Here is a 52,723-nt window from a genome sequence, read left to right on the forward strand (position 1 = left end):
GGTCGCCGATCACCTCGACCTTGATCCAGTTGGTGTCGAGCGCCTCGCGGGCGAGCTCGGCGGTCATGATCGCGTCGCGGGCCGTTTCGCAGCCGGCGGTGTTCGGCAGGAAGCGCTTGCCCTTCAGGATCTTGACCGTGTCCGAGCCGTGGCCCTGCAGCGAGACCCGGCGGATCGAGGCTGTGACCACGTCGGCGCCGCTCGCCGCGACGGCGTCGCGCATGATCGCCTGCGTCGGGTAGCCGGCGGTGCCGATGAACAGCCGGGACGACAGCCTCACCCCGGCGATGGTCAGGCTGTCATCCCCACCCTCGGGGCGCGGCGGCGTGTGACTCTGGTCCATGCTCAACCTCCCTGCATGGCGCGGACGATCTCGACCCGGTCGCCCTCCGCGACCGGTGTCTCGCCCCAGTCCCGGCGGCGCAGAACGCGGCCGTTCAGCGCGATGGCGACGCCCTGCGGACTCTCGATACCGCTCTCCTCCGCCTCGAGGCGGAACAGGGCGTCCACCGTCTCGACCGCGCACTCGCGCGGCTCACCGTTGACCAGGAGTTTCATGCCGAGGCCCTCAGCGCTTCCGGCTGGCCGAAGCGCGCGCGGGTGAAGGGACGCGCCACCTCCGGCAGCGCGCCGCGCAGCACCAGCGCGGCGATCGCGTCGGCGGTGACCGGGGCGAGCAGGTAGCCGTTGCGGTGATGCCCGGTGGCGGCGACGAGGCCCGGGGCGATCGCGTCGAGGATCGGCGCGTCGTCGTCCGAGGTCGGTCGGTAGCCGCTCCAGACCGCCTCCACCTCCATCTCCTCGATGCCGGGCAGCACCCGGCGGGCACCCTCCAGCAGGGCGTAGAGTCCGCCCGCGGTGACGCCGGGCCGGAAGCCGCAATCCTCGACGGTCGCGCCGACGATGAGCTGGCCGTCGCTCTTCGGCGCCATGTGGACCTGCTCGGTCCAGACCATCCGCGCCAGGGTACCGGTCCGGGCGGTGGTGCGCAGGGCCAGGGACTGGCCCTTCAGCGGGCGGACCGGCAGGGCGAGCGCGTCGGGCAGCAGGCCGCCCTCCCCGCTCCAGGCGCCGGAGGCGAGGACGACGGTCTCGGCCGCGACGACGCGGTCACTGGCGCGGATCCCAGTCACGCGGCCACCCGACCAGTCCAGGGCGGTGACGGGGGTCCGCTCCGCCAGGATCACGCCGGCGCGGCGGCAGGCCTCGGTGAGGGCGTCCATGACCAGACGGGGGTCGATCTGATGGTCGCGCGGACAATGGATCCCGGCGGTGACGGAGGGGCGCAGGCCCGGCTCCAGGCGCCGCACCTCGCTGCCCGGCAGCCACGTGGCCTCGAGTCCGGAGCGGCGCTGAAGGTCGTAGCGGAAGCGCAGGCGTTCGACCTCCTCGCGGCCGACCGCCAGCACCAGGGTGCCGTCGGCCCGGTAGTCGATCGCGCGGTCGGACGCGGCTTGCAGGGCATCGCGGAATTCGGGCCAGAGCCGGAGCGAGTCCAGGGCGAGCGGCAGCAGCGGGTCGGAGCCGGGCTCGTGCTCGGCGGCGGGGGCCAGCATGCCGGTCGCCGCGAGGCTCGCGCCCGCCCCGATCGTGTCCCGCTCCAGCACCGTCACGGCGCGGCCGGCCCGGGCGAGGCGCCACGCGATCGACAGCCCGATCAGCCCGCCGCCGACCACGGCGACGTCCGTCCGCGCCGGAAGGGTCGCCGGCGCGACGCTGCCGTCCGGGTTGCGGCGGCGGCCGATCGGTGAGGCGGGTCGGTCGAGGGGCACAATCATCTCCGCGGATTGCCGTCGCGGAGATCGGGCCGTGCGCTTCGGTGAGAAGCTGTGGCCTGCCTTTCAGGCGGCCGCGGTCCAATCCCTACGCCGGTATGAGCCGGATCAGGTTCGAAGGATTTCCGCGCCGCAGGTCCTGACGGACGTGCCAGCGGTTTCTCAGCCCCTTGCCGGGGATCTCCCTGGAACAGACGCAGATGTGGCTCCCCGGCCGCTGCCGGTCAACCCCGCGCCGCGAGCATCCAGTCGTTCCCGCGACAATCCGCGGATCCCGGTGACGATCTGGACACCAAGCGGAGCTGAATCGGCGCGCGCGCCGCGGCGGCGACCGCGATCGCGCACCATCCCTTCACCGGTCTGGCCTCTCATCACCGGGATTCCGGAACGTCTCCGGTCGCCGGCACTCCACGTCACGGGCGGACTCGCGTGCGCGCAATCCTATTGATCTGCCTGCTCGGCTTCCTCGGTGTCACGGCCGCCCTGAAGCTGCGCGACGGCATGAAGCCGGCGCCGGTGGCCCTCGCCGTCACGCCGCCGCCGGAGCCCGTTCCCGCAGTCGACGCCGCCGGCGTGGCTCTCCAGGCCGGGCGCAACGGCCACTTCTTCGTCAACGCGCTGCTGGACGGCCGCTCGCTGCCGATGATGGTCGATACGGGAGCGAGCGCCTGCGCGTTCTCCGAGGAGGATGCCGCGCGGATCGGGATCCGGGTCACTCCGACCGATTTCACCCGCGTCTGGAACACCGCGAACGGCACGGTCCGCGTGGCGCCGATCCGGATCGCCATCGTGCAGATCGGATCGATCACGGTCCGGGACGTCGATGCGGTCGTGATCCCGCGCGGGCTCCTGTCGACGAGCCTGCTGGGCATGTCGTTCCTCAGGCGTCTGCGCGATTTCGGCATCTCCGGCAGCACGATGACGCTCAGGGGCTGAAGCGGCCGGAGATCGACGCTGATCTGTCTGGTCGAGGCGCGCCTGTGGCGGGCCCCGGGCCTGCACCACGGGATCGGCTGCGGGCTCAACGCCCGCGCCGATGACCTACGGCGTTCGGGCCTCGTGCCAGCCCGATGGCGGGTGTCTCCTGATCCGCTCGATCGGTCTATCGGTCGCGGGTATTTGCAGTCATAAGACCGTGAGCCGAAGTATTTATATATAACTGGCCGATTATATGTCGTTTCAGATATTTAATCCAAATCTTGCCGAAGGATATGATTGTTTTGTCAGCGCATTCCGGCAATGCTAGGAGCGTTCATGACTGCGCATCCGACGCGTGAGCGCACGACGGGACGGCTTCGGTATGAAGAATCGCGAATCGACGATCTGTTTGTCCATGATCGTGAAGGACGAGGTCCACGTTATCCGGCGTTGCCTCGATTCTGTTCGTCCGATCATCGATCATTGGATCGTCGTCGATACCGGCTCGACGGATGGAACCCAGGATGTCGTCCGTGGCGCGCTCGCGGACATACCGGGTGCCCTGGTCGAGCGCCCCTGGGTCGATTTCGCCTTCAACCGGAACGAGGCCTTGAAACTCGCGCGGCGTCACGCGCAGTACGCATTGATCATCGACGCCGACGATGAGCTGATCATCCCGGCGGACTTCACGATGCCGAAGCTGCGTGCGCCCGGCTATCGGTTCGAGATCATCGACGCGCACACGCGGTACTGGCGCAACCAGCTGGTCAGCACCCGGGAGAACTGGCGTTACCGGGGCGTCCTGCACGAATTCCTCAGCTGCCCCGGCGTGACAGAGACACCGATCCTCCCCCTCGCGATGCGTCGGGGCGACGACGGTGCCCGCCACCGCGACGCGACGGCGGACGCGCGGGATATCGCCGTCCTCGAGAAGGCGCTGGCGGTCGAGACGGACCCCTTCATGATCGCCCGGTACACGATGTACCTCGGCACCACCTACGACGCCGCCGGCGAGTACCGGAAAGCGCTCGCCTGCTTCCTGAAGCGGGCCGATCTCGGCGGATGGGACGAGGAGGTCTATTTCAACCTGCTGATGGCCGCGGTGAACGCGGAGCGCCTCGACGAGCCGGAGGACAGGGTGCTGCAGCTCTACGAGCGCGCCACCGCAATCCGTCCGGGACGGGCGGAGGCGCGCCACGGGGCCAGCCGATTCTGCAGGCTGAGGAAGCGGTTCGCGGAAGGCTATCGTTACGCCGAGGCGGGCTTGGCTCTCGAGCTTCCGAGCGAGGGCATCTCCCTGAACCCGTGGGTCTACGAGTACGGTCTGCTCGACGAGTTCGCCCTCAACGCGTACCACAGCGGCCAGTTCAGCGCCTGCGGACATGCCTGCCTGAAGATCCTCGAGCGGGCGCATGTCCCGCGGGAGGTCGCAATACGCGCCGGCGCCCTGGCCCGGGACGTGATGGCGCAGATGATCGATCCGGTCTGGGGTTGCCGGCACACACCCTACGCTCTGCCGTTCGTGCCGACGTGGTGACACGCACCGCGCGCGGATCGCCCGCGAGCCTCAGATCGCGGCGGATCTCCGCGAGCGCCGCGTGACGTCGGGTCCGATCGGAGGGCCGCTCAGCTGGACTTGCGCGGCCGCAGGAATTTCGGCCGGAACACCGCCATGGGCTCGTCGAAGCCGTTGAGCCGGTGCTCTCCCATTGGGATCGGGTCTCCCCAGAGGAAGTCCACGAAGGGCTTCGACATCAGCAGCGGCTCGCCGAGGGCGCGGTTCAGCTGCGCGATGCGGCTCGCGAGGTTCACGTCGCGGCCGATCACCGTGAAGTCGAGGCGTGAGCCGGACCCGACATTGCCGTAGGCGGCCTCGCCGTGGTGGAGCGCGATGCCGGCGGCCACCGGCACCGGGAACTGGTGCAGGGCGTTCGCCTCGTCGAGGGCCGCCAGGGCGTGCTGGGCCGCCGTGAGCGCGCCCTTGGCCGCGCCGCCCAGATCGTCGCCGGTTTCCCGGAAGATCGCCAGCAGGCCGTCGCCGAGATACTTCAGGACCTCGCCGCCCTCACGCTCGATCGGCGGCACGAGGCAGTCGAAGAACACGTTGAGCAGGCCCACCGCCTCCTCCGGCGTCATGTCGGCGGTGGTGCGGGTGTAGTCGCGCATGTCGGCGAACAGGATCGCCGAGCGGATCCGGGTCACCTGCCCGCGGCGGATGTCGCCGGCCAGGATCGCCCGGTGCGGCTCGTCGCCGACATAGAGCCGGAGCACGTGGTCGAGCTGCTTGTTGAGGACGCGCATCTCCATAACGGCCGCCAGCGCCGGCATGACGAAGCGGAGGATCGCGATGTCGTCGTCCCGGAACCCCTCGGGGGCCCGCGTGGCGAAGGTGATGCCGTTCTGCGTGCCGTTCGTGAAGAACAGGGGCGCCACGACGTAGTGGGTGTAGCCGCCGGCCTTCAGGTCGGGAACGATCGCGTAGGCGTCGTCCGGGGTCTTCGACAGGTCGAGGATCAGCCACTCGCCGGTCTCGTGGACCGTGTGGAACGGGCTGTTGAGGTACGCGTCCGTCGAGCGGGCCCCGTGGGGGAACAGCCGCACGGTGGTGCCGCCGTCCCGCGTCCAGATGCGGCCGACGCCGGCATATTCCGAGTGCAGGGTGTCGATCGCCGTGGAGGCCCGGTCCACCGGCACGCCGATCGCGATCAGGCGCTCGGCCAGCCCGGCCAGCATCTCCTCGGCGTTGGGCATCCGCGCGCCTTCGCCGAGCAGCCAGTCGCGGATGCCCACGGAGGGCTGGAGCGCGCCGAAGGGCACGTCGTCGGCCTCCGAGCCGTCCGCGAAGGCCGTCGGGGATCCGGGCGTTGGCGGGCGGCGTTCGAGCATGGCGCCAGACTGGATGCCGCGCGGCACCGAGGCAACGCGGGCGACGGGGAAGCGCCGCGCGGTCCGCGGCGCGGGCTCAGTTGTCCAGGAAGCTCCTGAGCTTCCGGCTGCGCGAGGGATGCTTCAGCTTCCGCAGCGCCTTCGCCTCGATCTGGCGGATGCGCTCGCGGGTCACCGAGAACTGCTGGCCGACTTCCTCCAGGGTGTGGTCGGTGTTCATGCCGATGCCGAAGCGCATGCGCAGCACGCGCTCCTCGCGGGGCGTGAGCGAGGCGAGGACCCGCGTCGTGGTCTCGCGCAGGTTCGACTGGATCGCCGCGTCGATCGGCAGGACGACGTTCTTGTCCTCGATGAAGTCGCCGAGGTGGCTGTCCTCCTCGTCGCCGATAGGCGTCTCGAGGGAGATCGGCTCCTTGGCGATCTTCAGGACCTTGCGGACCTTCTCCAGCGGCATGGCCAGCTTCTCGGCCAGCTCCTCCGGGGTCGGCTCGCGGCCGATCTCGTGCAGCATCTGGCGCGACGTGCGGACGATCTTGTTGATCGTCTCGATCATGTGCACCGGGATGCGGATGGTCCGGGCCTGGTCGGCGATCGAACGGGTGATCGCCTGCCGGATCCACCACGTGGCGTAGGTCGAGAACTTGTAGCCGCGGCGGTACTCGAACTTGTCGACCGCCTTCATCAGGCCGATGTTGCCCTCCTGGATCAGATCCAGAAACTGCAGGCCGCGGTTCGTGTACTTCTTGGCGATCGAGATCACGAGGCGCAGGTTCGCCTCGATCATCTCCTTCTTGGCCTGACGGGCCTCGCGCTCGCCCTTCTGGACCATGTTGACGATGCGGCGGTACTCGCCGATCTCCAGGCCCGTCTCCGAGGCGAGGTCGAGGATCTGCGCGCGCAGCTCCGCCACCTGCCTCGAGCCGCGCTCGACCAGGTTCTTCCAGCCCTTGCCGCCGAGCGTACCGACGCGCTCCATCCAGTTCGGATCGAGCTCGTAGCCCTGGTAGTGGCGCAGGAACTCGTCGCGGGCCACGCCGTGGCTCTCGGCGAAGCGCATCAGCCGGCCCTCGTGGCCGATCAGCTGCTTGTTGATCGAGTAGAGCTGGCCGACCAGCGCCTCGATGCGGTTGTTGTTCAGAGACAGGGACTTCACGTCGGCGACGACGATGTCCTTCAGCTCGATCTGCTTCTGGTTCTGGGCCGGGGTGTTCTGCTCACCGGCGGCCTTGCGCTCGGTGCCCTCGATCTGGAACTTGCGCAGCTTGCGGTAGTTCGCGGCGATCGCGTCGAAGGTCTCGAGGACCCGCGGCTTGATCTCCGCCTCCATGGCGGCGAGCGAGACGTTGTTCTCGAGGTCGTCCTCGTCGTCGCCACCCTCCGGCGGCGCGGGCGGCTCCGCGTCGTCCCCGCCATCCTCGCCCTCGGCGATCTGCGGCGCGTTCTTGCCGTCCGGGCCCGCGTAGGTCGCCTCGAGGTCGATAATGTCGCGCAGGAGGACCTTGCCCTCCACGAGCTCGTCCCGCCAGATGATGATCGCCTGGAAGGTCAGCGGGCTCTCGCAGAGGCCCGCGATCATCGCCTCGCGGCCGGCCTCGATGCGCTTGGCGATGGCGATCTCGCCCTCGCGGGACAGGAGCTCCACCGAGCCCATCTCGCGCAGGTACATGCGCACCGGATCGTCGGTGCGGTCGGTCGGCTCCTTGGTGGTCGTGGCGACCGCGACGGCGCGCGCCGGCGCGACCTCGGCGACCTCGCCGCCTTCGGCCTCCTCCTCCTCGCCGTCCGTGGCCTTCTCGCCCGCGGCCTCGTCGGTCTCCTCGGCCTCGACGACGTTGATGCCCATCTCGGAGAGCTGTGAGAGCACGTCCTCGAGCTGGTCCGGATCGGACTGCCCCTCGGGCAGGACCTCGTTGACCTCTTCGTAGGTCACGTAGCCGCGCTTCTTGGCGAGCTTGACCATCCGCTTGACCGAAGCATCCGTCAGGTCGAGGAGCGGCCCGTCGGTCTGCTGCTCGGGGGCAGCGTCCGTCTCGTCCCGTTCCGTTGCCTTCGTCGCCATGATCAGCCTATTGTTTCGCACGCGGCGCGTAGCGGAGGCCCCGATGAGGCCAGTCCACGCCGTCGGCGCCGCTGTATGAGATCGGCGCCGGATCGCTCCGGTCGCCGTGAGTCGTCGGTTTCCGTATGCAAGCCCGAGGCTTGACCGATTGTTAACTATGGCGGGACACGTCACCCCGCCACCGCCATGACACAGGCATCACACGGCCGTCGAGTCGCTCGACACCGGTGCATCGGCCTCCGCCTCGGCGGCGATGACGGTTTCCAGCCTCGCCTTCACTTCGCAGAGCCATGCCCACCCGGCATCGGTCGGATCGTCCTCAAACGCCTGCCGTGCTTCGCGAAGTTCGCTATGTAGCGCTCCTGCCTGCCGGTGCAAGATCATCGCCTGTCGGAGCGCGTCTGCGCGGTGGGCAGGATCGGCGTGCGGGGCCAGGGTCGTGCGGTCCCGCGAGCGGGCCAGGGCGAGGATTCGGTCGGCCGCCCCTGTGACTCCGGCGCGATTGATGCGGTTCTGCAACACCTGGGGCGCCGTGTGCTCGTCCTCGGCCGCGCAGGCCAGCAGGACCGACAGCAGCGCCCGCGCGTCCGGATCGGCGAAGTCGAGCTCGGCCGCCTCCTCGCCGAACTCCGCCATCATCTCGGGATGGGCCAGCAGGGTGCCGACGATCACCGCCTCGCGCACCGGGGCGGCGCCCGTGAAGCCCGCCGAGGCCGTCACCGAGGGACTCGGGCTCCCGGTGATGCGCGGCGAGACGGGCTCGCCGGGCCGGGCGAAGCGCTGGCGTCCGCGCGGGGCCGCGCCGGCGGCGCGGTTGGCGCGGGGCGACAGGCCGCGCAGGCGCTCCTCGACATCGTCGCGATAGTAGCGCCGCACGGTCTCGTCGCGAATCGTCGCGACGGTGGTGCGCAGGGTCTGGGTCAGGCCGGCGCGGCGCTCCGGCGTGTCGACCGGTCCCGCCTCGAGGGCGCGCCGCCACAGCAGCTCCGAGAGGGGAAGCGCGGCCGCGAGCACCTGGTCGATGGCCGTCGGGCCGCCCGAGCGCAGCAGGTCGTCCGGATCCTGGCCGCCCGGCAGCAGCGCGATCCGCAGCGAGCGGCCGGGCTCGAGGAGCGGCAGCGCGATGTCGAGGGCCCGGAAGGCCGCCCGCTGGCCGGCCTTGTCGCCGTCGAAGCACAGGATCGGCTCGTCGGCGTGGCGCCAGAGCAGCCCGAGCTGGTCCTCGGTGAGAGCGGTGCCCAGTGGCGCCACCGTCTCGGGATGGCCCGCGAGCGTCATGGCGATGACGTCGACGTAGCCCTCCACCGCGATGATCGAGCCGCGATCATGCGCGGCCTTGCGGGCGCCGTGCAGGTTGTAGAGCGTCCGGCCCTTGTGGAAGAGCGGCGTCTCCGGCGAGTTGAGGTACTTGGCGCGCACCTCCTTGGCGAGCGCCCGGCCGCCGAAGGCCACGACCCGGCCGCGGGTGTCGGTGATCGGGAACATCACCCGGTCGCGGAAATAGTCGTAGGGGACGGAGACCCCCTCCCCCGCCGCGAGCAGGCCGAGTTCGACCATCAGCGCCTTCTCGACCCCCTGCCCGGCGAGGTGGTCGCGCAGGGCGTAGCGCTCGCCCGGCGCGTAGCCGAGGCGGAAGGCGCGCTGCGTCTCGTCCCGCAACCCGCGCCGCTCGAGATAGGCGCGGGCCTCGCTGCCCTGGCCCGACCGCAGGCGCTCCTCGAACCAGCGCGCGGCCATCTCCATGACCTCGATCGCCCCGGCCCGCTTCTGCTCGCTGGCGCGGTTGTCCTCGGTGGGCGCCGGCAGGCTGACGCCGGCCTCGCCCGCCAGCCGCTCGACCGCCTCGGGGAAGCTGAGGCCCTCCGTCTCCATTAGGAAGGTGAAGATGTCGCCGTGCTTGGAGGACGAGAAGCAGTGGTAGAACTGCTTCTGGTCGTTCACGTAGAAGGACGGCGTCTTCTCGGCGTTGAACGGCGACAGGCCGCGCCACTCGCGTCCGGCCTTCTTCAACTGCACGCGGCGGCCGACCACCGACGAGGCCGGCAGCCGGGAACGGATCTCTTCCAGGATGTGGGGCGGATAGCGCACGGGGCCTGGGACGGGTTGCGTGAACCCGCTCCTATAGCGCGAGAGGCTTGACCGAGTCCCTCACACGCCCGGAATCCGGTGGAGGATTGCGGGGAGAGGTTCAGCCCTTCGCCGCCAGCGCGGCCTTCACCAGGCCGCTCGCCTTGCCGAAATCCATGCGGCCCGCGAAGGTGCCCTTCAGGGCGGCGATCACCTTGCCCATGTCCTTCGGGCCGGCCGCGCCGGTCTCGAGGATCGCCGCCTCGACCGCGGCCTTCGTCTCGGTCTCGTCCATCTGCTTCGGCAGGAACGTCTCGACGATGGCGATCTCGGCGCGCTCGTTGGCGGCGAGTTCCGGCCGGCCGCCCTGCTCGTAGACCGCGGCCGATTCGGTGCGCTGCTTGATCATCTTCTGGAGCAGCGACAGGATCTCCTCGTCGGAGATCGGCTCCTTGCCGTTGCCGCGGGCCTCGATGTCCCGGTCTTTCAGGGCGGCCTGAATCATCCGGACGGTCGCCAGCCGCTCCTTGTCGCCGGCCTTCATGGCCTCCTTCATCTCGGTGGTGAAGCGCGCGCGCAGCATCTCGATGAACCTTCCAACGGTCGAAGCGGGGGGCTGGCCTGCGATTTGCGGGTGTTGAGCCCTGCCGGCAGCGGAGCCACATTGACCCCATCGCGGGCCGCTCGCTAAGAGCGCCGCACACGATCATGCCGCAAGCCGAGAGCGCCGCAACCCGGCGCCCGCCTTCGGCCGGACATAAGCGAGACTCAGCCCATGCTGCAAGACGCCGCCGCGCATGCCCCCGAGCCTCAGGCTCCCGAGCCCTGGGCCGAGCCCGTCGCGACGGCCCTGCTGGTGCTGGCCGACGGCACCATTCTGGAGGGATTCGGCATCGGCCAGACCGGCGTGGCCGACGGCGAGGTCTGCTTCAACACCGCGATGACCGGCTACCAGGAGATCCTGACGGACCCGTCCTATGCCGGCCAGATCGTCACCTTCACCTTCCCGCATATCGGCAATGTCGGCACCAACGACGAGGATCTGGAGAGCCTGGAGGCAGCACCGGCCTCGGGCGTCCGCGGCACCGTCATCGCCTCGGCGGTGACGAACCCGTCGAACTGGCGGTCCTCGTCGCATCTCGACGGGTGGCTCAGGGCGCGCGGCATCGTCGGCATCACGGGCGTCGACACCCGGGCGCTCACGGCCCGCATCCGCGACCAGGGCATGCCCAACGCCGTGATCGCCAACGATCCCCAGGGCAATTTCGACCGCGAGGCCCTCAAGGCCCGCGCGGCGGCCCTCGCGCCGATGGAGGGGCTGGACCTCGTTCCGCCGGTGACGAGCCGCGCGCCGTCGGAATGGTCCGAGACCGTCTGGGCGCTCGGCAACGGCTACGGCACGCGCGCACCCGGCGAGGGCCTCAGGGTCGTGGCCATCGATTACGGCGTGAAGCGCAACATCCTGCGCCTCCTCGCCCAGGCCGGCTGCGACGTCACCGTCGTGCCGGCCACCACGACGGCCGAGGAGATCCTGGCGCTGAAGCCGGACGGCGTGTTCCTGTCGAACGGCCCCGGCGACCCGGCGGCCACCGGCGCCTACGCGGTCCCAGTGATTCGCAAGCTCTTGGACCAGAAGGTGCCGACCTTCGGCATCTGTCTCGGCCACCAGCTGATGGGTCTCGCCCTCGGCGGCCGGACCGTGAAGATGGGCCAGGGCCACCACGGTGCGAACCACCCGGTGAAGGACAAGACCACCGGCAAGGTCGAGATCGTGTCGATGAACCACGGCTTCGCGGTGGACCCGGACAGCCTGCCGGAGACGGCCGTGGAGACCCACGTGTCGCTGTTCGACGGCTCGAATTGCGGCCTGACCCTCACCGACCGCCCGGCCTTCTCGGTGCAGCACCACCCGGAGGCCTCCCCCGGCCCGCGCGACAGCCACTACCTCTTCGAGCGCTTCGTGACGCTGATTCGCTCGGGTGAGCCCGAGCGCGCCTGACGCGTCGTCTTCGCGAGCGCGGCGGAGCCGCGACGCGCGGCCTTTCAGTCCTGCGTCCCGATCCCAATCGGGCCGCGGCGGGGCCATAAAATCCGCCAGATCGGACGGCTTAAGGGAGCCCACGACGGCCCCTGAACGGCGGCGCATCCGCGCCCGGCGACGGCGGCCCGTCGCAGGGGATTGCCGGATGACCATCGACGAGGCGCGCGACGATTTCTCCCGCCTGCACCGCAGCTTCACCTTCCATCTCGGCGTCGCCGCGGGCCTGTCCTGGCTGACCGCCCTCTACGCCGCCGTCTACGCCCCCTGGGTGCGCAACATCCGGGCGCTGATCGATCCGACCGGCGGCTTCGACCGCGTCGAGAGCACGGTGTCCTACCTCTTCGCCATGCCGGCGGTCCTCGCCCTCGCCTGGGTCTCGGTCTATTTCGGCCGCGAGGCCCTGCGCCGCGCGCAGACGCTCTCGAACGTCGCCGTGGAATTCGCGGCCGCCGCATTGGTGGCCTTCGGAGTGTTCTACCTCTCGATCGACCGGGCGGTCGCCGCGCTACACGCCGGCTTCTGAGACGGATCGGGGCGGCCAGAGCCGCCCCGGCGCCTACTGGACCTTCTCGAACAGCGGCTCGAACCGCTTGGCGGCCAGCTTATTCTGCGGCACCGCCCGGGCCGCCTCCAGATTGTCGGGCCTGTCGCCGACCTGGACGAGGCCGACCATCCCCATGATGTAGTGCGGCGAGCACTTGATGCCGTAGAGGCCGGGCTTGTCGAAGGTCACGGCCTCCTCCTTGCCGACCACCGTCTTGAACGGCACCGCGCCCTCGGGCGCCATCCCCTTGATCAGCTCGGCATTGTGACCCTTGTCGGCCGGCACGAACCGCACCGTGTCGCCGGGCTGGATTTTCACGAAGGCCGGGTCGAAGACCATCATCCCGCCCGGACCGCTGTTCAAAGTCTTGATGGCGACCTCCGAAGCGTTCGCGCCCGTCATCGAGCCGATCAGAAGTATCGCGTAGAGTGTCTCTCGCCTGAGCATTTTCAGTCTCGAACGATGATGATGTCGATCAGCGCGCTGGCCGAGCCATCGGAGCTTAAGGTCCGGCGTCGATTTCCTGCAAGAAATCGATGAATTCTCGTGAAAATTTATAAATCCTCCAAATCGAAGGATCGATGCCGCATCCATGCGCCGGGCGCGCGGCCAGACTGCGCGGTTGTCCCGGCCTTCCAATGCGCCCGTCGCCCGTGTAAACGCGGGGCTCAACGACATTCCCGCCACGCGCGTCCGGGAGCAGGGCTCACTCGAGCCGTGCCCGATCGGGCGCGCTTGGCCTGAGAAGGCCCACGATGCCCAAACGCACCGACATCTCCTCGATCCTGATCATCGGTGCGGGTCCGATCATCATCGGACAGGCCTGCGAGTTCGATTATTCCGGCACCCAGGCCTGCAAGGCGCTCCGCGAGGAGGGCTACCGCATCGTCCTGGTGAACTCGAACCCCGCGACCATCATGACCGACCCGGACATGGCGGACGCGACCTACGTCGAGCCGATCACCCCGGAGATCGTCGCCAAGATCATCGAGAAGGAGCGCCCCGACGCGATCCTGCCCACGATGGGCGGCCAGACGGCGCTCAACTGCGCCCTGTCGCTGCAGAAGATGGGCGTGCTCGCGAAGTACGGCGTGCAGATGATCGGCGCCACCGCCGAGGCCATCGACAAGGCCGAGGACCGGAGCCTGTTCCGCGACGCCATGACCAAGATCGGGCTCGACACCCCGAAATCGGCGCTCGCCAACGCGTCCGCCGCCAAGAAGGCGGACCGTCAGGCCTACCTGGCCGAGATCGCCAGGATCGAGGCGGCGAACAGTGATCCGGCGGCGCGCCAGGCCGCGCTGGCGGCCTACGAGAAGAGCTGGGCCGCGGGCGAGACCGAGCGGCGCAAGCGCTACGGTGAGCACGCGATCGGGCAGGCGCTGATCGCGCTGGCCGAGGTCGGCCTGCCGGCGATCATCCGGCCGTCCTTCACCATGGGCGGCACCGGCGGCGGCATCGCGTACAACCGCGAGGAGTTCCTCGACATCGTCGAGCGCGGCATCGACGCGTCGCCGACCAACGAGGTGCTCATCGAGGAGAGCGTGCTCGGCTGGAAAGAGTACGAGATGGAGGTCGTCCGGGACCGGAACGACAACTGCATCATCGTCTGCTCCATCGAGAACATCGACCCGATGGGGGTCCACACGGGCGATTCGATCACCGTCGCGCCGGCGCTGACGCTCACCGACAAGGAGTACCAAGTGATGCGCGACGCATCGCTGGCGGTGCTCCGCGAGATCGGCGTCGAGACCGGCGGCTCGAACGTGCAGTTCGCGATCAACCCCGAGAACGGGCGTATGATCGTGATCGAGATGAATCCGCGCGTTTCGCGCTCCTCGGCGCTCGCCTCGAAGGCCACCGGCTTCCCGATCGCCAAGGTCGCCGCCAAGCTCGCGGTCGGCTACACGCTGGACGAGATCGCCAACGACATCACGGGCGGCGCGACGCCGGCCTCGTTCGAGCCGACGATCGACTACGTCGTCACCAAGATCCCGCGCTTCGCCTTCGAGAAGTTCCCGGGCGCCGAGCCGACGCTGACCACCGCCATGAAGTCGGTCGGCGAGGCCATGGCGATCGGCCGCTGCTTCGCCGAATCGCTGCAGAAGGCCCTGCGCTCGCTCGAGACCGGCCTGACCGGCCTCGACGACATCGAGATCGAGGGGCTCGGCAAGGGCGACGACCACAACGCCATCAAGGCGGCGATCGGCACCCCGACCCCGGACCGGCTGCTCAAGGTCGCGCAGGCTCTGCGGCTCGGCGTCAGTCACGAGCAGGTCTACGCCTCCTGCAAGATCGACCCGTGGTTCCTCGAGCAGCTCCAGGCGATCATCGACCTCGAGAACCGCGTGAAGGCCCATGGCCTGCCGAAGACGGCCGGCGCCTTCCGCCAGCTCAAGGCCGCCGGCTTCTCGGATGCCCGCCTCGCGGTGCTGGCCAAAACCGACGAGGCCGCCGTCAGCGCGGCCCGGCGCGCCCTGGCGGTGCGCCCGGTCTACAAGCGGATCGACACCTGCGCGGCCGAGTTCAAGTCGCCCACCGCCTACATGTACTCGACCTACGTGGCGCCGTTCGCGGGCGCGGTCGTGGACGAGGCGGAGCCCTCGGATCGCAAGAAGGTCGTGATCCTCGGCGGCGGCCCGAACCGGATCGGCCAGGGCATCGAGTTCGATTATTGCTGCTGCCATGCCTGCTTCGCGCTGTCGGACGCCGGCTACGAGACCATCATGGTCAACTGCAACCCGGAGACGGTCTCGACCGACTACGACACCTCGGACCGGCTCTACTTCGAGCCGCTGACCGCCGAGGACGTGCTGGAGATCATCGAGACCGAGCGGCAGGCCGGCACCCTGCACGGCGTGATCGTGCAGTTCGGCGGCCAGACCCCGCTGAAGCTCGCCCGCGCCCTCGAGGCCGCCGGCGTGCCGATCCTCGGCACCTCGCCCGACGCGATCGACCTCGCCGAGGACCGGGACCAGTTCAAGCGGCTCCTCGACAAGCTCGCGATGAAGCAGCCGAAGAACGGCATCGCCTACTCGGTCGAGCAGAGTCGGCTGGTGGCCGAGACGCTCGGCCTGCCCTTCGTGGTCCGCCCGAGCTACGTGCTCGGCGGCCGCGCCATGGCGATCATCCGCGACGAGACGCAGTTCGCCGACTACCTGCTCGACACGCTGCCGAGCCTGATCCCCTCCGAGGTGAAGGCCCGCTACCCGAACGACAAGACCGGCCAGATCAACACGGTGCTGGGCAAGAACCCGCTCCTGTTCGACCGCTACCTCTCGGACGCGGTCGAGGTCGATGTCGACGCGGTCTGCGACGGCAAGGACGTGTTCATCGCCGGCATCATGGAGCACATCGAGGAGGCCGGCATCCATTCCGGCGATTCGGCCTGCTCCCTGCCGCCGCGCTCGCTCTCGCCCGAGATCGTGGACGAGCTGGAGCGGCAGACCAAGGCCATGGCGCTGGCGCTCAACGTCGTCGGCCTGATGAACGTGCAGTACGCCATCAAGGACGGCACGATCTACGTGCTGGAGGTGAACCCCCGCGCCTCGCGCACGGTGCCGTTCGTCGCCAAGGTCATCGGCGAGCCGATCGCCAAGATCGCGGCCCGGATCATGGCGGGCGAGCCGCTCGCGACCTTCGGCCTGAAGCCCAAGATCCTGCCGCACATCGCCGTCAAGGAAGCGGTCTTCCCCTTCGCCCGCTTCCCCGGCGTCGACGTGCTGCTCGGACCGGAGATGCGCTCCACCGGCGAGGTGATCGGGCTCGACGCCAGCTTCGGCGTGGCCTTCGCCAAGAGCCAGCTCGGCTCGGGCACCCAGGTGCCGAAGGCGGGCGCCGTCTTCGTCTCGGTGCGGGATGCCGACAAGGCCCGCATCCTGCCGACCATGAAGCTCCTGTCCGATCTCGGCTTCACCATCCTGGCGACCGGCGGCACGCAGCGCTACCTCGCGGAGAACGGCGTTCCGGCAGAGCGGATCAACAAGGTTCTGGAGGGCCGGCCGCACGTGGTCGACGCGATCAAGAATGGCGGGATCCACCTCGTCCTGAACACCACCGAGGGGGCCGGCGCCCTCTCGGACTCGCGCTCGCTCCGGCGCGCGGCCCTCTTGCATAAGGTGCCGTATTACACCACTCTAGCCGGCGCGATGGCCGCGGCCGAGGGGATCAAGGCCTATCTAGAAGGCGATCTCAAGGTCCGCGCGTTGCAGGAATACTTCGCGGCCTGAACCTCAGGGTTCCGCTGACTTCATTTCATGGCCCGGGGAGAGTGCTGCACTCTCGGCCGGGCCTCTTCATTGTGGCGCGAGACGATGGCGATAGACAAGGTTCCGATCACGGTGCGCGGGCTGGCAGCCCTCGAAGAGGAGCTGAAGCACCGCCAGCAGGTGGAGCGCCAGCGCATCATCCAGGCGATCGCGGAGGCCCGCGCGCTCGGCGACCTGTCGGAGAACGCCGAGTACCACGCCGCCAAGGAGGCGCAGTCCCACAATGAGGGCCGCGTCCTCGAACTGGAGAGCATGATCGCGCGGGCCGAAGTGATCGACGTCACGAAGCTCTCGGGTGACAGGATCAAGTTCGGCGCCACCGTGAAGCTCGTCGACGAGGACACGGAGGAGGAGAAGACCTACCAGATCGTGGGAGAGCCGGAGGCCGACGTGCGCTCGGGCCGGGTCTCGATCACCTCGCCGATCGCCCGCGCGCTGATCGGCAAGGGCGTCGGCGACACGGTGGAGGTCACCACGCCGGGCGGCGGCAAGTCCTACGAGGTCGTCGCCGTCCAGTACGGCGGCTGAGCCGATGCGCCCGCGTTCGTGGGGCCGGCTCGCCGGCCTGCTCCTCGGTGCCGTCGCGGGGTCCGCGACGGCGAGCGAGTTCCCGCCGACCCCGGTCTTCTCCGACGTCCGGGTCGACGTGCGGCCGCTCCTGAACAAGGGCGCCGGGCTGCAGGCCGAGGCGCTGGCCGGCGACCTGACCGAGGCGCTGCGGAAGAACTTCGCCGGTAGGATCGGCGGCCGCGGGCCGCGCCTCGTCGTGGTCGTGACGAGCCTGTCGCTCCGGCCCTATGTCGGCAGCGGTTCCCTGCGCGGCCTGGGCGGCAATTTCGAGACCGACTACATGGAGGGCGAGGCGCTGCTCGTCGGGCCCAAGGGTCAGGTGCTCGGGCGCTACCCGCAGATGACCGCGACGCCGTCGAGCTACGGCGGCGCGTGGTACGATCCGCAATTCGAGCAGCGCCGGCTCGCCGCCATCGCCGACATCTACGCCCAGTGGCTCGCCCGCGACCTGCCGCGGGATTAGAAGGCGGCCGCCGGCCCCGGTCGGCAGCGTGGGGCGTATCCGGTGAGGAGCATGGCAAGCATCGACGTGTCGGAGGCGCAGAGCGCGCCGGTCAGCAATTCGGACCCACGGCGCGAGCGCCTGCCCGAGCTCGCCCGCGCCCGCGCCTGGATCGTCACGGACGGCAAGGCCGGCGACGAGAACCAGTGCGTCGGCATCGCCGAGACCCTGGGTCTCGACTTCGAGATCCGGAAGGTGCCGGCCTCAGGACCATTCGGCTGGATGGCGCCCTGGGGGCCGATCGACCCGCGCGAGGGCCCGCGCCGCCGGGCCGGCGCCCTGTCGGGCCCCTACCCCGACATCCTGATCGCCTCCGGCCGCCGGTCGGTCCCGTACCTGCGGACCGTGCGGCGCGCGACCGGCGGCCGGACCTTCACGGCCTTCCTGAAGGATCCGCGGACCGGCGCCGACAGCGCCGACTTCATCTGGGTGCCGGATTACGACGATCTGCGCGGTCCCAACGTCTTCACCACGCTCACGGCGCCGCACCTCGTCACCGCGGCGCGCCTGGCCGCGGCCCGGGCCCGGCCGGATCCGCGGCTCGCGCGCCTCGACGGCCCGCGGGTGGCGGTGCTGGTCGGCGGCGACAGCCGTCACCTGAGCTACCGCAAGACCGACATGAACCGCCTCGTGGAGGATCTGCGCGGGCTGGCCGCGCAGGGCTGCCGGCTGATGGTGACGATCTCCCGCCGGACGCCGAACCCGCTCCGCGACGCCGTGAAGGTGCTCGCCGCCGAGACCGGGGGGTTCCTCTGGGACGGGAGCGGCGACAACCCCTACGTGGCCATGCTGGCGCTCGCCGAGGCGATCGTCGTGACCTCCGACTCGGCCAACATGGTGAGCGAGGCGGTGTCCACCGGCGCGCCGGTCCTGCTGTTCGACCTGCCGCGTACCTATATCCGGCATCGGCGCATGTTCGCCGGGCTGGCGATCGCCGGGGCGCTGCGACCGTTCACCGGTCAGTTGGCAGATCTGACGTACAAGCCGATCGACGCGACTCCGGTGATCGCCCGGGCGCTCGCCGACGCCTATGCCGCGCGCCGCGCGGCCGGACCGGCCTGAGGAGACCGAGACAGATGGCCCACACCCACGCCAAGCTCGTCATCATCGGCTCGGGACCCGCCGGCTACACGGCGGCGATCTACGCCGCCCGCGCCATGGTCGAGCCGCTGCTGATCTCCGGCTTCCAGCCGGGCGGCCAGCTCATGATCACCACGGATGTCGAGAACTACCCGGGCTTCGCCGAGGCCATCCAGGGCCCCTGGCTGATGGAGCAGATGCGCCTCCAGGCCGAGCACGTCGGTACCCGTATCGTCTCGGAATACATCACGAAGGTCGATCTCAAGCAGCGGCCGTTCCGCCTCGAGGCCGATTCCGGCGAGACCTACTCGTGCGACGCCCTGGTCATCGCCACCGGGGCGCAGGCCAAGTGGCTCGGCATCCCGTCCGAGGCGGCGTTCCAGGGCGGCGGCGTCTCGGCCTGCGCGACCTGCGACGGGTTCTTCTTCCGCGGCAAGGACGTCGTGGTGGTCGGCGGCGGCAACACCGCGGTCGAGGAGGCCCTGTACCTCGCCAACATCGCCAGCAAGGTGACGGTGGTCCACCGCCGCGACAGCTTCCGCGCCGAGCGGATCCTTCAGGAGCGCCTGTTCAAGCACCCGAACGTCGAGGTGCTGTGGCACCGCGAGATCGCCGAGATCTGCGGCGTGCAGAAGCCGGCACCGAACGTGACGCACGTCCGTCTCAAGGATCCGCGCTCGGGCGAGATCAGCGAGGTGAAGGCCGACGGCGTGTTCGTGGCGATCGGCCATCAGCCGGCGACCGCCATCTTCGAGGGTCAGCTGCCCATGCGCCACGGCGGCTATCTCACCGTGAAGCCCGGCACGACCGAGACCGAGATCCCGGGCGTGTTCGCCGCCGGCGACGTCACGGACGACGTCTACCGCCAGGCGATCACCGCCGCCGGCATGGGCTGCATGGCGGCGCTGGAGGCGGAGAAGTTCCTGGCCAATCTCGAGATCGGTGAGAGCCCGGTCCAGGCCGCCGCGGCGGAATGACGGCCGGACGGGCCTCCGCACCTCCCGCGCGAAGCCGTCAGGCCCCGCATTTCAACAAGTTCGCGCTGCTTATGCTTGCGCAGGACCATGCACCGTGTGCATAGGAGTGCTGACTGCGCCGGGATGCACCGATTGCATGCCCGCGCGGTGTCGGGAGCGGCCATCCGCACGCGGCACCGCGCAGTTCGCCCGGTGATCTGCCCGCCGCTTCGCGCCCCTTCTCCACCCCGGGCGCGACCCGCGGGCGCGCGCTGGTAGGGGTTCTCGCCTTGGACTGGGACAAGATCCGGATCTTCCTCAACGTCGCGGAGGCGGGGAGCTTCACCAAGGCGGGTGACGATATCGGGCTCAGCCAATCGGCGGTCAGCCGCCAGATCAGCGCCCTGGAACGCGAGCTGAAGGCGCCGCTCTTCCACCGCCATGCCCGCGGCCTCCTGCTCACCGAGCAGGGCGACCTGCTGTTCCGCGCCGCGCGGGACATGAAGCTGCGCCTGGAGAATACCCGGGCCCGCCTCGTCGAGACCTCCGAGCGGCCGACCGGCGACCTGAAGGTCACCACCACGGTTGGCCTCGGCACGTCCTGGCTGTCGCAGCGGGTCGGCGAGTTCCTGGACCTCTACCCGGACGTGCGCATCGAGCTGATCCTCACCAACGAGGAGCTCGATCTGGCCATGCGCGAGGCCGACGTGGCGATCCGCATGCGCCGCCCGGCGCAGCCGGACCTGATCCAGCGGCGGCTGTTCACCGTGCACTACCACGCCTTCGCCAGCCCGGATTACGTGAAGCGGTTCGGCGAGCCGAAGACCATCGAGGAGCTCGACGACCACCGCCTCGTCTCCTTCGGCGGCAACGAGCCCTCGTACCTGCTGGCCGCCCACTGGCTCGCCGATGCGGGCCGCGAGGGCCGCGAGCGGCGCCAGGTCCACCTGACGGTGAACAATATCGGCGCCCTGCAGCGCGCCATGGAGGCCGGCGCCGGCATCGGCATCTTGCCCGATTACGCGGTGGATGGCGGCCAGCAGCTCGTGCAGGTTCTGCGCGAGACCGAGATGCCGAGCCTGGAGAGCTACCTCGTCTACGCCGAGGAGATGCGCTCGGTCGCCCGGGTGCAGGCGTTCCGCGACTTCCTCGTCTCGAAGGCGCAGCGCTGGACCTACTGAGCATCCGATGGTTGGATCCGTCTCCTCACGGAGACGATTCGATGCGCGCTGCTCTCTACGCTCTGATCCTCGTCGCGGGCTCCACCGGCGCGATGGCGGATGACTGCGCGGAAGCTTGGTACCAACGCAACCTGATCTACAAGCAGGCCGGCTACTGCTTCACCACGCCGCGCGCGATCCGGACCTTCGGCAACGCCGATTGCCGGTACGACGCCATGGATCGCGTGCCGCTCTCGCGCCAGGAGCAGGCGACTGTGGCGGATCTGCAGGCCTTCGAGCGGGCCCATGCCTGCCCGCGCTAGGCCGCGGACCGTCGACCTCGTCGGCCGGGCAGCGTAGGAGCCGCGTCGTCGCTGCGGAAGCCGCGCCAGATCAGCACGGCTTCGGCAGGCGCGTGCTCACACGAACAGGCGCTCGCCCTCGAGGCCCTTGTAGAGGCCGGCGACCTGCTCGCCGTAGCCGTTGTAGATCAGCGTCGGCACGCGCTGGTCAGTGCCGAGGACGCGCTCGGTCGCCTGGCTCCAGCGCGGGTGCGGCACGGCCGGGTTCACGTTGGCCCAGAAGCCGTACTCCGAGGCCTGCAGACCCTCCCAGAAGGTCTTCGGCCGGTCGGCCGTGAACGAGATCTTCACCAGTGACTTGGCCGACTTGAACCCGTACTTCCACGGCACCGCGACGCGGATCGGCGCCCCGAACTGGTTGGGCAGCGGCTTGCCGTAGATCCCCGTGACCATGAAGGCGAGGTCGTTCCCGGCCTCAGCCAGGGTCAGGCCCTCCGTGTAGGGCCAGGGATAGAAGAACGCCCGCTGGCCGGGCGCCATCGCCTTGTCCATGAACGTCTCGAAGCGGATGTACTTCGCGCCGGAGGCGGGCTTGGCCAGCGCCACGAGCTTCGCCAGCGGGAATCCGGTCCAGGGCACCGCCATCGACCACGCCTCGACGCAGCGGTGACGGTAGAGACGCTCCTCCAGGCCGACCTTCCGGATCAGGTCGTCGACGCCGATCTCGAACGGCTTCTCGACGAGCCCGTCGATCTTCAGGGTCCAGGGCTGCGTCTTAAGGGCGTTGGCCGCCGGCAGCACCGTCTTCGACGTGCCGAACTCGTAGAAATTGTTGTAGTCGGCGCTGAAGCGCTCCGGGGTCAGGGGGCGGTCGAGCGTGTAGGCGGGGTTCTGCGGCGCCGGGTAGAGCGGCTGGTCGCCCGCCGCCGCAAGGGCCGCGCGTCCGCCCAGGAGCGAGCCGGCCGCGAGCCCGGCCGCGCCGCCGATCAGGGCCCGCCGATTGAGGAAGACGGCCTCCGGCGTCGCCAGATGCTCCGGAATCTCCCAACCGCGCCTGCGCTTGATCAACATGGCCGTCTCCTCGGATCTCCTGCCTGCACAACCCACAGATCGGCCGCGGCCGACAGGGGCGCAAGCGCCGCAGCCTGACCTTTCGGCGAACGGCGCGCAGGAGTTACGCCGCCCGTGAGCGGCACCGGGACGCAGGCCGTCTTCCGCCGCGCGGGCGAGGCTCAGGCCGGCGGCGTCTCGTCGCGCAGCATCCGCCGCAGCACCTTGCCGACATTGGTCTTCGGCAGGGTCTCGTGGAGCACCACGCGGCGGGGAACCTTGTACCCGGTGAGCTGGGTGCGGGCATGCGCCCGCAGGATATCGGTGGAGACCGACGGGTCCTTCAGGACCACGTGGGCCACCACCATCTCGCCGGTCTCCTCGCTCGGCGCGCCGACCACCGCGCATTCGAGCACGGCCGGGTGGGCCGCCAGCACGTCCTCGACCTCGTTCGGATAGACGTTGAAGCCGGAGACGAGGATCATGTCCTTCATCCGGTCGACGATCCGGACCTGGCCGTCCGCCTGCAGGATCGCGACGTCGCCCGTCCGGAAGAACCCGTCCGCGGTCATCGCCCGCGCGGTCTCCTCCGGCCGATTCCAGTAGCCGCGCATCACCTGCGGGCCGCGCACGCAGATCTCGCCCGGCTGCCCGGCCGGGAGGGGCTCGCCGGAGACGGCGCGGATCGAGACCTCCGTGGAGGGCAGCGGGTAGCCGATCGTGCCGGAGAAGTCGCGCATGCCCCGCGGGTTGACGCACACGACCGGCGAGGTCTCCGACAGGCCGTAGCCCTCGATGATCGTGTTGCCGGTCAGGGCCTTCCAGCGCTCGGCCACCGCCCGCTGGACGGCCGTGCCGCCGCCGACCACGAAGTCGAGGTGGGCGAAATCCACCGTGCCGATCTTCGGATGGTTGATCAGGACGTTGAACAGCGTGTTCACGCCCATCAGGTGGGTGAAGCGCGTGCGGCTCAGGGTCTTGACCATGCCGTCGCAGTCGCGCGGATTGGGGATCAGCAGGCAGGAGCCGCCGCTGCGCATGAACTGGAAGAAGCACGCGGTGAGCGCGAAGATGTGGTAGAGCGGCAGCGCCGTGACCACGCAGCGCGCGACGCTCGGATCCTTCGAGTTGAACCAGAGCTGCGACTGCTCGACATTGGCCATGATGTTGCGGTGGCTCAGCATCGCCGCCTTGGCGATGCCCGTGGTGCCCCCGGTATATTGCAGGAAGGCGAGATCCTCCGGGTCGACCGGCACGGAGGTGCGCGGCATCGACCGGCCCTGACGGAGGACGGTCGCGAACGGGATCGCCAGCCCTTCCGGCAGGCGGAACGGCGGCACCGCCTTGCGAACGTGCCGGCTCGCGAGGTTGATCACCCGCCCCTTCAGCCCCAGCCCGTCGCCCGGACCCACGAGGACGACCCGCTCCAGGGCCACGTCCGGCAGCGCCGCCGCGATGGTGGCGCCGAAATTCTCCAGGACGATCAGGATCCGCGCGCCGGAATCGTTGATCTGCTGCACGCATTCCCGGGGCGTGTAGAGCGGGTTGGTGTTGACCACCGTTCCCCCCGCCAGGAGGACGCCGAAGATCGCCACGGCGTAGGCGGGGACGTTCGGCAGCATGATCGCCACGCGGTCGCCCTTCGCCAGACCCTGTCCGCGCAGCCAAGCCGCGAGGTCGCGCGCCTGCTGGCCGAGGGTCGCGTAGGTCATGGTCGAGCCGAAGCACAGCATCGCCGGCCGGCTTGCGAAGGCGGTCACGCTGGTCTCGAACAGGTCGACCAAGGTCCCGAGGCCGGCGACGTCGATCTCCGCCGGGACGCCGGGCGGATAGAAGGGCAGCCAGGGCCGGTCGGAGGCCCCGTGGCCCGGCATCGCTCCGGCCGTGGCGGCTCGAGCGCCGTGCTCCATCACGTTCGCCTCATGCATCGCGATGCCTCCCGCGGGCCCGACTCTCGGGGGCCGAGTCCCGCAACGCCTGTCGCGCGGACTCTGCGGGAACGGAGGCCGGCCCGCAAGGCAGGGGGGTCAGAGGGCTGGACGATGCCGGCGCAATGTCGCCAGCACGGTGTGGGGCAGGGCCGCCGCGATCAGCAGGCCGGCGGCGAGCGCGGCCTCCTCCGGCCGCATCGCCCGCCGGGGCCAGGGGCCGACGCCCAGGTCGCCGGCGAGGCCGATCAGGATCGCGCCGAGCCACAGGGTCAGGAAGGCGAGCGCGCCGTAGCCGACCCGGCGCAGCCGCGGCCGCAGGGGCCGGTTGGCCGCGACCGCGAACAGGCCGAGGACGCCGCCGAACGTCAGCGCGCCCACGGCGGCGCCGAGCCCGTAGGCCAGCCACAGGGGCTGGTGGGTGAGGAAGGCCATGCCCCCGGCGGCGAAGGCGCCGCGCAGGACGAGGCCGCCGAAGGTCGGGTAGAGCCCGGCGGCGAGGAGCGCGGCCGCGCCCGCCAGTCCGAACACGATCCGGCGCGGCGCGGAGCCCGGGCCCGGGCCCGTCACCACCCGCGCGAGGTGGCCGAGCCCGTAGACCAGCGCGAAGGCGAAGAGCGGGTAGCGGGCGATGAAGTAGCCGAAGATCCAGGGCTCGAGGGCCTCCGGCACGGCGTCGCGCTGGCTCAGGCCGGTCGCCGCGACGAGAGCCAGGGCGGCCAGCATGGCGAGGATCGGCCCCGCCGCTGCCAGAAGGCCGCCGGCGCGGCCTCCGGACGTCCCGGCGCCGGGACCGACCCGGTCGAGCGCGGCGTTGGCGTGTGCGGCCATGCTGGGATCAGCCGGAGAGGCGCGCGGGGTCGGGACCGCCGCGGCCGCTCTAGCGGGCCTCGTAATGGTCGCGGATCAGCCGGTCGAGGAGCCGCACGCCCCAGCCCGCGCCCCAGCTGCGGTTGATCTCGCTGGCGTTCGACGACATCGCGACGCCGGCGATGTCGAGATGCGCCCACGGAACGTCCTCGACGTAGCGCTTGATGAACGACGCCGCGGTGGCGGCGCCGCCGTGGCGGCCGCCGGTGTTCTTCATGTCGGCGAACTTGGAATCGATCGCCTTGTCGTAGGCGGGGATCAGCGGCATCCGCCACACCTTCTCGCCGGTCGCCTCGCCGGCGGCGTGGATGTTGCCCGCCAGCGTGTCGTCGTTCGAGAACATGCCGGCGATGTCCTGGCCCAGCGCCACGATGATCGCGCCGGTCAGCGTCGCGAGGTCGACGATGGCCTTGGGCTTGGTGCTGCGGATGACGTGGGTGATCACGTCGGCCAGCACCAGCCGGCCCTCGGCGTCGGTGTTGATCACCTCGATGGTCTGGCCCGACATGGAGGTCAGGATGTCGGACGGGCGGTACGAGCCGCCGTCCGGCATGTTCTCCACGATGCCGATGGCGCCGACCACGTTGCAGCGCGCCTTGCGGGCGGCGAGCGCGTGGAGCGCGCCGACGACGGCGGCGGCGCCGCCCATGTCGCCCTTCATGTCCTCCATGCCGCCGCCCGGCTTGATCGAAACGCCGCCGGAATCGAACACGACGCCCTTGCCGATGAGGGCTACGGGCGCCTCGGCCGCGGGGCCGCCGTTCCAGCGCATGATCACGATCCGCGGCTCGCGGGCCGAGCCCTGCGCCACCGCGAGCAGCGCGCCCATGCCGAGTTCCCGCATCCGGGCCGGCTCCAGCACTTCGATCTCGACGCCGAGCTTGGCGAGTTCCGAGGCGCGGCGGGCGAACTCAGCCGGGAAGAGCACGTTCGGCGGCTCGTTCACGAGGTCGCGGGCCAGGACCACGCCGTCGGACAGGCTCTTGGCGCCCTCGCCCTCGCGGGCGGCCGCGCCGTGATCGGCGAGCAGAAGGGTCAGCGCGGTGACCGATTTGTCGTCGGCGTCGGGCTTCTTCTTGGTCTTGTAGCGGTCGAACGCGTAAGTCCGCAGGCGCGCGCCGAGAGCGAACTCGCCGGCCTGCGCCGCCGTGACCGTCGCGCCCGGCCAGTCGAGCACGACCCGGGCGGTCCGTCCCGCCACCTTGCCGGCGGTGAAGCCGCCGAGCGCCGGCCAGTCGGTCTTGGCCCGGTCCTTCTCCGAGCCCAAGCCCACGACCACGAGGCGGTCGGCGCCGATGCCCGCCGGGGCCGGCAGGGACAGGGCGCTGAGCGAGCGGCCCTTGAACTTCTCGGAGGCCGCGGCACGCGCCACGAGATCCGCCCCGGAGGCGCCGAGCGCCTCGCGGGCGGCCGAACCGAGCGACAGGTCGTCGCCGACGAAGACCACGAGATCGCCGGATCCGCCGGGGCCCTGGCCGCTCTGCTCCAGGGGACCGAAACCGACCTCGATACCGTCCGCCATACCCGTCGCCCTGCCCGTTATTCCGGAGCCGTACTACGCAACCGCGCGCCGAGGCGCGGGCGATCCGCCCTGTGTAGCCGCTGAGACGGAGAACGCAACGCGGCGTGACAGCCCTGGAATCGCCCCTTTTGTCGGGTCCCTGCCGCCTCGAGGGCGCGAGAGGACGAGCGGGACTGCCGGGCCGATGAGGCAGATCGAGCGCTACATCTTTCGGATCGCCCTGGGCGCCACCCTCGCCTGCCTGATCGGGCTGACGGGCACCATCTGGCTGACCCAGGCCCTGCGCGAGCTCGATCTCGTGACCGCCAAGGGCCAGACGCTGCTGGTCTTCCTCTTCGTAACCGGCCTGTCGCTGCCGACCCTCGTCGTCGTCATCGCCCCCGTGGCGCTGTTCATCGGCACGATCTACGCGCTCAACAAGCTGAACGGCGATTCCGAGCTGATCGTCATGTCGGCGGCCGGGATGCCGCCGCGCTCGCTGCTGCGGCCCTTCCTCACCCTGGCGCTGTTCGTCAGCTTCCTGGTGGGATTCCTGGTCGTGGTGGTCATGCCCGCGAGCTTCCAGGAGCTGCGCGACGTGATCACCCGGGTGCGCGGCGACTTCATCGCGAACGTCGTCAAGGAAGGGCAGTTCACCCAGCTCGACAACGGCATCACCTTCCACTTCCGCGAGCGCGGGCCGGGCGGCACCCTCAAGGGGCTGTTCATCCAGGACCGGCGCGAGCCCGGGAAGACCAAGGTCTACCTCGCCGAGCGCGGCAACGCGGTCGACGTCGACGGCCAGAGCTACCTGATCCTGGAGAACGGCAGCGTCCACCAGCAGCAGAAGGACTCGCGCGATTCCTCGATCCTGACCTTCGAGCGCTACACGATCGACCTCGCGGCCTTCGCGCCCCCGGATTCCGACACGATCTACAAGCCGCGCGAGCGCTCGACGGCGCAGCTCCTGTTCCCCGACACGACGGAGGGCTACTACAAGCTGCAGAAGGGCCGGTTCCGCGCCGAGCTGCACGACCGGCTCTCCGCCTGTCTCTACCCGCTGGCCCTGGTCTTCATCGCCTTCGCGGCTCTGGGCGATCCCCGCACGACCCGGCAGGGGCGCGGCGTCGCGATCGCCGGCGCGATCGTCGCCGTCGTGGCGCTGCGCATCGGCGGCTTCGCGGCGGTCAGCGCCGCCGCGCGCAGCCCCGCCGCGGTCCTGGCGGTCTACGGCGTGCCGCTGCTCGCGATCCTCCTGTCGAGCCTCCTCATCTTCTACGGGCCTCGGGTGCGCGCCTTCAACGCCGCCCTGGCCCGCGCCGTCCGCGGCCGGTTCCGCGGCCCGCGCCTCGCGCCGGCGGCCTGAACCCGATGATGCTGATCGGTCCCACTCTCGGGCGGTACTTCGCCGCCCGGTTCCTCCGCACGGTGCTCGGTGTCTTCATCACCGTGTTCGCGCTGGTCTACACGCTCGACTTCGTCGAGCTGCTCCGCCGCGCCGGCGAGGCCCAGGGCGCGTCCGCCGGCCTGATGGCGCAGCTCTCGCTCTACCGCACCCCCGCGGTGGCGGAGGGCGTCCTGCCCTTCGCGGTCCTGTTCGGCTCCATGGCGGCCCTGCTCCAGCTCTCGCGCAAGCTGGAACTGGTGGTCGCCCGCGCGGCCGGGATCTCGGCCTGGCAGTTCCTGCAGCCCGGCTTCTTCGTGGCCCTCGCCCTCGGCGCGCTGGCGGTCGGCGTCTACAACCCGGTCTCCGCGATGCTGAAGCAGCGCTCCACCGAGATCGAGGCGAAGATCTTCGCCAAATCCACCAAGGCGAGTTCGGGCAAGGACCTCTGGATCCGACAGAAGGGCCTCGACGGCGAGGCGATCCTGCGCGCCGAGACCGCCATCGAGGGCACGACCACCCTGGCGGGCGTGTCGGTCTTCACCTTCGACGGCGCCGGCAAGTTCGCCGAGCAGCTCGTCGCGGCCCGCGCGACGCTCCACGACGGCTACTGGGAACTCTCCGATGTGCGCGTTCTCACACCGGGCGCACCGCCTGAGTCGTTCGACACCTACCTGATCGCCTCGAACCTCGACCCCGCACAGGTGCGTCAGGGGTTCACCCCCCCGGAATCTGTGCCTTTCTGGCAACTTCCCACAACCATCGCGCGGACCGAGCGGGCCGGTTTGGACGCCACCCGGTACCGTCTCCAGTACGATGTCCTGTGGGCACGGCCGGTGCTGTTCGTGGCCATGGTCATCGTCGCCGCAACCGTTTCCTTACGGTTCTTCCGCTTTGGTGGTGTCGGTAAACTCGTCCTCGGTGGCGTCGCGGCCGGCTTCGCCCTCTACGTGGTCCGACAGGTCATGGAGGGGCTCGGAGCATCCGGACTCGTCGCCGCACCGGTGGCGGCCTGGTTCCCGGCCGTGGTAGGCAGTCTTCTCGGTACGCTCACGCTTCTGTACCAGGAAGACGGCTGACGTCCGCGATCCTTCGCGGGACGGGAGACGGGTGTTGAGGTTGGTGGCGGCAGACGTCACAGGGGTTGGGACGCGCGTTGCGTAAGGTCGCCGACATCCTGCGGAAGGCTGGTTTCCGGGCCGCGCTGGCGCTCGCCGCGCCGCTGGCCGGGGGCCTGTCCGCCCATGCCCAGGGCCTGCCCGCCGTCGCGGCCGGCAAGCCCGGCGACAAGCTGCTCGTCGAGGCCGACGAGCTGATCTACGACAACGACCGCGGCACCGTGACGGCCCGGGGCAACGCCGAGCTGCATTACGGCCCCCGGACCCTGCAGGCCGACCGCGTGCGCTACGACCGGAATTCCGGCCGGGTCTTCGCCGAGGGCAACGTCCGCCTCACCGAGGCCGACGGCGGCGTCGTGACCGGCGCGCGCATGGAGCTCACCGACGACTTCAAGACCGGCTTCGTCGACGCCTTCCGCGGCCAGCAGACCGTGCAGCGGAAGTTCGAGACGGTGCGCACCCGCTTCTCCGCGCCGCGGGCCGAGCGCCTGAACGGCGAGCAGACGAGCTTCGAGTCCGGCAGCTACACGGCCTGCGAGCCGTGCAAGGACAACCCTGAGACGCCGCCGCTGTGGCAGATCAAGGCGAAGAAGATCATCCACGACAACGAGACCCACACGGTCTACTTCGACGACTCGACGCTCGAGATCGCCGGCATCCCGGTGGCCTACCTGCCGTATTTCGAGGCGCCGGACCCGACGGTGAAGCGCAAGACCGGCTTCCTGACGCCGCGCTTCGTCACGACGACGGCGCTCGGCAACGGCGTGTCGCTCCCGTACTTCATCAACCTCGCGCCGAACTACGACCTGACGCTGACGCCGACCCTGCTCAGCCGCCAGGGCCTGCTCGCGCAGGGCGAGTTCCGCCAGCGGATCGACAACGGCTTCTACAACATCCGCCTGTCGGGCATCTCGCAGACGACGCCCTCGGCGTTCCTGCCGAGCCCCCTCGGCGCCGGCGAGCGCGACTTCCGCGGCTCCGTCGAATCGCAGGGCCGGTTCTACATCAACCCGCGCTGGCGCACGGGCTGGGACCTCGTCGGCGTGACCGACAAGTGGTTCCTCGACAATTACCGGATCCGCAACCAGAACATCACCACGGACTATTTCCGTGAGGCCACCTCGACGGCCTTCCTGATCGGCCAGGGCGACCGCTCGTGGTTCGAGGCGCGGGGCTACTACTTCAAGGGCCTGTCGAGCTTCGACTGGCAGAAGCAGCAGCCGATCGTGGCGCCGGTGATCGACTACGACAAGCGGATCAACGGCCCATCGGAGATCGGCGGCGAGGTGCGCTTCCAGGCGAACATCACCAGCCTGACCCGCGAGACCACGCAGTACCAGGGCCTGCCGCGGACCTCGAGCTACCTGTTCTCGCCGAGCGTCAACGGCGTCAGCTTCCCGCTCTACCAGACCTGCACGGTCTTCCAGCGCGGCCTGTGCGCCATCGACGGGCTCGCCGGCACGAACACCCGCGCCTCCGCGGAGCTGTCCTGGCGCCGCAGCTTCATCGACGATCTGGGCCAGAAATTCACGCCCTTCGCGTACCTGCGCACGGACGCGTTCTTCAACAGCACGAGCTTCTCGGGCTACCAGAACGACCTCGTCCCGCAGGTCGCGCACGTCGATCAGGGCTTTGCCGGGCGGGTCATGCCGGCGATCGGCCTCGACTACCGCTACCCGTTCGTCGCCAATTTCGGCGCCCTCGGCGTCCACACCCTGGAGCCGATCGGCCAGATCATCGCGCGCCCGTCGGAGACCCGGATCGGCCGCCTGCCGAACGAGGACGCGCAGAGCCTCGTCTTCGACGACACCTCGCTGTTCGAGTGGGACAAATTCTCGGGCTACGACCGGGTCGAGGGCGGCGTGCGCACCAATCTCGGCGGCCAGTACTCCGTCGTGACCCCGTCCGGCTGGTACGCGAACGTCCTGTTCGGCGAGTCCATCCAGCTCGCGGGCGTCAACTCGTTCCGCCGCGGCGACATCGCCAACACCGGCCTCGATTCGGGGCTCGAGACGCAGCGCTCGGACTTCGTCGGGCGTTTCCAGGTCTCGCCGAACCAGAACATCACGTTCATCAGCCGGGCCCGGTTCAACCAGTCCGACTTCCACGTGGCGCGGTTCGAGACCGGCGCGACGGCGCGGTTCGCGCCGTTCCTGCCGCTCACCGTCTCGGCCTTCTACTCGTACTACGAGGCGCAGCCTCTGCTGGGCTACAGCCACTACCGCGAGGGCATCACCGCCACCGCGACCTACAACATCACGCCGAACTGGTTCGTGTCGGGCTCGCTGCTCGTCGACCTGACCCACTACCTCGACGTGCGCAACACCTACACGGACGCGCTGAGCTCCTACCTGGCGAACCCGATCGGGACGGTGCCGATCTACCAGAACCCGGGCCGCTTCTACCTGTCGGGCGCGAGCTTCGGCGGCGGCTATCAGGACGAGTGCACCACCGTCTCGCTGAACTACATCAACTCGCCGATCGCGACCGCGACGGGCGTCCGCGAGCGCAACCAGACCGTGCTGCTGCGGGTCGAGCTGAAGACCCTGGGCGAGGCCGACCTGCGCCAGAACGTCGGGACCGCCACCACCGCCGACGGCATCGCCTCGATCCGCTGAGGAACCGGGACCAGCGGCGCGCCGGTCCGGCGCGTCGCCCGCCGCGATCCCGCCGCTCGGTCTGAGCCGCCGAGGATGCGCCCGCGCCGCGCGGGCGCTATAGAGCGCCCATGCCGCCCCTCGCCCTCACCCTCGGAGATCCCGCCGGCATCGGCCCGGAGCTGGCGCTCAGCGCGTGGCTCGGGCGCGGCGGGGCGGATCCGTTGCCGCCGTTCTTCCTGGTGGCCGATCCCGACTTCGTCGAGCGCCTCGCCCACCGCCTCGACCGCCCCGTCCCGGTGGCGGAGGTCGATCCCGAGACGGCCGCCGAGGTGTTCCCGCGCGCACTCCCCGTGGTGCCCTTGCCGAGCGGCGCCCGCGTCGCGGCCGATCCCGGCGTCCCCGATTCCGGCAACGCCGGCGCGACCATCGAGTCGATCACCGCGGCGGTGGAGTTCGTGAAGGCCGGGCGCGCGAGCGCGGTGGTGACCAACCCGATCGCCAAGTTCGTGCTGACCCGGACGGGCTTCGCCCATCCCGGGCACACCGAGTTCCTGGCCGCCCTCGCGGTGCCGCCCGGCGTGACGCCGCCCCGGCCGGTGATGATGATCTGGAGCGCCGGCCTCTCGGTCGTGCCGGTGACGATCCACGTGCCGCTGAGGGACGTTCCGGACCTGCTCACCCAGGAACTCGTCGAGGAGACCGCCGCGATCGTCGCCCGGGACCTGCGGGAACGGTTCGGCCTGCCCGAGCCGCGCCTCGTCCTCGCCGGCCTGAACCCGCACGCGGGCGAGGCCGGAACGATCGGCCGCGAGGACCGCGACGTCCTCGCCCCCGCGGTGGCACGCCTGCGGGCGCGGGGCATCGACATCCGCGGGCCGCTCCCCGCCGATACCCTGTTCCACGCCCGCGCCCGCGAGACCTACGACGTCGCCCTCGCGCCCACGCACGATCAGGCCCTGATCCCGATCAAGACGATCGCGTTCGACGACGGCGTGAACGTCACCCTCGGCCTGCCCTTCGTGCGCACCTCGCCGGACCACGGGACGGCCTTCGACATCGCCGGCCAGGGCGTCGCCCGGCCGGACAGCCTCGTGGCGGCCCTGCGCCTCGCCGACCGGCTGGCCGCCAACGCGGCGGCGCGGAGCGAGGCCCCCGCCGGGGCCGAGATCATCCCGTTCAGCATCTATGCCGGCCGTCCCCGGCCCGTCGGCGCCCGCCACTTCGATCCCGAGGACGAGCTGTGAGGCAGCCAGCATGAGCGCCGGGGACGGTCTTCCCCCGCTGCGCGAGGTCGTCGCCCGCCACGGCCTGGAGCCGAAGAAGGCGCTCGGCCAGAACTTCCTCTACGACCTCAACCTGACCGGCCGGATCGCCCGGGCGGCCGGTCCGCTCGCGGGGGTGACCGTGGTGGAGGTCGGGCCGGGCCCGGGGGGGCTGACGCGCGCGCTCCTCGCCGAGGGCGCCGCCCGCGTCGTGGCGATCGAGCGCGACCCGCGCGCCCTGCCGGCCCTCGCCGAGATCGCCGCCCACTATCCCGGCCGGCTCGAGGTGGTCGACGCCGACGCCCTCGCCTTCGACCCGCGGCCGCTGGTGGGCGAGGCCCCGGCGCGGATCGTCGCCAACCTGCCCTACAATGTCGGGACCGCCCTGCTCACCGGCTGGCTCGACGGGGAGGTCTGGCCGCCCTGGTGGGACCAGGCCGTGCTGATGTTCCAGCGGGAGGTCGCCGAGCGGATCGTCGCCGGCCCGGAGGAGCGGGCCGATTACGGCCGGCTCGGCGTCCTCTGCGGCTGGCGCACGGAGGCCGAGATCCTGTTCGACGTCAGCCCCTCGGCCTTCGTGCCGCCGCCCAAGGTGACCTCGAGCGTGGTCCGGCTGGTGCCGCGCGCCCAGCCCCTGCCCTGCCGCGCCGGCGCGCTCGAAGCCGTCACCCGGGCGGCCTTCGGCCAGCGACGGAAGATGCTGCGCCAGAGCCTCAAGGCCTTGACGCCCGAGGCCGGCGCCCTGCTGGCCGCCGCCGGCCTGTCCGAGACCGCGCGCGCCGAGGAGATCCCGGTGTCCGGGTTCGTCGATCTCGCCAATCGGTGGGACGCGCATAGAAAAGCCGGCGCCCCGGTGGGGACGCCGGCCTGACGGAGAGCCGTGGCTCCGGCCCGGAGCCCGGAGCGCTGCCGGGTCAGCGGGTCTGCTGGATCGCCGAGAGCACCCAGCCGCGGCCGGGCTGGCGCAGGAAGGTCCAGAGCTCCGTCGCCTCGGACGAGTCCGTGGAGACGACGCGGCCGCTCGCCTGCTCGATCATCACGTCCTTGAGGGCGTAGCGCATGGCCACGGTCGCGTAGTCGGTACGGTCCTCGCCCCAGGCCTCCGCGAGGTCGCCCTGCAGCAGCTTCACGTCCGAGATCTTGTTCACCACGCCGCGGGAGGCGTTGCCGCGCAGCTCCTCGTCGAAGTAGCTGACCATCTCGGGCGTCGACAGGTTGCCCAGGGTCACCCGATCCTCGCGCGAGTAGGCATCCTGGATGTCGCCGAGCAGGCGCTCGAAGGCCTGGTAATCGGCCGGGCCGATCTGCACCGGGCGCGTCTGCGGCGGGCGCTGCCCACCGCCGAACATGCCGCCGGGAGCCGGGCCGCCCGGAGCGCCGCCCATCGGGCCGCGGGCGCCCGGCTGATCGTCGAGCGACGAGCGGGCGTAGGGCGCGCCGGCGCCGGCCGGCTCGTTCCGGCGGCGGAAGAACCGCAGGGCCAGCATCACCACGAGCACGACGAGACCGACCTGGAACAGGAGGCCGATCATCGAGGCGAGGCCACCGAGACCGCCGAAGAAGCCGCCGCCGAGCAGCGCGCCGATCAGGCCGGCGCCGAGCAGGCCCGCGAAGAAGCCGCCGCCGAAGCGGCGACCGGGCGCGGCCGGGGCCTGCATGCCGGGGCTGCCCATGCCGGGCGAAGGCGCGGTCTGCGAGCGCTGCATCGTCGTGCCGCCGCCCGGAGCGGTCGGCGTGGCGGAGGGCGCCGTGTAGGTGCGCGAGCCGCGGGACCCGACGGACCCGCCGCCGCCCGGACGGGCTTCCACGACGGGTGCCGCGACGGTCAGCGCAGCGGCCAGCGCCAGGAGGGCGGCCACACGCCGGCGGCGCGAAATCTCAGTAAACATGTACACGCCTCAGAGGACGAGAACCGGGTGGCGCGGAGCGCCAGTGACGATATGGGAACGGTCGGGCAGCGGTTTTAGTCCTGCCCGCCGTCGCCCGGGCGACGTTTTCCACCGGATCGCCGCTGCGCATTCCGAGCCCGCCCGTCGCGCCCATCGCGTGAATGGCACGGCTCTAGTGGAGCGTGCGCTCCGGGGCGGCCGGGAAGGAGAGGCGCACCTGCGTCCCCTCCCCGCTGCGGCTGTCGAGGGTGATGGTCCCGTTCTGCCGCTTCATGAGGCCGTGGACGATCGCGAGGCCCGCGCCGCGCCCGGCCTCGTGGCTGGTCTGGAACGGCGCCAGGGCACGGGCGAGCATCTCGGGCGACATGCCCTGCCCGGTGTCGCCGACCGCGATCCCGACGCTCCCCTGGCCCGGCTGCTGCAGGGAGCGGTCGCCGGGATCCACCCGGAAGGTCGACAGGGTCAGCGTCCCGCCCGACGGCATCGCCTCGCAGGCATTGGCGACGAGATGCCGCAGGGCGAACTCGATCTGCGTGGGATTGCTGATCGCCCGCGGCAGGCCCGGCGTCGCCGCCACGGTGAGGCGGATCCCGGGCGGCAGGTCGGGCTCGAGGCGGGCGGCGAGGTCGGCCACGATGGCGTCGAGGTCGACCGACCGGACGTCCGGCGCGATGCGGCGCGAATAGGCGAGCAGGTGCCGGGTCAGGATCGCCGCGCGCTCGGTGGCGTCGGCCGAGCGGGCGATCGCCCGCTGGACGAACGGCTCCTGCCGGTCCCCGAGCCGCCGCTTGAGCCCGTCGATGTAGCCGATCAGGATCTGCAGGAAGTTGTTGAACTCGTGGGCGACGCTGTTGGTCAGGAGCCCCAGCGCCTCGCGCTGGCGGGAGAGCGCGAGTGCGCCCTCGGCCTCGCGCCGGGCCGTCTCGTCGCGGATCTGGCCGATGCGGAACGGGGTTCCGGGCAGGGCCGCCGTCTCCAGGCGTGCCCAGAAGCTCGTCCCGTCCGCGCGGCTGGCCAGGAATTCCTGAGGCTCGGTGCCGGCGGGGTCGAGGGGCGCCGTGCGCTGCGCCAGGATCAGGTCGAGTCCCTGCGCGACGAGCCGCTCCGCCGGGTAGCCGGCGATCCGCTCCAGGGCGGGATTGGCGTGGCGGACACGGCCCTGCGGATCGAGCACCAGGCTGGGCGTCGGCAGCGCGTCGAGGAGCGCGCGGGCCTCGTCCGCCAGCGACCCGCCTTCGGCCGCGCTGTGATCCGTCCCGGGCTGCGCCATGCTGCGTTCGCGCTCAGCGGATGCGAAAGGTCCGCGACGGGCCAGCGATAGCGATGAACGGCCTCACGGCCAAGCGTGGATCCGCGGGAGGATCCGCGTGTCGAACGGCGTGCCGGCCCGTCCGGGCACCGCCTACTGGCGCACCCACATCACCCGGGCCATCCAGGCCACCTCGCCGAGATTGAGGACCCGGTCCTCGTGCTCGGGGTTCAGGGAGGCCAGCTCCACGGTCCGGGCGGTGCGCCGCCGCAGCTCCTTGGCCAGGACCTCGCCGCCGTGCAGGCGGACCACGACGCGGTCGCCCTTGCGCACGCTGGCCGTCGGCGACACGATCAGGACGTCGCCGTCCCGGAACAGCGGCAGCATGGAATCGCCCTGGATCTCCAGCGCGAAGGCCCGCTCCTCGCCGAGATCCGGAAACTCGATCTCCTCCCAGCCGGCGCCCCCGGTGGGCATGCCCTCGTCGGTGAACAGGCGGCCGGCCCCGGCCTGGGTCAGGCCGATCAGCGGCACCATCGTGCGGGCGGGGATCTCGCGGGCCTCGATGAGCCGCAGGAACTCGTCGAGGCTCGAGCCTGTGGCGGCCAGGACCTTCGACACGGATTCGGTGGACGGCCAGCGCTTGCGGCCGTCGGCGCCCACGCGCTTCGACCGGTTGAAGCTGGTCGCGTCGAGGCCGGCGCGGCGGGCGAGGCCCGAGGCCGAGTAGCCGTGGCGCTCGGCGAGCCGGTCGATGGCGTTCCAGATCTGCTCGTGCGACAGCATAGCGGGCTCGGAAGCTCAGCCTGAGCGGGCCGGCACCCCCGTCTCACCAGCCGGGATCCGGCTGCCTCGGAGGCACGGAGACGGTTCGCCCGCCGGGTCCGTTCGACACCCGCCGGGTACGCGCGGAGATACTTGACAATCTGCTTTCCGGATCCGCTCTGCCGGTCCGGACGGGGCTGTGTGACGTCCAGCCTAGTCGTAGGAAAGTAGAACTACGGGCGGCAGATTGCAATCGCTCCTCGAATCGGGCGGGGCGCGGTGCGGTTGCCGCCGCGGCCCCGCGCCTCTATCGCAGCGTCGTCTCCGGGGAGCTTCTATGCCGCTCATCTACAAGATCTGTCCGCGCCCTCTGTGGCGCGAGGCCGAGGCCGCGGGCCGGTTCACGGGCGCCCCGATCGATCATCAGGACGGCTTCATCCACTTCTCGACGGCCGCACAGGTCGCCGAGACGGCGGCCCGGCACTTCGCCGGGCAGGACGACCTGCTCCTCGTCGCGGTCGAGGCCGACGCCCTCGGCGACGGCCTGCGCTACGAGCCCTCTCGCGGCGGCGACCTGTTCCCGCATCTCTACGGCCCGCTGCCGCTGTCCGCCGTGGTCACGGTGGACGATATGCCGCTGGGCGCCGACGGCCGGCACGCCTTCCCGGCCGGGATCCTGCCGGCATGATCGCGGCCGCCTTCCCCCTCGTCAGACCGCTGCTGCACCGCCTTGACGCCGAGCGCGCGCACGACCTGACCCTCGCCGCCCTGGCGCTCCTGCCCGCGGGCCCGCGGCCGGTGGACGACCCGCGCCTCGCCGTCGACCTGCTCGGCCGCCGCTTCCCCAACCCGGTCGGCCTCGCGGCCGGCTTCGACAAGGGCGCGCGCGTTCCCGACGCGCTGCTGGGCCTCGGCTTCGGCTTCGTCGAGGTCGGCGGGGTCGTGCCGCGGCCCCAGCCCGGCAACCCGCAGCCGCGGGTCTTCCGCCTCCCCGACGACCGCGCCGTGATCAACCGCTTCGGCCTCAACAGCGAGGGGCTGGAGGTGGTGGCCGACCGTCTGCGCGCCCGGAGGGGGCGACCCGGCATCGTCGGCGTCAACATCGGCGCGAACAAGGAATCCGCCGACCGCCTCGCCGACTACGCCGCCTGCACCGCAGCCCTCGCGCCGCTCGTCGACTTCGTCACGGTCAACGTCTCCTCCCCCAACACGCCGGGCCTGCGCGACCTTCAGGGTGAGGCCTTCCTCGACGAGCTCCTCGCCCGCACGGTCGAGGCCCGCGACGCGGCAGGCGCCGGCGCGGCGATCCTCCTCAAGATCGCCCCCGACATGGCGCTCGACGCCCTCGACGCGGTCTGCGCGACGGCGCAGCGGCGAGGGGTCCAGGCCCTCGTCGTGTCCAACACCACGGTGGCCCGCCCGGCGAGCCTGCGCGAGCAGGGTCTCGCGCGGGAGACGGGCGGCCTCTCGGGGCGGCCGCTCTTCGGCCCGGCGACGCGGATGCTCGCCCAGACGCGCCTGCGCGTCGGGGACGCGCTGCCGCTCATCGGGGTCGGCGGCGTGGATTCGGCCGAGGCGGCCTGGACCAAGATCCGGGCCGGGGCGAGCCTCGTGCAGCTCTACTCGGCGCTGGTCTACGAGGGGCCGGGCCTCGTCGGGCGCATCAAGGACGGGCTCCTGCGGCGCATGAGCGAGGCCGGCATCGCCTCGCTCCGGCAGGTCGTCGGGCGCGACGCCGCCGACCTCGCCCGCGGGGACTGAGCCGGCGCGGGCGAGCCGGTCGCGGCGCCGCGCCGGACAATTTTTTTCGGGTCGCAGTTTAGAAAGGCTTTGCACAGCGGGAGCTTAGCCTGTGCCCCGTGCATGAGAGGCCTGCGCCGGCACGCCATTGTGAGGGCGTCGGAGAGGCGCTTATCTCGCGGTTGCGAAGACACATCGCGTCAGCCAATCCAGGACGGTTCATGGCCCAGTCTGAAGGGTCCACCAAGCGCTCCTCCGCCGCCGGCGGCTGGGGTGCTCTGAAGAGCTGCGGCAAGCACCTGCTCGGCAGCCGCGCACCCCTCACCGGCGCCCGCGCGCTGCTGAAGGCGAACCAGCCCGACGGGTTCGACTGCCCCGGCTGCGCCTGGGGCGACCCGGAGCACGGCTCGTCCTTCGAGTTCTGCGAGAATGGCGTGAAGGCGGTCTCCTGGGAGGCGACCGACAAGCGCACGAAGCCGTCCTTCTTCGCCAAGCACACCCTGACCGAGCTGCGCACCTGGAGCGACTACGCCCTGGAGGGCCAGGGCCGCCTGACGCACCCGATGCGCTACGACGCGGCGAGCGACCGCTACCTGCCGGTGAGCTGGGACGAGGCCTTCGCGGAGATCGGCGCGACCCTGCGCGGGCTCGACCATCCGGACCAGGCCGAGTTCTATACCTCGGGCCGCGCCTCCAACGAGGCGGCGTACCTGTACCAGCTCTTCGCCCGCGCCTACGGGACCAACAACTTCCCCGACTGCTCGAACATGTGCCACGAGGCGAGCGGCGTCGCGCTGATCGACGCCATCGGCATCGGCAAGGGCACGGTCCTGCTGGAGGATTTCGAGAAGGCGGACGCGATCTTCTGCGTCGGCCAGAATCCCGGCACCAACCACCCGCGGATGCTCGGCGACCTGCGCCGGGCGGCCGAGCGCGGCGCCAAGGTCGTGGTGCTGAACCCGGTCCGGGAGCGCGGCCTGGAGCGCTTCGCCGACCCCCAGAACACCGTCGAGATGCTGCGCGGCGCCAGCCGCCCCATCGCCAGCCACTACCTGCAGCCGCGCTCGGGCGGCGACATGGCGGCCTTCCGGGGCATCGCCAAGGTCGTGTTCGCCCGCGACGCCGAGGCGCTGGCGGCGGGCCGGCCCTCGCTCCTCGACCGCGCCTTCCTCGAGCACCACACCGCCGGGCTCGAGGCCTACCGCGCCGCCGTCGAGGCGACGTCCTGGGACGCGATCCTCGACCAGTCGGGCCTGACCGTGGACGAGATCGCCGCCATGGCGGACGTCTATCTGGGCGCCCAGCGGGTCATCGCGACCTGGGCCATGGGCGTGACTCAGCACCGCCACTCGGTGGCGACGATCCGGGAGATCGCCAACCTGCTGTTCCTCCGCGGCCATATCGGCCGGGCCGGCGCGGGCCTCTGCCCGGTCCGCGGCCACTCGAACGTGCAGGGCGACCGCACGGTCGGCATCAACGAGCGCCCGTCCGCCGCCTTCCTGGATTCCCTGGAGCAGCATTTCGGCCTCGCCATGCCGCGCCGGCACGGCCACAACGTCCTGGCGGCGATCCGCGCCATGCGGGACGGCACGGCGAAGGCCTTCATCGGGCTCGGCGGCAACTTCCTGCGGGCGACGCCCGACACGCCGGTCGTGGCGCAGGCGCTGGCCTCGTGCCGGCTCACCGTGCACATCGCCACCAAGCTCAACCACGCCCACCTCGTGCCGGGCGCGGTCGGCTACCTGCTGCCCTGCCTGGGCCGAACCGAGATCGACCGGGGCGCCGAGGGCAAGATCCAGATCGTGACCGTCGAGGATTCGATGAGCATGGTCCACGGGTCGGGCGGCATCAACAAGCCGGCCTCCAAGGAGCTGCGCTCCGAGATCGCCATCATCGCCGGCATGGCGCAGGCGACCGTCGGCTCCGCCGCCATCGACTGGGCCGGGTTCGCCGCCGATTACGACCGGATCCGCGAGGCGATCGCCGCCACGATCCCGGGCTTCACCGGCTACAACACCCGGGTGCGCAAGCCGCGCGGCTTCATGCTGCGCAACCTCGCCGCCGAGCGGGTGTTCGAGACCGTCACCGGCCGGGCCACCTTCTCGGCCGACGCCCTCCCGGTCGAGACCGAGCACCAGGCCGCCCGGAAGACGCGCGACACCTACGTGCTGCAGACCTTCCGCAGCCACGACCAGTACAACACGACGATCTACGGCCTGGATGACCGCTACCGCGGCGTCTACGGCGAGCGCCGCGTGATCTTCGCCCACCCGGACGACCTCGCGGAGATCCGCGACCGGCTCGGCGACCGGGTCGACGTCGTCGGCACGCACGACGACGGCATCACCCGCCGGGCGGAGGATTTCCGCCTCGTGCCCTTCGACATGCCGCGGGGGGCGCTGGCCGGCTACTATCCGGAGCTGAACGTGCTCGTGCCGCTCTCGACCTACGGCGAGAAGAGCGACACGCCGACCTCCAAGTCGGTGCTGGTCACCCTGCAGGCGCGCGCGGCCGCGTGAGCGCGGAGCCCGACGAGGCGGCGTTCGTCGCCGCCCTCGACCGGGTTTCGGCCGCCCGCCCGGATCTCGACCCGCTGGCGGCGGGCCTCCTGGCGGCGCTCGACCTCGGTCTGCCGGGCGACAGCCGCGCCTTCGCCCGCACCTTCGGGGTGGAGCACGCCCTGGTGCTGCGCGCCCTCTCGGGCCTGGACGAGGCGGGCCTCGTCGCCGTCACGGCGCGCGACGGGCGCACCCAGCGGACGCGCTACACGACCGCCGATTCAGGGCCGTCGGTGCCGTCATCACGCGCGTAGCGAAGTGACCCAGGGACCGCGACAGACTCGGGCGCGGCGCTGCCCTGGATCGCTTCGCTCCGGCGAGGACGGACGCGCTCAGAACCCCTTCGCCTTGATCGCCTCGGCCCAGGTGACCGCCCGCCGGTTCACGCCGAGATGCTGCCGCTCGTAGAGCCGGCCCTCCAGCTTGATCGCGCCGCGCTTGGCGTATTCCGGGCGCTCGAACGCCTCGATCACCAGCTTGGCCCGGCGCACCTCCTCCTCGGTCGGAGCGAAGGACGTGTTGGCCGGCTCCAGCTGCGTCGGGTGGATCAGGGTCTTGCCGTCGAAGCCCAGGTCCCGGGCCTGCCGGCACTCGTCGCGGCAGCCCTCTGTGTCGGCGATGTCGTTGTAGACGCCGTCGAGGATCGCGAGCCCCTCCGCCCGCGCGGCGGCCAGCGCCATCATCATCCAGGGCAGCATCGGCACGCGGCCGGGGACGATCTTGGCCCAGGTGTCCTTGGCGAGGTCGTTGGTGCCGAGCACGAGGCAGGTCAGCCGGTTGCGCGGGTCGCGCTTCGCCCGGGCGATCTCCTGGATATTGAGGATCGAGGCCGGGGTCTCGATCATCGCCCAGATCGCGATGCCGTCCGGCGCGTCGAGGGATTCGAGCCGGTCGGCGATGCTCTCCAGCACGGCGGGGGACGAGACCTTCGGCATCAGGATCGCGTCGGGCTCGGCCTCGATGGCGGCGTGGAGATCCGCCTCGCCCCACGGGGTCTGCGGGGCGTTGACCCGGATGACCAGCTCGCGGCTGCCGTAGGCGCCGCTCTTCACCGCGGCGCAGACCTGATCGCGGGCGAGCTCCTTCTCCTCCGGGCCGACGGCGTCCTCGAGGTCGAGGATGATGCTGTCCACCGGCAGGGACTTGGCCTTGTCGAGCGCCCGCTGGTTCGAGCCGGGCATGTAGAGCACGCTGCGGCGCAGGCGCAGATCGGTGGTCGTGGCCATCGGCTTCTCCCTCCTGGGCCGTCGCGCGGCCTCCCGTCGTTGCGCTGCACCCTAAAGCACGAACCCGGCCGCGCCACACCCTAAAGGTCGGGGCGGGTGAGTCCCCGCGCGGTTTGATACCGCGCCGTCTCTCCGCAGATCGAAGCCGCGGTTTGGTCATGTTCCGCCGCTTAAAGGCCGGACGAAACCAATTCTCGAAGTCCGGGATCTCTACGATGCGCAAAGTCTTGGTCACCCTCGCCTTGCTCGGGACATTGGCGGCACCTGAGGCGGCCCGGGCCCAGAGCCGGACCACCCTCGGCGTCGGCTCCGGCGCGGTCGCGGGGGCGCTGGTCGGCGGCCCGATCGGCGCCGTCGCGGGGGCAGTGGTCGGCGGCTTCGTGGGGAACTCGTCGGAGCGCGGGCGCCGGCACGTCCGCCGGGGACGCCGCTACGGCTACGCGGCCCCGCGCCGGTCGTACCCGCGGCGGGCGGAGGCCGCCGTACCGCGGACCACCGGCTCCGTGGCCCGCGCCGTGCCGCCGGCCCAGCCCACCACTTGGAAGGATCCGCGCTAGCACGTCTCGAGGTCGCGCGCGGCTGCCGCCTAGGTCGCCGGTTCGAGGGCGGCCGCGGCCGGCGTCCGGAACGTGTCCCGGGCGAGGCGCGGGAAGGCGATCGCCTGCCCGACGCCCCGGGCGCCCAGGAAGCTCACGAAGGCGAGCCACAGCCCGGTATTGCCGAAGCCCAGGCTCTCGACGAGCGCGAGGATCGCGCAGTAGGCGGCGAGCGCGCACACCATCAGGTTGCGCATCGCCCGCGTCCAGGTCGCGCCGATATAGATCCCGTCATACGCGAAGGGCGCCGCGGCGGCGAGCGGCGCCAGGGCGGCGAGGACGAGGTAGGACCGGGCCGCCTCGCGGACCGGGCCGTTCGTGGTCACGGCATCGATGAAGGCCGGGCCGCCCGCCAGCGACACAAGACTGACCGCGAGGCCGAAGCCGAGGCACCAGCGCAGGCTCAGTGTGGCGGCCGCGTCGAACGCCTCCCGGTCCCGGGCGCCGACGGCCTGGCCGCACAGGGTCTCGGCCGCCGTGGCGAAGCCGTCGAGGAAGAAACCGCCGATCAGGAAGAGATTCCACAGGACCGAGTTCGCGGCCAGGACCACGTCGCCCTGCCGGGCGCCCAGCGCCGAGAACAGCACGATGCCGGTGATCAGCGCGAGCGTCCGCAGGATGACGTCGCCGTTGACGCTGAGCGTCCGGCGGAGCGCCGCGGCGTCGCGGAGGTCGCGCAGCGGCACCCGGAAGGGCCGGGAGCCGAGCCGCGCCAGGAGAATCAGCCCGAGGCCGAGCCCGAGCGCCTCGGCGCCGAGGGTCGCCAGCGCCGCGCCGGCGAGGCCCAGGCCGAATCCCAGGACCAGAATGAGCGTCAGCGCGACGTTGGTCAGGTTGATGGCGATCTGCAGCAGCAGGCCGAGATCGGTGCGCCCGCGCCCCAGGACCGAGCCGAGCACGCCGTAGCTCGCCAGCACGAAGGGCGCGGACAGGATGCGGATGTGGAAGTAGGTCGCGAGACCGGCGATCACCGCCGCGCTCGCCCCGCTGATCGCGAAGGCGAGCTGCGCGAGGGGGCCCTGCAGGGCTGCCAGGACGAGCCCGATCAGGGCGCCCGCCGCCAGCGCCCGCGCCAGGATGCGGTCGACCTCGGCGTCGTCGCGTCCGCCGACCGCCTGCGCGGTCAGGCCGGCGGTCGCCATGCGGAGCGCCCCGAACGACCAGAAGATCGCGTCGAAGATCACCGCGCCGAGGGCGATGGCGCCGAGCAGCGCCGCGTCGCCGAGCCGCCCGATCACCGCCGCGCCGACGAAGCCGAGCATCGGCGTCGTGACGTTGGCGATCGTCATGGGCAGCGCCAGGGTCAGGACGCGGCGGTTCGTCGGGCGGGCCGAGCTGGCGACAGTGTGCATCATGCCGCACGCTAAGAAGCCGCGCCCTCCGCGCAAAGCGGGCTGATCGCATCGGCGGGTTGCGATGGCGGGCGGCCGATCCGCCCAACCCCCCGGCGCGCCGGGCCGTCGGGGCGCGACCGGGCCGGATCGGCCCCTGACCCTGTCAGCGGGAGACGGCGAACAGGCGCGCGATCAGCCAGAGCGGCACGACCACGATCGCCCCGGCGACGATCCAGCCGCCGAAATCGTGGAGCGAGGCGAGCCCGACCTCCACCAGCGCCCGCGCCGAATCGTAGACGTGCCAGAACAGCCGCCCCGGCGTCAGGCCGAGCATCGACATGAAGGCGCCGACCAGCACCGACAAGAACAGGAGCCGCAGGAACACGCCGGCCGGCGAGCCGCCGAGGAACCGCCGCAGGGCGGAGGGGCGCGACCGGTAGCTGTCCGCGCCGTAGGGGGCGTTCGGCGGGGCGCCCTGCTGATAGCCTTGCCGGCGCCGGTCGTGATCGACGAGCATTGCGTCCTCGTGAAGCCTCAAGGCCCTCGGATCGGCGACGAAGCGGGCGGAACCGTGACCGGCACACCACACCGCGTCGAAACTCGAGCGCGGATCAGGCGTTGGCGGGTTTCTCGCGCGCCGTGCAGATGGCAAGCGGCGTCGCGCGCGCCAAGATGCCGGACGGGGTGGACTACGCCGCGGGACTCTCGCGGCGCGGCCTCGGCCAAAGGGAGAACTCCCGGGAATCGGGAATTGGTGTGAGAGGCTCTGAGTGCCGACGGGACCATACGCACGATGATCGACCACGCCCTGTTCGACCCGGCGACGATCGATCCCGAGACGCTCCGGCTCAATGCCGAGATCGTCGCGGCGCACGCCGCGCTGCCCGATCCCTGGTCGCTGCCGATCGCCGAGGTGCGCGAGCGGCGCCGTCTGGGCACCAAGGCGGCGCCCGCCATGCCGCATAGCGCCCGGGCCGAGTGGCTGACGATCGACGGGCCCGGCGGCCCGCTCAAGCTCCGCGTCGTCCGGCCCAAGCCCGGCACGAAGCTGCGCGGCGCCTACCTGCACATCCACCGCGGCGGCTGGGTCTGGGGCTCCGCGGACGAGCAGGATCCCTGGCTGGAGCGCATCGCCGACACCTGCGGCTTCGTCGCCCTGTCGGTCGAGTACCGCCTCGCCCCCGAGCACCCCTATCCGGCGGCGCTGCTCGACTGCGAGGCCGCGGCCCTGTGGCTGGCCGGTCCGGGCAAGACCGAACTCGGCATCCACGCGCTGACCATCGGCGGCGAGTCGGTGGGGGCGCACCTCGCCGTGATGGTGCTGCTACGGCTGCGCGACAAGCACAACCTGCCGCGGGCCTTCCGGGGCGCCAACCTCAACGCCGGCTTCTTCGATCTCGGTCTCACACCGTCGGTGCGGAACTGGGGCGAGGAGCGGCTGGTCGTGAACACCCGCGACCTGACCAAGTTCGCCGACGGCTACGTCCGCGAGGGCATCGACCGGCGCCGGCCGGACGTGTCGCCGATCTACGCCGACCTGAAGGGTCTGCCGCCGGCCCTGTTCACCATCGGCACCGCCGACCCACTCCTCGACGACACGCTGTACATGTCGGCGCGCTGGGCGGCGGCGGGCAATGGCGGCCACACGGCGATCTATCCCGGCGGCTGCCACGTCTTCGCCCGCTACCCGAGCCCGATGAGCGAGCGGGCGCTGGAGCTGATCGACCGCTTCCTGATGGCGCTCGCCTGAGCGACCCGTCCGAGATCCTGCCGGAGCGGTTCCGCGCCTGGTTCGCCGGGCGCGGCTGGGCGCCCCGATCGCACCAGCTCGATCTCCTGCGGATCGCCGGCGCCGGCCGCTCTGCCCTGCTGGTGGCGCCGACCGGGGCAGGCAAGACGCTGGCCGGCTTCCTGCCGAGCCTCGTGGCCCTCGCCGCGCGTGGCCCCCAGCGGAAGGCGGCGGGCCTCCACACCCTCTACGTCTCGCCCCTGAAGGCGCTCGCGGTCGACATCGCCCGCAACCTCGACGCGCCGATCGCCGAGATGGCGCTGCCGGTGCGCGTCGAGACCCGCACCGGCGACACCCCCGCCCACAAGCGCACCCGCCAGATCAGCCGGCCGCCGGACATCCTGCTGACCACGCCTGAGCAGCTGGCGCTGCTGATCGCCCATCGCGAGGCGGCGGAATTCTTCTCCGGATTGCGCTGCGTGGTGCTCGACGAGCTGCACGCGCTGGTGACCTCGAAGCGCGGCGACCTGCTGTCCCTGGCGCTGGCGCGGTTGCACCGGCTGAGCCCCGGCCTCGCGGCGATCGGACTCTCCGCCACGGTGCGGGAGCCGGACGAGCTGCGGAAGTACCTGGTGCCGCAGGGGCCGCTTCCCCCTCCTCCCGCCGCGCGCGGGGATGGCGCGGCCGATCCTGACGCGTCTCCTCCCCCACCCCGGCCCTCTCCCGGACGGGACGGGGAGCCCGTCGCGCCGCCCATGGCCGATCTCGTCACCGTCGCCGGCGGCGCGAAGGCGGACCTGCGCATGCTCGATCTCGGCCGGGCGCTGCCGATCTCCGGCCACACCGCGTGGCACTCGATGCCGGCGATCTACGACCTCATCCGGGAGCACCGGACCACGCTGGTCTTCGTGAACACCCGCCTCCAGGCCGAGTACACGTTTCAGGAGCTGTGGCGGCTCAACGACGACGCCCTGCCGATCGCGATCCACCACGGCTCGCTCGACGCCCAGCAGCGTCGCCGGGTCGAGGCCGCGATGGCGGCGGGCCAGCTCCGGGCGATCGTCTGCACCGCGACCCTCGACCTCGGCATCGACTGGGGCGACGTCGACCTCGTGGTCAATGTCGGCGCGCCGAAGGGGGCGAGCCGCATCATGCAGCGGATCGGCCGGGCCAACCACCGCATGGACGAGCCCTCGAAGGCCTACCTCGTCCCGGGCAACCGCTTCGAGATGCTGGAGTGCCAGGCGGCGCTGGACGCCGTCGAGGAGGCCGCCCAGGACACGCCGGACGCCCGCCAGGGCGCCCTCGACGTCCTCGCCCAGCACGTCCTCGGCATGGCCTGCGCCGACGCCTTCGATCCGCTCGACCTCTACGACGAGATCGTCTCGGCCGCGCCCTACGCCGGGCTGACCTGGGAATCGTTCGAGCAGGTGGTCGACTACGTCGCCACCGGCGGCTACGCGCTGCGCGCCTACGAGCGCTTCGCCAAGATCCTGCGCGGTGCGGACGGGCTCTGGCGCGTGCGCGACGCCCGCACCGCCCAGGCCTACCGGATGAATGTCGGCACCATCGTGGAGGCGGCCCGGGTGAAGGTCCGCCTCGGCCGGACCCTGCGCGGCAAGCCCGGCACGGTGCTGCCGAAGACCGGGCGGGTGCTCGGCGAGATCGAGGACGAGTTCGCCGAGACGCTGACGGTGGGCGACACCTTCCTGTTCGCGGGCGAGACCCTGCGCTTCGAGGGGCTCGCCGAGGACGAGTGCCTCGTCACCCGCGCGCCGGCCGGCACCGACCCGGCGATCCCGTCCTACGCGGGCGCGAAGTTCCCGCTCTCGACCTTCCTGGCCGCCCGGGTCCGGGCGCTGATCGCCGACCCGTTCGAGTGGGACCGTCTGCCCGAGCAGATCGGCGCCTACCTGCTGCAGCAGCGCCGCCGCTCGGTCCTGCCGGGCGAGCGCGACCTGCTGGTGGAGACCTTTCCGCGCGGCAAGCGCTACTACCTCACGGCCTTCCCGTTCGAGGGCCGCCTCGCCCACCAGACCCTCGGCATGCTGCTGACCCGGCGGCTGGAGCGTTCCGGCCTGCGCCCGCTCGGCTTCGCGGCCAACGATTACGGCATCGCCATCTGGTCGACCCGCGACGTCTCGGAGCGCGCCGCGATCGATCCGGACTTCATCGGCGACCTCTTCGCCGTCGACATGCTGGGCGACGACCTGGAGGCGTGGCTCGACGAATCCGCGATGATGAAGCGCACCTTCCGGCAATGCGCGGTGATCGCCGGCCTGATCGAGCGCCATCACCCGGGACAGAAGAAGTCCGGCCGGCAGGTCACGATCTCGACCGACCTGATCTACGACGTGCTGCGCAAGCACCAGCCCGACCACCTGCTGCTGCGGGCCGCGCGGCAGGATGCGGCAACCGGACTCCTCGACGTGAGGCGCCTCGGCATGATGCTAGAGCGCATCCAGGGGCGAATCATCCACAGGTCTCTCGACCGGGTCTCGCCGCTCTCCGTGTCCGTGATGCTCGAGATCGGGCGCGAGCGGGTCTACGGCGAGGGCGCCGACGAGATCCTGGCCGAGGCCGAGGCGGAGCTTCTCCAAGAGGCTCTGTCCTGACCGTCGATCCGCCCTCCCCCGACGACACCGAGGATGCGATCTTGGCGGCCGGCCTGAGACTCGAGAAGACTCCCAAGCACCCCACCCTGCAGCTCGCGGGCGAGACGCTGGTGCTCGACCTCTGCGGCGGCCTCTGGCTGCCGGAGCACCGGACGCTGATCGTGTCCGATCTCCACCTGGAGAAGGGCTCGTCCTACGCGGCCCGCTCCGGCCAGTTCCTGCCGCCCTACGACACCCGGGAGACGCTCGCCTGCCTGCACGAGGCGGTGGTGCGGCACGATCCGGCCCGGGTGGTGGCGCTGGGCGATTCCTTCCACGACGCCCGCGGTCCCGAGCGCATGGAGCCGGGCGACCGCGCCCTGGTGGCGGCCTTGCAGGAGGGGCGGGACTGGGTCTGGATCGCCGGCAACCACGACGCGGCCGTGAACGAGGGCGTCGGCGGCCGCTACGCGGACGCGCTGACGCTCGGCGGCCTCGTCCTGCGCCACGAGCCGAGCCCGGAGCCCCTGCCCGGCGAGATCGCCGGCCATCTCCATCCCTGCGGGAAGGTGGCGATGCGCGGGCGGGCGGTGCGCCGCCGCTGCTTCGTCACGGACGGCACCCGCCTCGTCATGCCGGCCTTCGGCGCCTACGCCGGCGGCCTGAACGTCCGCGACCGGGCGATCGAGAGCCTGTTCCCCGACGGCTTCACCGCCCATCTCCTCGGGGACGGGCGGGTCTTCGCCATCGGCCGGGCGCAGCTCGCCCGGGACTGAGTCGCCCGGTCAGGCCGTCTTCATGAACCGGATCACGCTCTCCGACAGGCTCGTCGAGTGGCCGGCGAGGCTCTCGGCGATGCCCTGGACCGCCTGGGCGAGCTGACCGGTGGCGTTGGCGGCCTCGGAGACGCCGCCGATATTGCCCGCCATCTCGTGGGTCGAGACCGCCTGCTCCTCGACGGCGCTCGCCATCGCCAGGGTGAGCTTGGACAGTTCGTCCACCGCGGCCGTGATCATCTCGATGGCGCCGACCGCGTCGCCGGTCGCGCTCTGGATCGCCGAGACCTGCTGCGTGATCTCGCCGGTCGCCTTGGCGGTCTGCTCGGCGAGCGCCTTCACCTCGGAGGCCACCACCGCGAAGCCGCGCCCGGCGGCGCCCGCGCGGGCCGCCTCGATGGTGGCATTCAGGGCGAGCAAATTGGTCTGGTCGGCGATCGACTTGATCATGCCCACCACCGCGTCGACCTTGCGGGCGTTCTCGGCGAGCTGGCGCATGGTCGCGTCGGTGGTCCCCGCCTGGGCGGCGATCTGCTGCGCGCGCTCCGAGACCCGCCCGACCTGGCCGGAGATCTCCTGGATCGCGCCGTTCATCTGCTCGGAGTTCGACGCGACCGACGACGCCTTGTGGCGCGCGGATTCGGCCGACTGCATCAGGCCCACGGCCGAGCTCTGCATCTCCTGGATGGCGGAGCCGACCGCCTCGACGACCCGCTTGACGTCGGTCTCCATGTTCACCTGCGCGGTGACGACCGCCCAGGTCAGCATCGGGCCGAGGTACTGCCCCTTCTCGTCGTTCACGGCCGTGACCCGCAGGTTGAGGGTCTCGGGCCCGACCTTGATCTTGGTGCTGTGCGGCAGCCGGCTCGCGTCGGCCAGCATCGTGCGCTGGTGGCTGGGGTTCTTGTGGAAGATGTCGAACGAGCGGCCGAGCATGTCGTCGACCTTCACCGGCAGGTGCTGGTCGATCGTGCCGAGGGTCTTGCGCGACGTGGCGTTCATGTAGTCGATCTTGAAGTTGTCCTTCAGATCGGCCGTCATGACCGCCACGGGAACGTTGTCGATCATCGTCAGGAGCCGGTTGATCTCCTTCTTCTTCGCCGAGATGTCCGCGGCGAACTTAACGACCTTGATCGGCTTGCCGCGCGCGTCGAGGACAGGATTGTACGTCGCCTCGAGCCAGACCGAGTCGCCCTCCTTGTCGAGGCGCAGGAACTCGCCCGTGACGTACTGGCCGTCCTTCAGCTTGCTCCAGAACGCCGCGTAATCGGCGGACTCGGCGTAGCTCTTGTCCACGAAGATGCGGTGATGGCGGTTCCGGACGTCGCTGAGGCCGTATTTCATCAATCGCAGGAAGTTCTCGTTCGCGTGAAGGACCGTTCCGTCCATCGAGAACTCGATGATCGCCAGCGAGCGGTCGAGCGCGTCGATCTTGGCCTGGGCTTCATTGAAAACAGTGCGATTGAACATGGTGCTGCTCGCGTTCCCCCGGCGTGGGGTGTAGCCTCACAGCGTTAATGAATCCCTTATTCTGGCATTCGTCCAGTTTAAGAGTTGCCTGACGGAAATCGAATGCTTGGAGCGCCGCGCCCTCTGTGCGTCCGTAACCCGACCAACGCCATCGTCGAGATTGCATTCAAATATAAACTCAGGCGGGGCCGAAGCATACTTGCGAATATTAGAACCAACCGCGCATGCGAAAGTATACGATCGGCGCGACCGCGCTGATGAGGATCAGGCCGAGCGCGTAGGGATATCCGAGCGCCCAATCCAGCTCGGGCATGTGCTTGAAATTCATGCCGTAGATCGACGCGATCAGCGTCGGCGGGACGCCGACCACAGAGACGACGGTGAGGACGCGGAAGACGTTGTTCTGCTCGATGGTGATCAGGCCGAGGGCCGCGTCGAGCAGGAACTGCACGTTCTCGGCGAGCCGCGTCTCGAACTCGTCGAGGGATTCGATGTCCCGCTTGATCGTCTCGAAGCGCGCATCCTCCGGCAGGCCGAGGCTGTCGCAGGCCGCGGCGACGAACGGGATGATCCGTTCGAGCCCGAGCAGGCTCGACCGGATCTTGCCCAGAACCTTCCCGCGGTTGCTGATGCCGCGCAGGATCCGGCGCAGGGCGAGGTCGCGGCGCCGGGGCGGCGGGCTCTCCAGGCGCCGCCGCTCGGCACCGCGGACGTCGAAGTCGAAGATGCGGGTCGAGAGCGTGTCGAGCTCGGAGCCCATATCCTCGAGGGCGTCGGCGAGGCTGTCGACCAGTTCCTCCAGCACGACGAGGAAGATCTCGCTCGGCGTCGTGCTGCCGTCGCCGTCGGCGACACGCTTCGCGGACGCCTCGAAGGCGCGCAGGTCGTGGAAGCGAATCGTGACGAGGTGATCCTTGGTCAGCAGGAAGCCCAGCGGCTTCAGCTGCGACGCGCTCTGCTCGAACGTGATCATCGGGGTGGAGAGCGAGAGGCCGCCCTTCACGCGGCGCAGGCGACTCGACGTCTCGACCTCCGAGAGCGCCGCCCGCGACGGCACCCGCAGGCCGGTCGCGGCCTCGACCGCCGCGGCCTCTTCCGGCGTGGGGTCGTTCAGGTCGAGCCACACGGTGTCGCGCGCGATCGGGCCGCCGGGTCGCAGCGCCACCGGGCCTTCGGGTCCGTGCAGGCTCAACATGAGAGCGCGTTATCCATGAGGGGGAACGGGGCCGCCGGCGCGTCATCGCACCGTCGCGCGGGGGTGCGACAGCCTTGACTCGGAACCCGCCCGCGCCTATCTCGCGGCCGTCTTTGGCACTCGCCGAGACAGAGTGCTAACAGTCGAGTTTGCGAGCGGTCCCGCCGGCCGCATCAACGCCAACTCAAGACCTGAAGCAAGAGGGCAGCTCATGAAGTTCCGTCCGCTGCACGACCGCGTGGTCGTCCGTCGCATCGAAGGCGAAGAGAAGACCAAGGGCGGCATCATCATCCCGGACACCGCCAAGGAGAAGCCGCAGGAGGGCGAGGTCGTCGCCGTCGGTCCCGGCGCCCGCGACGAGGCCGGCCGCGTCAACGCGCTCGACGTGAAGGCTGGCGACCGCGTCCTGTTCGGCAAGTGGTCCGGCACCGAGGTCAAGATCGACGGTCAGGACCTCCTGATCATGAAGGAATCCGACATCATGGGCGTCGTCGCCGCCTGATCGGGTCACCCGCCATCGCCCTTTGAGGCCGTCCCGGCCTTGGGGTTCAACAACCAGCTAAGAGGCACACAATGGCAGCGAAAGACGTTCGTTTCTCCGCCGACGCCCGCGATAAGATGCTGCGCGGCGTCGACATCCTCGCCGACGCGGTGAAGGTGACGCTCGGCCCGAAGGGCCGCAACGTCGTGATCGAGAAGAGCTTCGGCGCCCCGCGCATCACCAAGGACGGTGTGACGGTCGCCAAGGAGATCGAGCTCGC

Annotated in this window: 46 protein-coding genes and 1 riboswitch (1 of these 47 only partly in view); of the genes, 26 read left to right on the forward strand and 20 right to left on the reverse strand. The window is 70.8% G+C overall.

Features of this window, described 5'->3' with window-relative positions; genetic code table 11:
* The 3 genes in view from ACQKQD_RS20445 to thiO are tightly spaced (at most 2 nt apart) and all read right to left on the reverse strand, a layout consistent with a single transcriptional unit that may run on beyond the window.
* A protein-coding gene (locus ACQKQD_RS20445; RefSeq protein ID WP_103985297.1) for a thiazole synthase crosses the window boundary here: on the reverse strand, window positions 1-343 show its beginning. The gene continues 461 nt to the left of window position 1, outside the view; the window shows 343 of its 804 coding nt (coding positions 1-343); the start codon lies at window positions 341-343; its stop codon lies off the left edge, out of view.
* A gap of 2 nt (window positions 344-345) precedes the next feature.
* A complete protein-coding gene (gene thiS, locus ACQKQD_RS20450) occupies window positions 346-558 on the reverse strand; it encodes a sulfur carrier protein ThiS (RefSeq protein WP_020093526.1) in 213 nt (70 codons plus the stop codon).
* On the reverse strand, window positions 555-1,778 hold the full coding sequence (gene thiO / locus ACQKQD_RS20455; RefSeq protein ID WP_427509399.1) for a glycine oxidase ThiO: 1,224 nt from the start codon (window positions 1,776-1,778) through the stop codon (window positions 555-557). Before thiO ends, thiS begins: the two co-directional genes overlap by 4 nt.
* Before the next feature lie 64 nt (window positions 1,779-1,842).
* A riboswitch (TPP riboswitch) is annotated at window positions 1,843-1,971 on the reverse strand.
* 233 nt (window positions 1,972-2,204) lie between these two features.
* On the opposite strand from thiO, the gene ACQKQD_RS20460 reads away from it, so the two are divergent.
* Together ACQKQD_RS20460 and ACQKQD_RS20465 are read left to right on the forward strand one after the other, a co-directional pair.
* Window positions 2,205-2,711 (forward strand): retropepsin-like aspartic protease family protein, encoded by a 507-nt coding sequence (locus ACQKQD_RS20460; RefSeq protein WP_427509400.1) that lies wholly within the window; start codon window positions 2,205-2,207, stop codon window positions 2,709-2,711.
* A gap of 397 nt (window positions 2,712-3,108) precedes the next feature.
* Entirely contained in the window at window positions 3,109-4,230 is a 1,122-nt protein-coding gene (locus tag ACQKQD_RS20465) for a glycosyltransferase (protein ID WP_427509401.1), read from the forward strand.
* A gap of 89 nt (window positions 4,231-4,319) precedes the next feature.
* Here the strand turns inward: ACQKQD_RS20465 and ACQKQD_RS20470 are convergent, their stop codons facing one another.
* From ACQKQD_RS20470 to ACQKQD_RS20485, 4 genes are all read right to left on the reverse strand, one after another.
* Window positions 4,320-5,579, reverse strand: coding sequence for an adenylate/guanylate cyclase domain-containing protein (locus tag ACQKQD_RS20470; protein WP_020093530.1), 1,260 nt, complete (start codon window positions 5,577-5,579; stop codon window positions 4,320-4,322).
* 76 nt (window positions 5,580-5,655) lie between these two features.
* A complete protein-coding gene (rpoD, locus tag ACQKQD_RS20475; protein WP_427509402.1) occupies window positions 5,656-7,638 on the reverse strand; it encodes an RNA polymerase sigma factor RpoD in 1,983 nt (660 codons plus the stop codon).
* 198 nt (window positions 7,639-7,836) lie between these two features.
* Window positions 7,837-9,726: a DNA primase gene (gene dnaG / locus ACQKQD_RS20480; RefSeq protein ID WP_427509403.1), complete on the reverse strand. Its 1,890-nt coding sequence runs from the start codon at window positions 9,724-9,726 to the stop codon at window positions 7,837-7,839.
* A 100-nt stretch (window positions 9,727-9,826) separates the two neighbouring features.
* The gene (locus ACQKQD_RS20485) at window positions 9,827-10,288 is read right to left on the reverse strand and encodes a GatB/YqeY domain-containing protein (protein ID WP_020093533.1); all 462 of its coding nucleotides are present in this window, start codon (window positions 10,286-10,288) and stop codon (window positions 9,827-9,829) included.
* A 192-nt stretch (window positions 10,289-10,480) separates the two neighbouring features.
* Here ACQKQD_RS20485 and carA point away from each other — a divergent pair, with 192 nt between their 5' ends.
* Both carA and ACQKQD_RS20495 read left to right on the forward strand, forming a co-directional pair.
* The gene (gene carA, locus ACQKQD_RS20490; RefSeq protein WP_427509404.1) at window positions 10,481-11,704 is read left to right on the forward strand and encodes a glutamine-hydrolyzing carbamoyl-phosphate synthase small subunit; all 1,224 of its coding nucleotides are present in this window, start codon (window positions 10,481-10,483) and stop codon (window positions 11,702-11,704) included.
* A 187-nt stretch (window positions 11,705-11,891) separates the two neighbouring features.
* On the forward strand, window positions 11,892-12,269 hold the full coding sequence (locus tag ACQKQD_RS20495) for a hypothetical protein (RefSeq protein ID WP_020093535.1): 378 nt from the start codon (window positions 11,892-11,894) through the stop codon (window positions 12,267-12,269).
* Between the two features lie 33 nt (window positions 12,270-12,302).
* On the opposite strand, the gene ACQKQD_RS20500 is transcribed toward ACQKQD_RS20495, so the two are convergent.
* Window positions 12,303-12,737 carry a pseudoazurin gene (locus ACQKQD_RS20500; protein ID WP_427509405.1) on the reverse strand — a complete coding sequence of 145 codons (435 nt, stop codon included), beginning with the start codon at window positions 12,735-12,737 and terminating at the stop codon, window positions 12,303-12,305.
* 308 nt (window positions 12,738-13,045) lie between these two features.
* On the opposite strand from ACQKQD_RS20500, the gene carB reads away from it, so the two are divergent.
* From carB to ACQKQD_RS20535, 7 genes are all read left to right on the forward strand, one after another.
* A complete protein-coding gene (carB, locus tag ACQKQD_RS20505) occupies window positions 13,046-16,519 on the forward strand; it encodes a carbamoyl-phosphate synthase large subunit (RefSeq protein ID WP_427509406.1) in 3,474 nt (1,157 codons plus the stop codon).
* 90 nt (window positions 16,520-16,609) lie between these two features.
* Window positions 16,610-17,086 carry a transcription elongation factor GreA gene (gene greA, locus ACQKQD_RS20510; protein ID WP_170855149.1) on the forward strand — a complete coding sequence of 159 codons (477 nt, stop codon included), beginning with the start codon at window positions 16,610-16,612 and terminating at the stop codon, window positions 17,084-17,086.
* 4 nt (window positions 17,087-17,090) lie between these two features.
* On the forward strand, window positions 17,091-17,591 hold the full coding sequence (locus tag ACQKQD_RS20515) for a hypothetical protein (RefSeq protein ID WP_091977111.1): 501 nt from the start codon (window positions 17,091-17,093) through the stop codon (window positions 17,589-17,591).
* A 51-nt stretch (window positions 17,592-17,642) separates the two neighbouring features.
* Complete coding sequence (locus tag ACQKQD_RS20520) at window positions 17,643-18,692, forward strand: mitochondrial fission ELM1 family protein (RefSeq protein WP_020093540.1); 1,050 nt, start codon at window positions 17,643-17,645, stop codon at window positions 18,690-18,692.
* 14 nt (window positions 18,693-18,706) lie between these two features.
* Entirely contained in the window at window positions 18,707-19,687 is a 981-nt protein-coding gene (gene trxB / locus ACQKQD_RS20525; RefSeq protein WP_020093541.1) for a thioredoxin-disulfide reductase, read from the forward strand.
* A gap of 269 nt (window positions 19,688-19,956) precedes the next feature.
* On the forward strand, window positions 19,957-20,847 hold the full coding sequence (locus ACQKQD_RS20530) for a LysR family transcriptional regulator (protein WP_012317569.1): 891 nt from the start codon (window positions 19,957-19,959) through the stop codon (window positions 20,845-20,847).
* 41 nt (window positions 20,848-20,888) lie between these two features.
* On the forward strand, window positions 20,889-21,149 hold the full coding sequence (locus ACQKQD_RS20535) for a YARHG domain-containing protein (RefSeq protein ID WP_132366935.1): 261 nt from the start codon (window positions 20,889-20,891) through the stop codon (window positions 21,147-21,149).
* 96 nt (window positions 21,150-21,245) lie between these two features.
* Here the strand turns inward: ACQKQD_RS20535 and msrP are convergent, their stop codons facing one another.
* From msrP to ACQKQD_RS20555, 4 genes are all read right to left on the reverse strand, one after another.
* On the reverse strand, window positions 21,246-22,199 hold the full coding sequence (gene msrP / locus ACQKQD_RS20540; protein WP_091680143.1) for a protein-methionine-sulfoxide reductase catalytic subunit MsrP: 954 nt from the start codon (window positions 22,197-22,199) through the stop codon (window positions 21,246-21,248).
* Window positions 22,200-22,360: 161 nt separating this feature from the next.
* Entirely contained in the window at window positions 22,361-24,106 is a 1,746-nt protein-coding gene (locus ACQKQD_RS20545; RefSeq protein WP_427509407.1) for an AMP-binding protein, read from the reverse strand.
* 99 nt (window positions 24,107-24,205) lie between these two features.
* Window positions 24,206-24,937 (reverse strand): hypothetical protein, encoded by a 732-nt coding sequence (locus tag ACQKQD_RS20550; RefSeq protein ID WP_100252235.1) that lies wholly within the window; start codon window positions 24,935-24,937, stop codon window positions 24,206-24,208.
* Between the two features lie 49 nt (window positions 24,938-24,986).
* A complete protein-coding gene (locus tag ACQKQD_RS20555) occupies window positions 24,987-26,498 on the reverse strand; it encodes a leucyl aminopeptidase (RefSeq protein WP_427509408.1) in 1,512 nt (503 codons plus the stop codon).
* 184 nt (window positions 26,499-26,682) lie between these two features.
* Here ACQKQD_RS20555 and lptF point away from each other — a divergent pair, with 184 nt between their 5' ends.
* From lptF to rsmA, 5 genes are all read left to right on the forward strand, one after another.
* Complete coding sequence (gene lptF / locus ACQKQD_RS20560) at window positions 26,683-27,843, forward strand: LPS export ABC transporter permease LptF (protein ID WP_427509409.1); 1,161 nt, start codon at window positions 26,683-26,685, stop codon at window positions 27,841-27,843.
* A gap of 8 nt (window positions 27,844-27,851) precedes the next feature.
* Window positions 27,852-28,940 (forward strand): LPS export ABC transporter permease LptG, encoded by a 1,089-nt coding sequence (lptG, locus tag ACQKQD_RS20565; RefSeq protein ID WP_427509422.1) that lies wholly within the window; start codon window positions 27,852-27,854, stop codon window positions 28,938-28,940.
* 77 nt (window positions 28,941-29,017) lie between these two features.
* Window positions 29,018-31,597 (forward strand): LPS-assembly protein LptD, encoded by a 2,580-nt coding sequence (locus tag ACQKQD_RS20570; RefSeq protein ID WP_091680147.1) that lies wholly within the window; start codon window positions 29,018-29,020, stop codon window positions 31,595-31,597.
* A gap of 110 nt (window positions 31,598-31,707) precedes the next feature.
* Entirely contained in the window at window positions 31,708-32,823 is a 1,116-nt protein-coding gene (pdxA, locus tag ACQKQD_RS20575; RefSeq protein WP_103985281.1) for a 4-hydroxythreonine-4-phosphate dehydrogenase PdxA, read from the forward strand.
* 10 nt (window positions 32,824-32,833) lie between these two features.
* A complete protein-coding gene (rsmA, locus tag ACQKQD_RS20580) occupies window positions 32,834-33,712 on the forward strand; it encodes a 16S rRNA (adenine(1518)-N(6)/adenine(1519)-N(6))-dimethyltransferase RsmA (RefSeq protein WP_056522390.1) in 879 nt (292 codons plus the stop codon).
* Between the two features lie 43 nt (window positions 33,713-33,755).
* Here the strand turns inward: rsmA and ACQKQD_RS20585 are convergent, their stop codons facing one another.
* The 3 genes from ACQKQD_RS20585 to ACQKQD_RS20595 form a co-directional block, all read right to left on the reverse strand.
* Window positions 33,756-34,730 (reverse strand): TIM44-like domain-containing protein, encoded by a 975-nt coding sequence (locus tag ACQKQD_RS20585; RefSeq protein ID WP_427509410.1) that lies wholly within the window; start codon window positions 34,728-34,730, stop codon window positions 33,756-33,758.
* 172 nt (window positions 34,731-34,902) lie between these two features.
* Window positions 34,903-36,000, reverse strand: a complete 1,098-nt coding sequence (locus tag ACQKQD_RS20590) for a two-component system sensor histidine kinase NtrB (protein WP_020093553.1) — start codon at window positions 35,998-36,000, stop codon at window positions 34,903-34,905.
* Window positions 36,001-36,132: 132 nt separating this feature from the next.
* Entirely contained in the window at window positions 36,133-36,765 is a 633-nt protein-coding gene (locus tag ACQKQD_RS20595) for a S24 family peptidase (protein ID WP_012317556.1), read from the reverse strand.
* Window positions 36,766-37,081: 316 nt separating this feature from the next.
* Here ACQKQD_RS20595 and ACQKQD_RS20600 point away from each other — a divergent pair, with 316 nt between their 5' ends.
* The 4 genes from ACQKQD_RS20600 to ACQKQD_RS20615 all read left to right on the forward strand — a co-directional run bounded on the left by ACQKQD_RS20600 (window position 37,082) and on the right by ACQKQD_RS20615 (window position 41,296).
* Window positions 37,082-37,432, forward strand: coding sequence for a DUF952 domain-containing protein (locus tag ACQKQD_RS20600; protein WP_427509411.1), 351 nt, complete (start codon window positions 37,082-37,084; stop codon window positions 37,430-37,432).
* Window positions 37,429-38,505 carry a quinone-dependent dihydroorotate dehydrogenase gene (locus ACQKQD_RS20605; protein WP_427509412.1) on the forward strand — a complete coding sequence of 359 codons (1,077 nt, stop codon included), beginning with the start codon at window positions 37,429-37,431 and terminating at the stop codon, window positions 38,503-38,505. Before ACQKQD_RS20600 ends, ACQKQD_RS20605 begins: the two co-directional genes overlap by 4 nt.
* Window positions 38,506-38,705: 200 nt before the next feature.
* Window positions 38,706-41,003 carry an FdhF/YdeP family oxidoreductase gene (locus ACQKQD_RS20610; protein WP_427509413.1) on the forward strand — a complete coding sequence of 766 codons (2,298 nt, stop codon included), beginning with the start codon at window positions 38,706-38,708 and terminating at the stop codon, window positions 41,001-41,003.
* Window positions 41,000-41,296, forward strand: a complete 297-nt coding sequence (locus ACQKQD_RS20615; protein WP_056522370.1) for a hypothetical protein — start codon at window positions 41,000-41,002, stop codon at window positions 41,294-41,296. Before ACQKQD_RS20610 ends, ACQKQD_RS20615 begins: the two co-directional genes overlap by 4 nt.
* 78 nt (window positions 41,297-41,374) lie before the next feature.
* On the opposite strand, the gene ACQKQD_RS20620 is transcribed toward ACQKQD_RS20615, so the two are convergent.
* Window positions 41,375-42,268 (reverse strand): HpcH/HpaI aldolase/citrate lyase family protein, encoded by an 894-nt coding sequence (locus ACQKQD_RS20620; RefSeq protein ID WP_020093558.1) that lies wholly within the window; start codon window positions 42,266-42,268, stop codon window positions 41,375-41,377.
* Window positions 42,269-42,483: 215 nt separating this feature from the next.
* On the opposite strand from ACQKQD_RS20620, the gene ACQKQD_RS20625 reads away from it, so the two are divergent.
* On the forward strand, window positions 42,484-42,825 hold the full coding sequence (locus tag ACQKQD_RS20625; protein WP_427509414.1) for a hypothetical protein: 342 nt from the start codon (window positions 42,484-42,486) through the stop codon (window positions 42,823-42,825).
* Window positions 42,826-42,854: 29 nt separating this feature from the next.
* Here the strand turns inward: ACQKQD_RS20625 and ACQKQD_RS20630 are convergent, their stop codons facing one another.
* Window positions 42,855-44,219, reverse strand: a complete 1,365-nt coding sequence (locus ACQKQD_RS20630; RefSeq protein ID WP_427509415.1) for an MATE family efflux transporter — start codon at window positions 44,217-44,219, stop codon at window positions 42,855-42,857.
* 142 nt (window positions 44,220-44,361) lie between these two features.
* Window positions 44,362-44,715: a DUF6460 domain-containing protein gene (locus tag ACQKQD_RS20635; protein WP_020093561.1), complete on the reverse strand. Its 354-nt coding sequence runs from the start codon at window positions 44,713-44,715 to the stop codon at window positions 44,362-44,364.
* A 276-nt stretch (window positions 44,716-44,991) separates the two neighbouring features.
* Between ACQKQD_RS20635 and ACQKQD_RS20640 the strand changes: the two genes are divergently transcribed.
* The 3 genes from ACQKQD_RS20640 to pdeM are packed head-to-tail and all read left to right on the forward strand — an operon-like array spanning window position 44,992 to window position 49,297.
* Window positions 44,992-45,948 carry an alpha/beta hydrolase gene (locus ACQKQD_RS20640; protein ID WP_056522365.1) on the forward strand — a complete coding sequence of 319 codons (957 nt, stop codon included), beginning with the start codon at window positions 44,992-44,994 and terminating at the stop codon, window positions 45,946-45,948.
* A complete protein-coding gene (locus ACQKQD_RS20645; RefSeq protein ID WP_427509423.1) occupies window positions 45,945-48,542 on the forward strand; it encodes a ligase-associated DNA damage response DEXH box helicase in 2,598 nt (865 codons plus the stop codon). The genes ACQKQD_RS20640 and ACQKQD_RS20645 overlap by 4 nt, the downstream gene beginning before the upstream one ends.
* A 41-nt stretch (window positions 48,543-48,583) precedes the next feature.
* Complete coding sequence (gene pdeM, locus ACQKQD_RS20650) at window positions 48,584-49,297, forward strand: ligase-associated DNA damage response endonuclease PdeM (protein WP_427509416.1); 714 nt, start codon at window positions 48,584-48,586, stop codon at window positions 49,295-49,297.
* 9 nt (window positions 49,298-49,306) lie between these two features.
* On the opposite strand, the gene ACQKQD_RS20655 is transcribed toward pdeM, so the two are convergent.
* Window positions 49,307-50,767, reverse strand: a complete 1,461-nt coding sequence (locus tag ACQKQD_RS20655; protein ID WP_427509417.1) for a methyl-accepting chemotaxis protein — start codon at window positions 50,765-50,767, stop codon at window positions 49,307-49,309.
* A 208-nt stretch (window positions 50,768-50,975) separates the two neighbouring features.
* Window positions 50,976-51,962, reverse strand: coding sequence for a CorA family divalent cation transporter (locus ACQKQD_RS20660; RefSeq protein WP_427509418.1), 987 nt, complete (start codon window positions 51,960-51,962; stop codon window positions 50,976-50,978).
* 211 nt (window positions 51,963-52,173) lie between these two features.
* On the opposite strand from ACQKQD_RS20660, the gene groES reads away from it, so the two are divergent.
* On the forward strand, window positions 52,174-52,464 hold the full coding sequence (gene groES / locus ACQKQD_RS20665; protein ID WP_020093567.1) for a co-chaperone GroES: 291 nt from the start codon (window positions 52,174-52,176) through the stop codon (window positions 52,462-52,464).
* Window positions 52,465-52,535: 71 nt separating this feature from the next.
* Window positions 52,536-52,723 (forward strand): TCP-1/cpn60 chaperonin family protein (locus ACQKQD_RS20670; RefSeq protein ID WP_280141634.1); only part of this gene is annotated, 188 nt, incomplete at its 3' end.

Source organism: Methylobacterium sp. NPDC080182 (assembly GCF_050281105.1).
In the GTDB taxonomy this organism is placed as follows: domain Bacteria; phylum Pseudomonadota; class Alphaproteobacteria; order Rhizobiales; family Beijerinckiaceae; genus Methylobacterium.

What these genes read in the sequence shown, in the direction of transcription:
- thiS (WP_020093526.1), bottom strand. Translation starts at nt 558, where the DNA reads ATGAAACTCCTGGTCAACGGTGAGCCGCGCGAGTGCGCGGTCGAGACG.
- thiO (WP_427509399.1), bottom strand. Translation starts at nt 1,778, where the DNA reads ATGATTGTGCCCCTCGACCGACCCGCCTCACCGATCGGCCGCCGCCGC.
- ACQKQD_RS20465 (WP_427509401.1), top strand. Translation starts at nt 3,109, where the DNA reads ATGATCGTGAAGGACGAGGTCCACGTTATCCGGCGTTGCCTCGATTCT.
- ACQKQD_RS20470 (WP_020093530.1), bottom strand. Translation starts at nt 5,579, where the DNA reads ATGCTCGAACGCCGCCCGCCAACGCCCGGATCCCCGACGGCCTTCGCG.
- rpoD (WP_427509402.1), bottom strand. Translation starts at nt 7,638, where the DNA reads ATGGCGACGAAGGCAACGGAACGGGACGAGACGGACGCTGCCCCCGAG.
- ACQKQD_RS20485 (WP_020093533.1), bottom strand. Translation starts at nt 10,288, where the DNA reads ATGCTGCGCGCGCGCTTCACCACCGAGATGAAGGAGGCCATGAAGGCC.
- carA (WP_427509404.1), top strand. Translation starts at nt 10,481, where the DNA reads ATGCTGCAAGACGCCGCCGCGCATGCCCCCGAGCCTCAGGCTCCCGAG.
- ACQKQD_RS20495 (WP_020093535.1), top strand. Translation starts at nt 11,892, where the DNA reads ATGACCATCGACGAGGCGCGCGACGATTTCTCCCGCCTGCACCGCAGC.
- ACQKQD_RS20500 (WP_427509405.1), bottom strand. Translation starts at nt 12,737, where the DNA reads ATGCTCAGGCGAGAGACACTCTACGCGATACTTCTGATCGGCTCGATG.
- carB (WP_427509406.1), top strand. Translation starts at nt 13,046, where the DNA reads ATGCCCAAACGCACCGACATCTCCTCGATCCTGATCATCGGTGCGGGT.
- ACQKQD_RS20515 (WP_091977111.1), top strand. Translation starts at nt 17,091, where the DNA reads ATGCGCCCGCGTTCGTGGGGCCGGCTCGCCGGCCTGCTCCTCGGTGCC.
- ACQKQD_RS20520 (WP_020093540.1), top strand. Translation starts at nt 17,643, where the DNA reads ATGGCAAGCATCGACGTGTCGGAGGCGCAGAGCGCGCCGGTCAGCAAT.
- trxB (WP_020093541.1), top strand. Translation starts at nt 18,707, where the DNA reads ATGGCCCACACCCACGCCAAGCTCGTCATCATCGGCTCGGGACCCGCC.
- ACQKQD_RS20535 (WP_132366935.1), top strand. Translation starts at nt 20,889, where the DNA reads ATGCGCGCTGCTCTCTACGCTCTGATCCTCGTCGCGGGCTCCACCGGC.
- msrP (WP_091680143.1), bottom strand. Translation starts at nt 22,199, where the DNA reads ATGTTGATCAAGCGCAGGCGCGGTTGGGAGATTCCGGAGCATCTGGCG.
- ACQKQD_RS20545 (WP_427509407.1), bottom strand. Translation starts at nt 24,106, where the DNA reads ATGCATGAGGCGAACGTGATGGAGCACGGCGCTCGAGCCGCCACGGCC.
- ACQKQD_RS20550 (WP_100252235.1), bottom strand. Translation starts at nt 24,937, where the DNA reads ATGGCCGCACACGCCAACGCCGCGCTCGACCGGGTCGGTCCCGGCGCC.
- ACQKQD_RS20555 (WP_427509408.1), bottom strand. Translation starts at nt 26,498, where the DNA reads ATGGCGGACGGTATCGAGGTCGGTTTCGGTCCCCTGGAGCAGAGCGGC.
- lptF (WP_427509409.1), top strand. Translation starts at nt 26,683, where the DNA reads ATGAGGCAGATCGAGCGCTACATCTTTCGGATCGCCCTGGGCGCCACC.
- lptG (WP_427509422.1), top strand. Translation starts at nt 27,852, where the DNA reads ATGCTGATCGGTCCCACTCTCGGGCGGTACTTCGCCGCCCGGTTCCTC.
- pdxA (WP_103985281.1), top strand. Translation starts at nt 31,708, where the DNA reads ATGCCGCCCCTCGCCCTCACCCTCGGAGATCCCGCCGGCATCGGCCCG.
- rsmA (WP_056522390.1), top strand. Translation starts at nt 32,834, where the DNA reads ATGAGCGCCGGGGACGGTCTTCCCCCGCTGCGCGAGGTCGTCGCCCGC.
- ACQKQD_RS20585 (WP_427509410.1), bottom strand. Translation starts at nt 34,730, where the DNA reads ATGTTTACTGAGATTTCGCGCCGCCGGCGTGTGGCCGCCCTCCTGGCG.
- ACQKQD_RS20590 (WP_020093553.1), bottom strand. Translation starts at nt 36,000, where the DNA reads ATGGCGCAGCCCGGGACGGATCACAGCGCGGCCGAAGGCGGGTCGCTG.
- ACQKQD_RS20595 (WP_012317556.1), bottom strand. Translation starts at nt 36,765, where the DNA reads ATGCTGTCGCACGAGCAGATCTGGAACGCCATCGACCGGCTCGCCGAG.
- ACQKQD_RS20600 (WP_427509411.1), top strand. Translation starts at nt 37,082, where the DNA reads ATGCCGCTCATCTACAAGATCTGTCCGCGCCCTCTGTGGCGCGAGGCC.
- ACQKQD_RS20605 (WP_427509412.1), top strand. Translation starts at nt 37,429, where the DNA reads ATGATCGCGGCCGCCTTCCCCCTCGTCAGACCGCTGCTGCACCGCCTT.
- ACQKQD_RS20610 (WP_427509413.1), top strand. Translation starts at nt 38,706, where the DNA reads ATGGCCCAGTCTGAAGGGTCCACCAAGCGCTCCTCCGCCGCCGGCGGC.
- ACQKQD_RS20620 (WP_020093558.1), bottom strand. Translation starts at nt 42,268, where the DNA reads ATGGCCACGACCACCGATCTGCGCCTGCGCCGCAGCGTGCTCTACATG.
- ACQKQD_RS20625 (WP_427509414.1), top strand. Translation starts at nt 42,484, where the DNA reads ATGCGCAAAGTCTTGGTCACCCTCGCCTTGCTCGGGACATTGGCGGCA.
- ACQKQD_RS20630 (WP_427509415.1), bottom strand. Translation starts at nt 44,219, where the DNA reads ATGATGCACACTGTCGCCAGCTCGGCCCGCCCGACGAACCGCCGCGTC.
- ACQKQD_RS20635 (WP_020093561.1), bottom strand. Translation starts at nt 44,715, where the DNA reads ATGCTCGTCGATCACGACCGGCGCCGGCAAGGCTATCAGCAGGGCGCC.
- ACQKQD_RS20640 (WP_056522365.1), top strand. Translation starts at nt 44,992, where the DNA reads ATGATCGACCACGCCCTGTTCGACCCGGCGACGATCGATCCCGAGACG.
- ACQKQD_RS20655 (WP_427509417.1), bottom strand. Translation starts at nt 50,767, where the DNA reads ATGTTCAATCGCACTGTTTTCAATGAAGCCCAGGCCAAGATCGACGCG.
- ACQKQD_RS20660 (WP_427509418.1), bottom strand. Translation starts at nt 51,962, where the DNA reads ATGTTGAGCCTGCACGGACCCGAAGGCCCGGTGGCGCTGCGACCCGGC.
- groES (WP_020093567.1), top strand. Translation starts at nt 52,174, where the DNA reads ATGAAGTTCCGTCCGCTGCACGACCGCGTGGTCGTCCGTCGCATCGAA.